Consider the following 56,445-nt stretch of genomic DNA (forward strand, 5'->3'; position numbering starts at 1 on the left):
GGTCGTGCCAGGGTTATCCGGCTCACCCGGCTGGTCGGGTGTCACGCTCATCACCTGAGCGTTGATCATGAACTGACCGTTTTCGTCAGGGCTCACCCAGGCATCATTGATCAGTTTGAAATTGTGCTCCGAGCCGTCGCTGCTTGAATCCACGCCCAGGTTGATGCGGTCCTTTCCGCCATCCAGCTGTGTGTAAGAGATGTAGTACGAACCGTGGACCGGAATCGGGTACGGGGTCGAGACTTCCACCCAGGTCCCGCCTTCACCGGCGTCGACTCTCGCCTTCATCGGGCCCACAAGCACGCGGCCTGGAAGGCCGTCGCGGTCATCGTTCTCCCACAGCGCCCACTCGAACTCCTGTGCCACGGTGGAACGGAAGATGAAGAAACGGGCAGCTGTGACATGAGCGTCGGCGTCCGCGTCGAAGCGCACGGCGGCGGTCTTGCCCTCATTGAGTGTAGTGAGTCCGGCGCCAGCCTTGCCAGTGTCGTAGGAGGTCCAGGAAGACTCTCCGCCGACCGCGTGGGCAAGCTCGATCTCAACATGAGCCGGCTGGACTTCCTCCACTGTCAAGGGAAGGTCAACTTCCACGTACCCAGGAGCGCCCGCGCGCAGAGTGTAATCGCCCGGCAAAAGCTCTGCCGTCACGGGCTCTGGCGCCGATTCCGCGAGCACGGGTGCCGTGCTCCCCTTCGCGTACACACTCAGGCGCGCATCCGCAACGCTCTCACCGGACTTGTTCTTGACGGTGAACGTGACGTTCTGGGCGTTTGCCTTCTCCAGGTAGAAGTCCTGGGTAATCGCCTTGCCGTCAACCAGCTGCAGCGTCTCGACCGCTGACTTGTAACCGGGTGCCTTCGCAATGAGCGAGGCCTCACCCGCATGGCTACGTAGCGAGTATTCACCGGTGCCAGCCTCAGTGGCCACCTTCGTACCGCGCTCGGCGAACTCAACAGTCGCCCCCACCGCGGGCACCCACGAGTCGGTGGCGGTAGCGGAAACGTCCGTCACTGCCTGCGTGAGCGCCAGCGACGGTAGCGTCAGCTCATCGCCGTCGTAAAGAGCAAGCGAGGTCGACGCCGTCAGCTTCGGTTGCGGAACCGTGGCGTCCACCGTATCTGCGAACATGACGTCATCAAGGAACCAGCCGCCGGCGAAGTCGGTCAATTCACTACCGGATACCAACTCAAACTTCACCTGGGTCTTTGCCCCAAGATACTCTGCCGGGATCTTCACGCCGTCGACATGCCAGGCGTTCGCGGTGCGGAGCTGAGTCTTCTTGTCCTCCGGATCCTTCTCGTCGACCTTCGCCTCGTCGAGCTTGAAGATCTCCTTCCACTCTCCCTCACTCTGGCGCACGTAGATGTGCGCGATGTCGTCATCATAGGTGCTCCACTCATCGTGACCGACGCGACCGCGGGTGTTGAACCACTGTTGCCAGTACATGGTGACGTCACTGTATGCGGACAGATCCAGGGCCGGCGAGATCAGGGTGTAGGTGGCCTTGGACTTGCGATAGTCATTGAGGACGGTCGCGAAGACGTTCGGGCTGTCCGGGTTCTTCCCACGCATCTGCGTGCTCGTCGGAGCCTTGCCATAGGCATCGATATCTTCGAGCGCCGGGACGCCGCGCTCGAACACCGTGCCCTTATCCGACTCGGACGTCCATCCCTGGGCATCCGATTCAAAGTCGAACTTCTTGATCTCCTTGCCCATCGTGAAGGTGCGCTGGAGAATCTCCGACGGCTCCGACTCAGCCTCGCCCGCCACGGCAGTCACGTAGTACGAGTACGTGCCCTGCTGTGGGGTTGGATAGTCAGCGAAAGTGACCGAGTACTTGCCGATATCCGAGCCGGTGAGCTCCTGAACACGGGTGAAAGTGCCGTCGTCGTGAGCGCGGTATAGGCGGTAGGCGCTGATCGTCTCGTCTTTAATCGGGGCAAAGTCAACCACCGTACGGCCCGAGGCGTACTTGTTGATCGCGAGTTCCTTGTCCACCTTCGGAACGGTGGTCGTCTTGATCGCCTCGAGCGCCATGTCATCGATGAACCAGCCGGCGGTGGCGTGCTCGGACTTCCACGCGCCGCGCATGCCGAACATGACCCGGACGGTCTTGCCCGCATACTTCGTCAGGTCAACATACCCGCGCTGCCAGTCGGACGTGTTCTTGAACAGCAACTGCGGCTTGGTCTCCCAGGTGACTTCGCCATCGGAGCCGACCTCGCCAACCCAGACCTCGGCGGTGTCGTACACCGCAAACGCATAGTTATCGAGGTCGTACCAGTGCTTGAAGGTCAACGCTGCCGGCTGGCCGTCCTTCAGGCCGATCGGCGGGGTCAGCAGCACAGCGTCCGACAGGCCCGGGTATCCCTTGCCGTCGAGGCCAACGCCCACGAGCTTTTCGCCCGAGGTCGGCTTCTTCAGCGACTCTGCGGGCCTTCCCCACGCCCACATCGGCGTCTCGCCGCTCATCTCGAAGCCGGCCACGCCAGACTCGAAGTCCTCAGCCCACCCGACAGTGACGGCGTCCTTCTGCTCGAAGCGGTGCACCAGCGTGCAAGCTTCCTTCTCCGTACGGTCGGTGGCACAGATCTGGTAAGAAACGTCATCGGACTTCAACGTGTTCGGCGAAATGACGAATCCATATGTTCCGTCAACCTTCGTGCCCTCGATAAGCGTCATTGCCTCAGTGCGTTCCCCGGTTGCGTTAGCCAGCTTGAGAGTAACGGAAGCAATGCCGGTGTCGTCAGCCACCTGTGCGGTCACGTTAGTTGTGGTGGCGTGGTAGAAAACCCCGATGGGGTTATGCGTGATCACCGGCGCACCGGCATCGACGCCGCGAACGTAGACCTTGCCCTGGACAGTGCCGATGGTGGAATCGACCTTCGCCATATCAATCGCGAGGGCAGCGTTGACCTTACCGGCGCCGTAGGCGTGGTTGGGGGCCTCGACGTGCTGAGCATCGGTTAGGGGCGTAGCGGACTGACGCAGGATCTCTTCAAGCTTGTCAACCGTGAGATTCGGGTTGGCGCTCAAGACGAGGGCGGCAACACCAGTCACATGCGGAGCAGCCATCGATGTACCCGTCAAGATCTTCATCGTCTGCTTATTCCAGCCCGAGCGGATGTTGACACCGGGTGCCGAAATATCGGGCTTGACCTGATCGGTGTACCGCGACGGGCCGCGAAGCGAGAACCTCGCCACGACGTCGTCGGAACGCAGCGCACCAACGGCGAACGCCTCCGGGAAGGAACCAGGCTGGCTGATCGAGCCGGAGCCACCAAAGTTATTCAAGTCCTGGTTACCGGCCGAGAACACCGGGAGAATACCAGCACTGCGCCATTCCTTGAGCGCATCGCGCATGAGGTGGTTGGCCGCCGAGCTCCCCCACGAGTTGTTGACGACGCGCGGAGCGAGCTCCGGGTGCTTGACCCCGTTGCTGTCAACCGGGGCGAGCATCCACTCCATTGCCTTAAGCAGCTGCGAATCACTCGTATCGCCGTTCTCGTCAAAGACTCGCGCAGCGATGAAGTTTGCCTTGGGAGCCACTCCAAGGGATCCGGTCCCGCTCGGGTCCGAGCCGAGGATCGTACCGGCAACGTGCGTGCCGTGGCCCGTGGAATCGACCGGCTCGGTCTCCGAACCGACCGTATCGAACCAGCTCACAGCTTTGTCACCAGTGTTTCCGCGCCACTTATCCTTGAGTGCCGGGTGGGTGATATCGACACCGGAGTCGATGATTCCCACCGTGATGCCCTCGCCGGCATACTCGCCGAGCAGGCCCTCGGTGACAGAAATCTGACGAAGGTTCCACGGGAGGTGCATGGGAGCAGACCCATCGACACTCGACATGCGAGCACCGGAATCGTCGACCACCGGATCGGCTTCGATCTTCTGATCAGCAAGGACCTCGCTGACGCCAGGCATCTTTGCCAGGTCAATAGCGACTTCCTTCGTCACTGTGGCAGTGACTGCGTTGACCACGAACAGCGACTCGATGTTCTGTGCTTTGTCAGCCTTCTCCGCCTCGGCCAACGCGACAAGGACGGCCTGCTGAGAGGTTGCCGCCATATCGACCAGATTCTCAACGTGGTCAGTCTTTTCCTGCGTGGTTCTCGCAGGTGCACCATCCGCCTCCTGCTGGTCGTCCATCACGACGATGACGGAATGCCACGATGCATCTGCCGATTGTGCAATGTCCTCGTCGAGGTGTGATACCGCCATCGCAGACGGAATCGCCGAAAACGCAGTAGCTGTGATCGCGCCAAATGATAGCGCGGCAACTATGCGTCCGAAACGTTCGCGCATGTAATCTCCAATCAATTCGGACCCAACGGGTCGGTGAAAACGGCCGGCGTGGTGTGCGCACATCAACCGCGAGCTAACCAAGGGCAGCCTACCCTAACCTCCGGAAAAGGGCCAGACTGTTGGTTTTCCCTATTTTTGCCGTTGGTGACGTCCGTGCGCGCCCATCCTCCACCCCACTGCCACGCCGTAGCGGGGGCAACAAAAGTGGCGCGGTCTCCCGCGCCACTTTCGCCCCCGTTTCACTTAGGAGAGGTTGAGCTTCGGCATCGCCTCGCCCTTGCCGAACTTCACGTCGCGCGCTGCGGCCAGCTGGGTGGTGAGGCCGGTTAGCGCGATGAAGCCGCGGGCGTGCGACTGGTTGAACGTGTCGCCCTGGTCGTAGGTGGCCAGGTTGAAGTCGTACAGCGAGGTATCCGAGCGGCGGCCCGTCACCACGGCGCGCCCGCCGTGTAGGACCATCCGGATGTCGCCCGACACATACTCCTGGGTGTCCTTGATGAACGCGTCAAGCGAGCGCTTGAGCGGGGAGAACCACTGGCCCTCGTAGACGAGCTCCGACCAGCGCAGGCCCACGCGCTCCTTGAAGCGCGCCTGCTCGCGGTCCATCGTCACGCGCTCGAGCTCGCGGTGAGCCGTGATGAGCGCCACCGCACCCGGCGCCTCGTAGATCTCGCGCGACTTGATGCCGACCATGCGGTCCTCAACGATGTCGATCCGGCCGATGCCCTGGGCGCCCGCGCGGGCGTTCATCTCCTCGATCGCCTGCAGCGGGGTGACGTCCCGGCCGTCGATCTGCACCGGGATGCCCTTCTCGAAGGTAATCACGACCTCGTCCGGAAGCGGCGGGTAGGCCGGGTCATCGGTGTAGTTATAAACGTCCTTCGTGGGCGCGTTCCACAGGTCCTCGAGGTAGCCGGTCTCGATCGCGCGGCCCCACACGTTCTGGTCGATGGAGAACGGGTTGGACTTCGTGGTCTCGATCGGTAGGTTGTGCTTCTCGGCGTAGTTGATCGCGAACTCGCGGGTGAGCGCCAGGTCGCGTACGGGCGAGAGACACTTCATGTCCGGGGCGAGCGAAGTGATGCCGTTCTCGAAGCGCACCTGGTCATTGCCCTTGCCGGTACAGCCGTGGGCCACGGTCTCCGCGCCGAACTGGCGGGCCGCCGTGACCAGGTGCTTAACAATCACCGGGCGGGACAGCGCCGACACGAGTGGGTAGGCCTCCATGTACAGGCCGTTGGCCTGCAGGTCGAGCATGCAGTAGTCCTCGGCAAACTCATCGCGGGCGTCAGCCACGTAGGCCTCCACGGCACCGCAGTCGAGGGCTCGCTGGCGGACCACCTCCAGATCCTCGCCGCCCTGCCCGACGTCGACCGCCACCGTGACGACCTCCGCCCCGGTCTGCTCGGCGATCCAGCCGATCGCCACCGAGGTGTCGAGCCCGCCTGAGTATGCGAGGACTACGCGTTCCTTTGCCATGATGAACCTTTCTAGTTATTTGAGGAAGAGTGGGCGATGTCGATGAGGTGGCTCAGCAGCTCGTCGGCACGTTTGGTGGATTCAGTAATGATGAGCACGGTGTCATCACCCGCGATACAGCCGAGCACGCCGTCGAGCACAGCGCGATCCAGCGCCGAGGCCAGTAGTTGGGCCGCCCCGGGCGGGGTGCGAAGGACGATCTGGTTACCGGCCGACTTGGCCGACACCATGACCTCGCGCGCCCAGCGCTCCAGGTGGAAGCCCGCGGGTGCGTCAGCCTCTCCGGCCACCCCGGGGCTGGGGATCTTGTAGTAGCGCCCGCCGGCGCCGTCGGGAACCTTGCGTGCCTGCAACTCGTCGAGGTCTCGCGAGAGCGTAGCCTGGGTGACGATGATGCCTTCGTCGGCCAGCAGCGCCCGCAACTCGGCCTGCGAGCCGATGGGCTGGGATTCGACCATCGTGATGATGCGGGCGAGCCGGGCCGCCTTGGTCACCATGGTTCCTGTCACGAGTGTGTCTCCATTTCTTCGATGAAAGGTGCCAATTCATCTTGCGTGATGATGAGCGGCGGCGCCAGCCGGATCGTGGTGGCGTTCGGCGCGTTGACGATGAAGCCCTTCTCCAGCAGTTCCGTCTGGAGAGCCGGGGCGTTTTCGACGACGACGCCGAGCAGCAGTCCCGCCCCGCGCACCTCGAAGCCCCGCGCCTCGAGATGGCCGCGCAGCCACTCCCCGGTAGCCCGTACGTGCTCGAAGAGCCCCGCCACTTCGCCCACCACGGCGTTCGCCGCCGCACACGCCAGCGGGTTGCCGCCAAACGTGGTGCCGTGGCTACCGGGGGTAAGCAGGCGCCCGGTCTTTTCAATTCCGACGACGGCACCGATCGGCACGCCCCCGCCCAGGCCCTTCGCCATCGTGATGACGTCGGCCTTGACGATGCCCGAATGAGCGAACCAGCGCCCGGTACGGCCCACGCCGGTCTGGACCTCGTCCACCACGAGCAGGGCCCCGAAGCGTTCGGCGAGCGCGCGGGCGCGGCGCAGGAAGTCACCCTCGAGGGGAACCACGCCGGCCTCGCCCTGGATGGTCTCGACGAAAATGGCGGCCACGTCGTCGTCGAAAGCGGCCTCGAGGGCCTCGATCGTGGGATCGATGAAGAGGACGTTCCCTCCGAGTGGCTCGAAGGGCTCACGGATCGCGGGCTTGTGCGTGATCGACAGGGCGCCGAGCGTGCGGCCATGGAAGCCGCCCTTGAGCGCGATGATCGTGCCGCGCGGCTTGTGCAGGCGGGCCATCTTGATTGCGGCCTCGTTCGCCTCGGCGCCCGAGTTGCAGAAGAAGACGCGGGCTGAGGCGCCCACGTAGCCGTCGTCGGACAGCATGCGCTGGATAGCGCCGGCCAGCTCGAGTTGCGGGGCCGTGGCGAAGAAGTTCGACACGTGAGTGGCCTTGCCCGCCTGCTCGGTGAGCGCGCGGGTGATGGCGGGGTGAGCGTAGCCGAGGGCGTTGACGGCGATACCAGCGAGCAGGTCGAGGTAGCGCTTGCCCTCCTCGTCAAAGACGTAGACGCCCTCGCCACGGTCGATGACCAGCTGCGGATCGCCGAAGGCGTTCATCATCCGCTGGGGATACAGGTCGCGATTCACTTGGCCTCCTTCTGGCCCACCACACCGCGCGGGGCAGCGGCCGTGACCTGGGTGCCGATGCCGGCGTTGGTAAAGATCTCGAGCAGGATGGAATGAGCCATCCGCCCGTCAATGATATGCGCCTTGGGCACGCCGCGCTCCACCGCCTTCAGCGCTGCCTCCATCTTCGGCTTCATCCCCGAATCGAGGGAGGGCAGGAGGGCGCGCAGGTCGTCGGGGTGGATCTCGGACACGAGTGAGGACTTGTCCGGCCAGTCGAGGTAGAGGCCCTCCACATCGGTGAGGATGATGAGCTTATCCGCGCCGGCGGCGTCGGCGATCGCTCCCGCGGCCGTGTCGGCGTTGACGTTGAGCACGTCCTCGGGGTTGTCGACGTCGGTGGCCACGGTCGAGATGACGGGGATGTGTCCGGAGGCAAGCATGTGGTCGAGGGAGGCGACGTTGATGGAGACGATGTTGCCCACGTGCCCGATGTCGATCTTCTTGCCCCCGACCTCAGCCTTACGCCGACGCGCGGACAGCAAGCCCGCGTCCTCGCCCGAGAAGCCGATCGCGCGCGGCCCGTCCACGTTGAGCAGGGAGACCAGCTCGCGCTGGACCTGGCCGGTCAAAACCATGCGCACCACATTCATCGTCTCGCGGTCGGTCACGCGCAGCCCGCCGCGGAACTCGGATTGGATGCCCACGCGTTCGAGCATCGAGTTGATCTGCGGCCCGCCGCCGTGCACCACAATCGGGTACAGGCCAACTGAGTGCATGAAGAGGATGTCCTTGGCGAACGCCCGCTTGAGCTCGTCGTTGATCATGGCGTTGCCGCCGTACTTGACTACCACGCGGTGCCCTGCGAACTCGTTGATCCAGGGCAGGGCCTCGATGAGGATTTCGGCCTTCTGTTGGGCGCCGGCCAGGCGATTCAAGATGCTCATGTCGAATATGCCGAATTCTCGTGGACGTAGTCGTGCGTGAGGTCGTTGGTCCACAGCTCAACGACCTCCTCTCCAGCATGCAGGTCGATCTCGATCGCGACCTCCCGGTTCGAGGCCAGGTCCACCAGGGTCCGGTCCTCGCCCACACCCCCGGCCAGGCACACCTGCACGCCATTGAAATACACGTCCAGCGCGTCGGCGTCGTAGGGCGCCACGTCCGCAGGGACGGTGCCCACCTGGGCAATGACGCGCCCCCAGTTCGGGTCGTTGCCGAAAATCGCGGCCTTGAGCAGGTTCGAGCGGGACACGGCGCGGGCCACCGCGAGCCCGGCCTCCTGCGAGCTGGCACCGACCACGCGGATGAGCACGTCGTGCGAAGCGCCCTCGGCGTCCGCGATGAGCTGGCGCGCCAGCGACTGGGCCACCGCCGTAAGCTGCCCCGTGAAGTCCTCGGGCACGACGCCGGAGGCGCCGCTGGCGAGCAGGAGCACCGTGTCGTTCGTGGACATTGCCCCGTCGGAGTCGATCCGGTTAAACGACGCCGCCACCGCGGCCTCCAGTGCCTCCTGGGCTTGCGCATTGGTCAGCACCGCGTCGGTAGTCATGACGCAGATCATCGTGGCCATGCCCGGGGCGAGCATGCCCGCGCCCTTGGCCATCCCGCCAATCGTGTACGGCCCGGCGATACCGGCCTGTTTGCTGACCGTGTCGGTGGTGCAGATCGCCTCGGCGGCATCGGCTCCGGCGTCAGCGCTGAGGTGAGCCCCGGCGTCGGCGATGCCCGCGAGCAGCTTGCTCATCGGCAAGCGCTCGCCTATGAGCCCGGTGGAGCACACTGCCACCTCCTCGGGCTCCCGCCCGAGCATGGCCGCGGTATGGCGGGCGGTGGTCACCGTGTCCTCGAAGCCGGGCTGGCCGGTGGCTGCATTCGCACCGCCCGAGTTGATGACGGCGGCGGTCTGGGTGCCGCCTGCGATCTGCTTCATCCAACGCACGGGCGCGGCGTAGACGCGGTTGGAGGTGAGGACCATAGCCGAGGTCGGCTGCGGGCCGTCGTTGACGACGAGCGCGACGTCGCGCCCGGCGCTCTTCAGCCCCGCGCGCACGCCCGCCGCCCGGAAGCCCTGCGGGGCCGTGACGCCGAGGGGCTGGACGTCCGCGGCGGTGTCGGTAAAGAGAATCATGGCGCTACTCCAATCTGGGACAGGCCGGTTGTTTCGGGAAGGCCGAGGGCCAGATTCATCGACTGGGTGGCCGCCCCGGCGGTGCCCTTGACCAGATTGTCGATCGCGCAGATCGCGGTGATGCGCCGCGCGTCGGCGTCGAGCTCGGCGTGGACGAGCGCGAGGTTGGAGCCCGCCACGATGCCCGTGGAAGACCAGTCGGGCGACCACGCGACGAAGGGCTCGTCGGCGTAGGCGCCCCGGTAGGCCTCGAGCACGCGCTCCGGGCTCACGCCCTCCACCGGGATCGAGACCGTGGCGAGGATGCCGCGCGACATCGGCACGAGGACGGGGGTGAAGGACAGGCTCACGGCCGGCGCGCCGGCCGTGATGAGGTTCTGCGCGATCTCTGGGATGTGGCGGTGGGTGCCGCCCACGGCGTAGGGCGTGGCCGACTCGATGGCCTCGGAGGCCAGCAGGTGGGTTTTGGGCGACTTACCCGCACCCGAGTAGCCCACTGAGAGGATCGCCACGATGTCCTCCCCGCTTGCCAGCCCGGCGGCGATCGCCGGCTGGACGGCGAAGGTAACGGCCGAGGCGTTGCAGCCGGGGGCGGCGATGCGGCGCGTCGCGGCGAGCAGCTCGCGCTGGGTGAGCCCCGTGGCGCGGATGAGCTCGGGCATGCCGTACGTCCACGGCTCGGCCGCCTCCGAGTGGTAGTAGCGCTCCCAAGCCGCCGGGTCGGTCAGCCGGTGGTCGGCGCCGAGGTCAATGATGAGGGCGTCCGGATTGATCTGCTCGATCTGTGCCGTGAGCGCAGCCGACGCGCCGTGGGGAAGGCCGAGGACGACGACGTCGTGATCAGCGAGCACCTCCGCCTCAAGCGACTGGATCTCAAGGTGTCGCAATGGCCACAGGTGCCTCTGGTGCTCACCGAGCGTGCCGCGCGAGCTGTGTGCGGCGACGGTGGCGACCTTCATGTCAGGGTGTGCGGCGAGTACGCGCGCGACCTCGCCACCTGCATATCCGGTGACGCCAGCGATAGCAACAGAGTACGTCATACGTATAACTATACGCTCCGGCGCATCTTTCCCCACTGGCGTCCACTGTGAGAACAGACACCGAACCCAGTGCACTTAAGAGCCCTTTATGTAAAACCCTACCCATATGAGTGGATTGTTGAGAAACTCAAGACATGAAGAAAGCAATGCCGCATTCGTCTCGCGATGACCTCATGTTCGAGGCCGCCTACCTCTACTACATGGAGGGCCTCACCCAACAGGCCATCGGCACACGCCTGGGATACACCCGCTGGACGATCGGCCGCCTCATCGACGAGGCACGCCAAACCGGGCTCGTCACCATCACGATCAACCACCCGCGCATCCAGACCCACCACCTCGAGATGCAAATCGCCGAGCAGCTGGGACTCAAGCGCGCGATCGTCGTGCCGTCGAAGAACGGCGACGGGCGCCAGGTGGTGGCCCGCGCCACCGCCCAGTTCCTCATGAGCCGCGCGCCCATCCGCTCCCTCGCCGTGGCCTGGGGGCGCACGATGACCGCGCTCGCCACCGCGCTGCCCGAGCACTGGTCACCCGGCATCCGCGTCTACCAAACGAACGGCGGGCCCACCCACCACGGCGACAACGAGGTCTCATCCTCCATCTCCGCCATGGCACGCAAGGCCCCCGGCACCGCGTTCACGCTCCCGGCCCCCACGATCATCGGCAACCCGGACCTCGGCCCGCAGCTCATGGCCGAACCCTCCATCACCCGGATCTTCGAGGGCGCCGCCGGAGCGGACCTCGTCGTCTACTCCCCCGGCACGGTCTCCAAGGAGTCCGTGCTGGTCGAATCGGGATTCATCCCGGAAGAGACCATCGACATGCTGCGGCGCAAGGGCTCGGTGGGAGACATCCTCTCCCACTACGTCGACGCCGACGGGAACCCCATCTCCGCCCAGCTCGAACGGCGCACGATCGCCTACCCGCTACGCAACCTCGCCCAGGCCCACCTCTCGGTGGCGGTGGCCGGCGAGGTGGAGAAGGCGCCCGCCATGGTGGCGGCCGCCCGCGCCAAGCTTGCCCAAATATTCATTATCGACACCTACACGGCCGAGGCAATCTTGGCCTACACCTCGAAGGAGAACTAAATGGCAACCATCGCAATTCTCGGCGCCGGCATCATGGCCACCGCCCTCACCTTCCCGCTCACGGAGAACGGCCACAAGGTCAACCTCGTTGGCACCCACCTCGATCGTGACATCATCGAGTCGATCCAGACCACGGGCGTCCACCCCGACCTCGACCTCAAGGTCAACGACAAGGTGGTGGCTTACCAGCTCGAGGACGCCGAGGCCGCCTTCGAGGGCGCCGACGTGGCGATGTCCGGCGTCAACTCCTTCGGCGTGCGCTGGGCGGGCGAGCGCCTGGCCAAGCTGGTGAGGCCCGGCATGAAGGTCCTCAACGTCACCAAGGGCATGGAGGCCGACGACGACGGCACGCTCCACCTACTCCCGGACGTGCTGCGCTCCTACTTCGACGAGGACCTGGCCAACTCCGTGACCTGGAACGCGATTGTGGGCCCGTCGATCGCGGGCGAGGTGGCCGTCCACCACGACACGTGCGTCATCTTCGCCGGCGAGGACCAGGACTCGCTCGACTACCTGGCCGACCTGTTCCGCACGGACTACTACCACGTGTGGACCTCCACCGACTTCCGCGGGTGCGAGATCGGCGCCGCCACGAAGAACATCTACGCCTTCGCCGCCGGCCTCGGCGCCGGGCTCCTGCGCAAGGAAGGCAAGCAGGATGACCGCTACGTGCGCTTCAACTACAACGCGGCCGTGTTCGGCCAGGGCCAGACCGAGCTTCGCCAGTTCATGACCCTGCTTGGCGGCAAGCCCGAGACGGCCGACGGCCTGGCGGGCGTGGGCGACATGTATGTCACCTCCGCCGGCGGACGCAACGTCAAGGCGGGCACGTTCGTGGGTGAGGGCGTCCCGTTCTCCGAGGTGCGCGACTCACTGATGAAGGGCGTGACTCTCGAGGGCGTCCAGGCGATCCGCGTGATCGGCGGCGCGCTTGAGCCGCTCACCGAGCGCGGCGTGATCAAGCCCGAGGACTTCCCGCTATGCCGCTACCTCTACCAGATCATCGAGAAGGATGCCCCGCTCGACATGCCGTGGGAGAAGTTCTTCGGCGGTATGAAGTAATCAGGTGCCAATCGGCGCAAATTGCGCCCGCGTGAGCCCGGCCAGATCGGCCGGGCTCATTGCTACCGACAGGGTGCGCTTGCCCGCCGAGACGACGAAGCGATCCAAAGTCTGCGCCGAGGAATCGATCCACGTGGGCAACTGGCGGTTCTGCCCGAGCGGCGAGATCCCGCCCGTGACGTACCCGGTGAGTTTTTCGGCGTCGTGCGGAGCAATCATCGCAGCGGACTTGCCGCCCGCGGCCTTCGCCAGCGCCTTGAGGCTCAACCGCCCCGACGCGGGCACGACGGCGACCACGGGGTGGCCATCCACACTCACCATGAGCGTCTTGAAGATCATGTGCGGGTCAATCCCGAGCACGCGCGAGGTGTCGAGCGCGTAACCGCCGTCCATCTGCTCCGAGTGCTCGTACTCGATGAGCTCGTAGTCCACGCCGGCCCAGTTCAGGGCCTGGAGCGCCCGGGTTGCACCTTTGTTCTTCGCCATAACACCATCCTATGGGCGCGGGCCCTGCCGAGTGGCAGGGCCCGCGTGTCGGTCAACCGCAATCACATCCGTAGCTGCGCATCGAATGCCTTCTTCGCGGCCTTGATCACCCGGTTGCGCACCTGGGCGATCTCCTCGGCAGGCAGGGTGTGATCCCCACGGAAGCGGAGGGCGAAGGCGAGGGACTTCTTACCCTCGTCGATCTGGTCGCCGGTGTAAACGTCGAAGAGGCGGATCTCCTCAAGGATCTCCCCCGCCGCCTCAGCCAGCACCTTTTCCACCTCCGCGGCCGTCACCTGCTCATCGACCACGAGGGCGAAGTCCTCCTTGGCCACCGGATGGGTGAAGACGGGCCCCACCGTGATCGGATCACCGCCACGCGCCTCGATGAGCGCATCCAGGTCGAATTCGAAGGCCACCGTGCGGGCGGGCAGCTCGAAGGCCTTGCACACGCGCGGGTCCAGCTCGCCCGCATACCCGATCACGGCCCCGCCCACGGCGAGCTCGGCACACCGGCCCGGGTGGAATGGCGCGTACTCGGCATTCGCGACCCCGAGCGTGAGATCGATCGTGCGGGCGGCGGTCTTGACCGCCTCCACCGCGTCGCGCCAGTTCCAGGTCTGGGCCGGCAGATCCGCCGCAGCCTGGGTGACCGCCGGGATTGCCACGCCCGCCACGTGATGCGGCTGGGCCGGGATCGAGGCGAGGAGCGCCTCCAGCGCCTCGGGATCGGGCCGCTTGCCCACGCCCGGATTCGCCGCCAGCGCAATGCCGGTGGGCCGCGTGACAACCCCGGCCTCGAACACCGCCACGGTCGGGTTGCCGCGCGCCACGTTCATGCGCGCAGTCTCCAACAGCGAATCAAGGAGCGAGGTGCGCATGTAAGGAGCCTCCTCCTGCAGCGGGTTGGCCAGCCGGATCGCGAGCCGGCGATCGTCGTCGTCAGCAATGCCCTGCTTCGCAAACGCCTCGGCGGAGACGAACGGGTAGGACAGCACCTCGGTCCAGCCGGCCTCGGCGAGCGCACGGCTAATGTCGCGGCGGTGGCGCTGGGCCGGGCGCAGGCCCGCACCTGCGGGTGCGGTCGGCAACCAGGACGGGATCTCGTCATAGCCCACCAGCCGGGCCACTTCCTCGACCAGGTGCGCCGGGCCCGTGAGATCCGGTCGCCACGTGGGCGGGGTGACCAACAGGGCGTCGTCGCCCGACACGGCGCAACCGATCTGCTCGAGGATCTCCACGATCCGCTCGCGGCCGAGGTCGAGGCCCGTGAGGCGGGCGACCTCGAAGATGTCGAAGGTGAGCGGCTCGGGCAGAGTAGTCTGATCGTAATCCGAGTTCGCCTCATCGATCCTCCCGCCGCCGAACTCCACGAGGAGCTCGGCCACGCGCTGGGCGGCAACGCCGGCCACACGCGGGTCCACGCCACGCTCGAAACGCTTGGAGGCCTCCGAGGGCAACTTATGCTTGCGGGCCATTCGCGCCACGGAGACGGGATCGAAGTGGGCCGCCTCGATGAGGACGTTCGTGGTCGCATCCGTGATCTCCGTGTCCAGGCCGCCCATCGTGCCGGCCAGGCCGATCACGCGCGCCCCGCGCCCGCCCTCGGAATCGGTAATGAGCAGATCGTCCCCGCCGAGCGCGCGCTCCACGCCGTCCAGCGTGACAAGGGTTTCGCCGTCGTTGGCCCGCCGCACCACGATCGGGGCCACGAGCGTGTCGAGGTCGTAGGCATGTAGCGGCTGGCCGAGGTCGAGCATGACGTAGTTAGTCACGTCCACCGCCAGCGAGATCGAGCGCATGCCCGCAGCCAACAGACGCTCCTGCATCCACGCCGGCGAGGCGGCCTGCGGTTTGATCCCCCGCACGATGCGCGTAACGAAGCGGTCACAGCCCGGAACGCCGTGGATCGGCGCCGCGTCGTCCACCTCCACCAGGAAGCCGTCCTCCGTGGGTGTCGGCAGCGGGGCGGAAAGGTTTTCCTCGAGCCCCAGGTCGGTGAAGCGGGCGCCCGTGGAGTGGGCGAACTCGCGGGCCACGCCGCGCATGGCGAAGCAGTAGCCGCGGTCCGGGGTCACGTTGATCTCCAGCACCTCGCCGGCGAGGCCAAGGTAGTCGAGCACGTCCTCACCCACCGCCGGGATGCCGCGCTCGGCGGCCTCCTCCGGGCTGGAGGCGAGCACGATAATGCCGTCGTGATCCTCGCCCAGGCCCAGCTCGGCCTTCGAGCAGATCATGCCGTCCGAGACGTGCCCGTACGTCTTACGCGCCGCGATGCGGAAATCACCCGGCAATACGGCGCCCGGAAGCGAGACCACCACGTAATCGCCCTCGACGAAGTTGTGAGCGCCGCAAATAATGCCGCGCGAGGCCAGTTCCGAGGGCTCCTTGCCCTCGCCCGGGGCGTCGTTATGCGCGCCCACGTCCACGCGGCAGTAGTTGATGAGCTTGCCGTTCTTCTGCTCGTTCTTCTCCAGCGTCAGCACGCGCCCGACGACGATCGGCCCGGTCACGTCCGGGCGGTGGATTTCCTCTTCCTCCAGGCCCACACGCACCAGGTCAGCTGCGAGCTGCTCGGCCGTGAGGCCGGCCGGGACCTCAACGTGGTCGGAGAGCCAATCAATATCGATCCTCGGCATTAGTTGCCCCTTCCGGTCGCGGCGAACTGGGCGGAGAAGCGCACGTCGCCCTCCACCATGTCGCGCATGTCGTCGATGGAGTTGCGCAGCATGAGCGTGCGCTCGATGCCCATGCCGAAGGCGAAGCCCGTGTAGAGGTCCGGGTCAATACCCGCGTTGCGCAGCACCTCCGGGTTGACCATGCCGCAGCCACCCCACTCGATCCAGCCCGGGCCGCCCTTCTTCTGCGGGAACCACAGGTCCATCTCCGCGCTCGGCTCGGTGAACGGGAAGAACGACGGGCGCAGGCGCGTGCGCGCCTCCGGGCCGAACATGCCCTTGGCGAAGTGATCGAGCGTGCCCTTGAGATGCTCCATCGTCAGACCCTTGTCCACCGCCAGGCCCTCGATCTGGTGGAAGACCGGGGTGTGGGTGGCATCGAGGGCATCGGTGCGGAAGACCTTGCCCGGGCACACCACGTAGATCGGCGGCTCACCGCGGTCCAGCATAACGTGGGACTGCACCGGCGAGGTGTGCGTGCGCAGCACCAGACCCGTAGCATCCGCCACCTTCTCCTCGCCGGCCGCTCCCACGCGCTCCACGCTGCGCACATAGAACGTGTCCTGCATCTGGCGTGCCGGATGATCCGGGCCGAAGTTCAGCGCGTCGAAGTTAAACCACTCGTTTTCCACCTCGGGGCCCTCGGCCACCTCCCAGCCCATGGCCACGAAGAGGTCGCAGATGTCCTCCATGAGCACGGGCAGCGGGTGGCGGGCACCCAGCGGCGCGCGCCTGGTCGGCACCGTGACGTCCACGCGCTCCTCGCGCAGCACGCGCTCCTGGTCGGCCGCCTCCAGACGCGCGGCCGCCACGGCCAACGCCGCCTGAATGTCTTTGCGGGCCGCGCCCATGAGCTTGCCGGCCACCGGCTTGTCGGCCTTATCCAGGTTGCGAATCTGCATATTCGCGTGCGTGATCGGCGCGTTGTCTCCGCTGTGGGCCAGGCGCGCCGCCTTCAATTCATCGAGGCTCGACGCACGTGCGAATGCGTCTCGCGCATCGGCCACCGCCTGCGCGATCCCGGCCTCGTCGAGTGGACTGAGAGTCATGTCTACCTTTCCTTGCCCCCGCAGGCGCGGGTTTACGCTCCAAGTCTAATCATTGAGCCAGCCCGGGGCGATTTCGGTCCACTGTGGCCCGCGCAACGACGCCGTCGCCCAACTCACGTCCGCGCGATCGGCCCGCTCCAGGTCCCGAGCTCCGCCACCTCGGTGCGCTCCCAACCCCGGTCGTGCGCCACGGCGTCGGCAAGCTCCTGCGCCCACACCGCATACCACGGGCTGTTGGGGTGGAAGAGGTCGATCGCATGGTAGGAAAACAGGTAGGTGGCCATCGGCAGGCTCTGAGAGATACTGCGGATGTCGACGACGCGGTGAGACTCGAGCCGATCGATGCTGGCCGAGAACTCCTCCGCCCGCGCGTCGGCCGTCATCACCCCGAACGAGGGGATATTCATGACGAACGAGCCGGCGGGCAACTCGCCCTCCAGACGCTCGACGTAAGCGGCAAACTCATCCTGGCTCAGCCACGGCTGGAGCACGTCGTTGCCGCCGATGTCGAGGCTGACGACGTCAGGGCGCAACGGCTCGCCCGCCACCTTGAGCCCGCGCAACTGCGGTAGCTGGGTACCGAGCACCGACTGGATCGTGCCGCCCGAGAGCGACAGGTTAAGCAGCACGACCTCGCGCCCGCTCATCTCCTCCAGCGCCCGCGCGAACCGGGGCACGTAGCCCTCCTGAACCACCCGGGCGCCCAGGCCCTGGGCCGCCGAATCCCCGAGCGCCACGTAGATGAGTGGCATCTCGCCGCCCACCTGCGCGATCTGGTCAAGGCGGGCCAGTTCAGCCTGGAGGTGGCGCTCCCAATACCGGCGGAAAGGCGAGTTCTGCTTCGCCACTCCCCGGCGGCGCACCATCCCGGCCATCACTCCCAGCGCGACCACTCCTGCAATCTTGCCCTTCAGCGCGTCGACCTTCCCCTCACTAGCTGGTCCGGCCATGGGATCTCCACATCCAGCACCTTCGCCCAGTGTCGCGGCACGTACGGGTCATGGAGCCCCACGCGTCCCACGTAGACCACGTCCGCCTCTTCTTCATAGACGACGACGTCGGCCTGCGTGGCGTTCGTGATCTGCCCGGCGGCGCCCACCACGGCGCCCGTCTCCTCCCGGATCCGGCGGGCGAAAGGGACCTGGTATCCCGGGCCGGCGGGGATCTTAACGGGGAAGCAACCGCCCGTGCTCACGGACCAGAAATCGACGTCGGGAAGCTCGCGCACCAGCCGGATCGAATCCTGCAGCGTCCACCCGTAGCTGCCGTCCACCTCCTCGAAGTTCTCCGCCAGCCAGTCGGTGGCCGAGATCCGCACGAAGAGCGGCACGTCGCCGATCACCGCACGCACCGCGCGCACAACCTCGCGCAGGAGGCGCGTGCGGCCCTCGAAGTCTCCGCCCCAGGCGTCCTCGCGATGATTCGATATCGGGGAGAGGAACTGGTGAATGAGGTAGCCGTGGGCGGCATGGATCTCGATCGCCTGGAAGCCGGACTCCACCGCCAGGTTCGCCGAGCAGGCGAACTGGGCAATAACGGCCTGGATCTCGGCCTCCGTCATCTCCCGCGGAGCGGGCAGGCCCTCGAACGCAATCGCGCTGGGCCCCACGGTCTCCCACGCCTCCTCGGGCGGCAACGCGCCACCACCGAGCCCACCCCGCGTGGAGGCCTTGCGGCCGGCGTGGTTGAGCTGGATCGCGGCCACCCCGCCGTGCTGGGTGATGACCCGGGCGATGTGCCGGAAGGCCGGCACATCCGCCTCATCATCCAGGCACAGGCACTTGTTCGAGATGCGCCCCACCGGGGTGACCGCCGTTGCCTCCACCGTGATGAGGCCAAAGCCGCCCACAGAGCGGGAGGCGTAGTGCTGGTAGTGCCAGTCGTTCGGCCGACCCAGCCACTCCCCCGACTCCCCCGCGCAGTATTGGCACATCGGCGGCAGCCAGATCCGGTTGCGGACCTGCAGCCCGCGTAACTCGATGGGATCGAAAAGACTCACTAAATCTCCTCCGGCACCATGGAGATCGCTCCACACGGGCATTCCTCGGCACACACGCCGCAGCCCTTGCAGTAATCGTACTTGAACTCATACACGCCGGAGGCAATCTTCGTGACCGCGTTATCCGGGCACACGCCGAAGCAGTTGTCACACCCGAAGCAGTTGCCGCAACTCATGCAACGCCGCGCCTCGTAGATCGCCGACTCCTCGTCCAGGCCGATCACCACCTCGTCGAAGGTGGAGGAGCGCCGGGCGCCCTCGAGGCGCTTGCGCATCTTGTGCGGGGCGTCAGAGTAGTACCAGGTCTCCATCCGATCGAGCGTGGCGTCCCCGTGCTTGTCCGCCGGGGCGTACGTGCCACCCCTCAGCCAGGAGTCGATGTAGCGGGCGGCCTTCTTGCCGTGCCCGATCGCCACGGTCACGTTCTTCTCCGCCTTGATCATGTCGCCACCGGCGAAGACGCCCGGGCGGCCCGTCATCATCTGGCCAGAAACCGTGACGACGCCGTCGTTGATCTCCACGCCCTCCACTCCCTCGAGGAGCGTGAGGTCGGACTGCTGGCCAAGCGCCATGATGAGCGAATCGGCGGCCAGCTCCTCGTACTCGCCGGTGGGCTGGGGGAAGCCGTTCTCGTCCAGGGCCATCTTCTCGATCTTGATCGAGCCGGCATCCACGTGGTCCACTGTGGACAGCCAGCGCATCGTGATGCCCTCCTCCTCGGCCTCCTGGACCTCCGAATCATGGGCCGGCATCCGATCGCGCGTGCGGCGGTAGAGAATGACCGACTCGGTGGCGCCCAGGCGCTTGGCCGTACGGGCGGCGTCCACAGCCGTATTGCCGCCACCGTAGACCACCACCACGCGGCCGAGGAGTGGCTGGCTAGCATTCGCCGCGAAGCCGTCCTCCTCCACGTCGCGCAGCACGTCCACCGCGTCCATCACGTGCGAGGCCGACCCGGCGGGCACGTTGATGTTCTTCCCGATCTGGGCGCCCACCGCAGTGAAGACCGCGTCGAAGTCGGCAAGTGCGGCCTCGACGTCGTCGACCCGCGTGTTCTGCTCGAAGGTGACGCCCATGTCGGCAATCCGCTGGATCTCCGCGTCGAGGATATTGCGCGGGAGGCGGTAGGACGGGATGCCATAGCGCATCATGCCGCCCGGCTTCTCACCCAAGTCCCGCACCGTGACCTCATGGCCGAGCAGGGCGAGGTGGTAGGCGGCCGACAGCCCCGCCGGGCCCGAGCCGACCACCAGGACCTTCTTTCCCGACGGCGCGGCGGCAACCTCAACCTTCCAGCCCTCCTCGATCGCCTTGTCACCAAGGAAGCGCTCAACCGAGTTGATGCCCACCGCCTCGTCCACCTGGGCGCGGTTACACGCCACCTGGCAAGAGTGGTAGCACACGCGGCCCATGCAGGCGGGAAGCGGATTGTTGACCATGATCTCGCGCCAGGCCGCCTCGTAGTTGCCCTCCTCGGTGTGGTAGAGCCACTTTTGGATGTTCTCCCCCGCCGGGCACTGCTTGTTACACGGAGGCAGGAGGTTGACGTAGACCGGCCGCTCCGAACGCCACGTGCCCGTGCGATTCGCCGCCGAGGAGCCCACCTCGAGGGTGATCGCAAACGGCAGGTTTTCCTTCTCGTCTCGCAGCGATGTCATGATTCGTCTCCCTCGTACTTGACAAACTCATCCAACGACTCGTCATCGATCAGGTCATAGCGCCTGATATTGCGGTCCGCCATTTCCTGGATCCGACGAATCACCTCCGGGTCCGCGCCCTTCTTGAATAGGTGGGCGAAGCGGCGCTGGAGGCGCAGGTAGTCCTCCACGGGCGCCGGGCGGCGGATCTTCGACACGGACGTGATCTCGCCATACTCGGCCTCGTAGACCGGAAACAGGCCAGTCTGGGTGGCCAGGCGCGCCACCTTGACCGTGACTCCGGAGGCGGTGCCCCAGCCGAGCGGGCACGGCACGAAGATGTGGATGTAGCGCGCGCCGTGCATACCCATCGCCTTCGTCACCTTGTACTCGAGATCGCGCAGGTCAGCCACCGTGGCGGTGGCGACGTAGGGGATCTCGTGCGCCATCGCAATGCGCGGCAAGTCCTTGCCCTGGCCCCAGGTATTGCCCGGCTCCGGGCCGACGGGCTGGGTGGTGGACGTGCGGGCCGTGGGCGGGGTGGCGCCCGATCGCTGCACGCCCGTGTTCATGTAGGCCTCGTTGTCGTAGCAAATGTAGAGCACGTCGTCGTTACGCTCGAACATGCCCGACAGGGGGCCGAAGCCGATGTCCACCGTGCCGCCGTCGCCGCCCTGGGCCACCACCCGCACGTCCGACTTGCCCATCGCCTTCAGGCCGGCGGCCGCACCGGTGGCAACGGCAGCCGTGTTGCCGAACAGCGAGTGCATCCACGGCAGGTTCCACGAGGTTTCGGGATACGGGGTGGAGAAGACCTCAAGACAGCCCGTGGCGTTGATGGCTACCACGTGGTTGTCGGTGGCCGCCATCGCCGCATCGAGGGCGTAGCGGGCGCCGAGCGCTTCGCCGCAGCCCTGGCAGGCGCGGTGGCCCGAGGTCAGGGAGTTGAAGCGGTTCGGTCCGGATTGGACCGACTGGTACTGCCCGTCCACCAACCGGTTGCCCACCGCGAAGGATCCGACCTGGTAGAACTTGACCTCTTCGCGGGAGGGGATCGCCGTCTGGCGGTACTCCGGGCTTGGCAAATCAACGGATGTCATCGTGACCTTCTTCCTGTGCCCGCTCCGCGTAGTGGCGGATCATGTTTTCCGGAATCGCGCCGGATCTGCGCATCTTCGCCTCGCGCTCCAGTTCGTGCTCCACGAGCTCCGTGTCGAGGTCGAGGAACGTCAGGTGCTCCACCTCGTCACGCACCGCCTTGTCCAGGTAGGCGTTGAGCGAAGCGATCGTGATGTCGCGCCCGCCCAGGCCCGCGATCAGTTCGTGGCAGGTGAAGTGCAGCCCGCGCATGGCCGCCCGGCAGTGGGAGGAGACGATGCCGCCGATGCCCACCGAGAACGCCTTCTCCAGCACCACGAAGCGCTTGGCGTTCTTCAACACCTCGCGCACCGCCGCCGACGGGAACGGACGGAAGGACACGAGCGAGAGCACGCCGATCTTCTCCCCCGCCTCGCGCCGCATGTCGACGACGTCGCGCAGCGTGCCCGTGACCGAACCGAGGCAGACGACGATCGTTTCCGCGTCCTCGCACTTGTACTCGTGCAGCAACCCGCCCGAATCGCGGCCGAAGATCTCCTTGAACTCGGCCTGGATGCGCGGCATGAGCTCGAGCGCGTCAAGCTGCTTGTGGTGGGCGAGGTAGCGCACCTCGGTGAAGGCCTCCGGGCCCACCATCGCGCCGATCGAGATCGGATCGGCCGGGTCGAGCACCTGGCGCGGCTCGTAGGGCGGCAGGAAGCGATCCACCTGTTCCAGCTCGGGGATGTCCACCTGCTCCACGGCGTGGGTCAGAATGAAGCCGTCCATACACACCATCACCGGCAGCGAGAGCTCCTCGGCGATCCGGAAGGCCTGTACGTGCAGGTCCGCCGCTTCCTGGTTGTCCTTCGCGTACAGCTGCAGCCAGCCAGAATCGCGCTGGGACATCGCGTCCGAGTGGTCGTTCCAGATGTTGATCGGCGAGCCGATTGCGCGGTTGGCCACTGTCATAACGATCGGCAGGCCCAGTCCGGAGGCATTGTAGACCGCCTCGACCATGTAGAGCAGGCCCTGGGAGGCGGTGGCGGTGTAGGCACGGGCGCCCACGGCCGAAGCTCCGATGGAGGCCGACATGGCCGAGAACTCCGACTCGACGTTGATGTACTCACAGTTCTCAAGCTCGCCCTTCTTCACCATCGCCGACAGGCCCTCCACGATGTGGGTCTGGGGTGAGATGGGGTAGGCGGCGACGACGTTGGGCCGGCACGCGGCCACGGTCTGGGCGATCGCCTGCGATCCCTCAATTTGCTTCAGCATTGAGCGCCTCCTTCTTAGCTAGCACCAGGTCATATGCCTCCTGGGCGGCGGCCACGTTCATCTCGCCTACCCGCCCGGGGAAGCGCTCAGAGATCGCCTTGGCCACCGACTCCATCTTGTACAGGCCGGTCAGCGCCGCGGCCGCGCCGAGGAGCACGGCGTTAGGGACGGTGCGCCCGGTGTGTTTGCGCGCGATGTCCGCGGCCGGGATCGTCATGAAGTGGCCCTGCGGCATCTCGGCCTGACGCTCGGTGAGCCCAAGCTCCGCGCTGCGCTTGGAGGAATTGATGAGCACGTAGCCACGCGGGTTCAGCCCCGAAAACACATCGACAATGCCAAGCAGCGTGGGATCTTGCACGATGAGCAGATCCGGATGAAGCACGGGTTCGCGGGTGCGGATCTCTTCCTCACGGACCCGGCAGTAGGCGACGACGGGCGCGCCGGTGCGCTCGGATCCAAACGAAGGGAATGCCTGGGCGTGACGACCCTCGGCGAACGCGGCCATTGCAACGAGGTCAGAGGCGGTCACCACGCCTTGGCCGCCTCGCCCATGGATGCGAATTTCTACCATGACACCGATCATAGTTCTGGCGCGGTAAGGACGAGCCCGGCATTAGGTAAGACTTGAATTAGCTAATTTTTACAGACACTGAAATAGGGACGGCGCACCCGGCCGCAGGGACCTTCGTCCCTTAAAGCGTTCTTTCTCAGCGGGCCTCGGCCGCACGCTGCGCCAGTGCGCTGGCGTACAGGCACAGCGAGCTCGCCACGCCCGCGTTCAGCGATTCCGCCGCGCCCCACATGGGAATTCGCACCCTATGGTCAGCCAGCTCCAGTTGGGCGGGCGTGAACCCGTGGGCCTCGTTACCCACCAGCCACATCGTGGGGGACGCAAGATCTAGGACCTGCGACCCGGCGCCGTCCACCCGTGAAAAATCGCCCGGGCACACCATGGCCTGTGCCAAATCGCGCTCCCCACTCCCGTCCGCGCACAGCACCTGGATGCCGGCCGCGCGCGCCGCTCCGACCGCCTCCTGCACGGCCACCGAGAGGATCGGCAGGTGGAAAACCGACCCTGCTGAGGAGCGGATCACCTTGGGGTTGAACAGCTCCACTGAGCCCGGGCCGAGCAGCACGGCGTCAGCGCCCGCGGCGTCGGCGGTGCGGATGACCGTGCCGAGGTTGCCCGGGTCGGCCGACTCCGCCAGGCACACCAGCAACCGCGGCGCACGCCCAAGCACGTCGGCCAACGACGGCTGGCCGGGCACGTCCGCCACCGCGAGCCAGCCCTGGGCCGACGTCGACAGGCGCGCGAAGTCCGCCTCGGACAGCACGTGCGTGTACGGATCGACCCGTTGGGCGAGCGAGTCGAGGTCAGGGTGACGAGCGAGGCCCTCCTCCGTGACGTACAGGTCGCGAAGCTCCGGGCGCGCAAGCACCTCGCGCACCGCCTGCGGGCCCTCCACGAGGATCTGGCCGTAGCGCTCCCGGTTCCTGCGCGACTGCAGGCCGGCAACCTTCTTCGCCTGGCCCGTTAGGCCCTCGAAGCGGCGCGGCACCTACGCTCCCCTCACCGCGGAATACCGCGGGGCGTTCAAGTCCTTTTCCGAGATCATCGCCCGGTTATCGACGTCGACCGGGATCGGCCACTCGATGCCCAGCTCCGGATCAAGCGGGGCCAGCGCCGAGCCCGGCATCCCCGCCGTCCACTCCCGGTCGAAGAAGTAGAGGTACTCCGACTCCTCCAGCGCCTGGAAGCCGTTGCATACGCCCTGCGGGACCAGCACCATCGTGCCCGGGGTGATCTCCACGGTCACCACCTGGCCCCGCGTGGCCGAGCCCTCGCGGATGTCCACGTAGGCGCCGAAGACCCGCCCGAAGACCACCGTGACCAGCTTCGTCATCGCCTCCGCGTGAAGGCCGCGCACGGCCCCCTTGTGCGTGAGCGTGTTGTTCGCCTGGGCAAACGAGCTCACCAGCCCGCGCTCCTCCAGCCAGGACCTGCGCACTAGCTCACGGATCGTGCCGCGTTCGTCCGTGACCTGCTTCGGCGTGATGACGTAAAGGCCCTCAATGGCCGTGGCCTGCATGGCCGGTTCAATAATTTCCACGGTTCCTCCGTTTTTCCTTCATGGTACCAGCGCAAAATCAGTGAAGCGGGCCCCGAAAACCTCGGGGCCCGCCACAATGAGTGCGTTACTTGTTCGCCGGAGCGTTCACGTCCGCCGGAAGGGCGGCCTTGGCGGCGTCGACAAGCGCCTTGAAGGCGGCCGGGTCATTCACCGCGAGCTCGGCGAGCATGCGGCGATCAACCTCAATGCCGGCCAGCGACAGGCCCTGCATGAAGCGCGAGTAGACCATGCCCTCGGCGCGGCACGCAGCGTTGATGCGCTGGATCCACAGCTTGCGGAACTCATTCTTGCGCACCTTGCGGTCGCGGTAGTTGTAGACGAATGAGTGGGTAACCTGCTCCTTGGCCTTGCGGTACAGGCGCGAGCGCTGGCCGCGGTAGCCCTTGGCGCGCTCAAGCGTGGTACGGCGGGACTTCTTGGAGTTCAGTGCATTCTTTACGCGAGCCATCTCTACTCCTTACATGCCAAGAAGGCGCTTGGTGGGCTTGACGTCGGCCTGGGCCACCGGCTGGTCCGAGGACAGGCGGCGGGTACGACGCGAGGACTTGTGCTCGAGAAGGTGGCGCTTGCCCGCCTGCTCGCGCATGAGCTTGCCGCTACCGGTGACGCGGAAGCGCTTCTTAGCACCCGAGTGGGTCTTCATCTTAGGCATTATTCGTATTCTTTCTTGACTAGTTCGCTGCCGTCTCAGCCTGCTCATCGGAGGCGGCATCCTGCCGGGCGCGGCGCGAATCGGCGCGGTGAGCTGCGCGCTCTGCCTCACGCCTGCGGCGCTGGTCGGACTTGGCCTGCGACTTGCGACGAATAGGAGCAAGCACCATCACCATGTTGCGACCATCGACGCGAGGGGCAGACTCCACGGTGGAGTTTTCCTCAGTGTCGTTCGCAATACGCTCCATGAGGCGCACACCCATCTCCGGACGCAGCTGCTCGCGGCCCTTGAAGCGAAGCTGGATCTTGACCTTGTCTCCCCCATCAAGGAATTTCTTGATGGCCGAGACCTTCGTGTCGTAATCGTGCTTGTCAATCTTCAGGCTCAGGCGAATCTCCTTGAGTTGGGTATTGGCCTGATTGCGGCGAGCTTCGCGCTTCTTCTGCGCGGCTTCGTACTTGAACTTGCCGTAGTCCATCAGCTTGGCCACTGGCGGATTGGCGTTGGGTGCCACCTCAACAAGATCGAGATTAGCTTCCTGGGCGAGGCGCAGGGCATCCTTAACGCGAACGACGCCGACCTGTTCACCGCCCGGCCCGACTAGACGTACCTCGGAAACGGTAATTCGATCGTTGATTCTTGGCTCGTTGATAACGGTTCCTCTTCTTACTTCGACGTGCAATGCGCACGGAGTATCCCGAGGAAAAGGGGCATACGCCCACCTTCACCAAAAACCCGGCCCCCTGTGGGAACTCGAGGTGGGATTTCTCCGCTTGCATCCCGGCATTCGCCGGTGGTGGTCGCCTAGTAGTGTATCAGGGGCCGCCACGCTCCGCTATATCCGCTCACGCTACGCGCCCCGTGAGCTTGCCCACCTAAGCTCCCGCAAAGAACGGCCGGATCTCCACCACGTCCAGGCGCGACTTGACGTACGGGTCGCTTCCCATCGCCGCGGCCACGGTGTGGGCGATGTTGACGACCTTATCCCGGTCCACGGGCGGGATAAGGTAGAGCACGACGACGGCCGAGCCGTTCTGCCCCGGCTGGACCCCGATCTTCTCCAGGCCCGGCAGATAGCCGTCAATCCCAAGCGTGATCCTGCGGGGGATCTCCGGGTCGTCCCAGGGCGCCACCCACGGGGTATTGCTGGCGAGCGCGGCGGTGGCGCTGCGCCCCAGCCAGGTCTGGTCCTTGCCCGGGTCGAGCACAAGCACGCCGTCGGCTCGTTCCAGAGCCGCCGAGGCGACCTTCGCCACTTCAACCGGCACGGGACGGGCCTCATCGTTCCACGCACGCAAGGCTGAGGCCGAGGAGAAGATCGGCAGGGCCTGCCGCCCACCCGGAAACTCCACGCGCACCAGGTCGTCGTCCGGGCACTCGAGCGGATCGGTGGGGGCCGGCGCGTGGGCGGCGATCCCGGCGCCGTCGCGGCCCGGGTGCGCGTGCGGGAGGACGGGCACGATCACCCGGCCGAGCGCGGCCACAATCGCCGCTACGCGGGCGTGCTCGGGTTCGGCGTAGGCCGCGGCGAGCTCGGGGGTGATGGAGCCGTCGTCGTCGGCAAAGGGGTTGGGCGAAAGGATGCGGCGTAGGTCGGCCATCTACCGCTCGCCCGCAATCTCCAGCGCCTGCGGCAGGGTGAACGCCCCGGCGTAGAGCGCCTTGCCCACGATCGCGCCCTCCACGCCGAGCTCCACCAGCTCGCGCAACGCCGCGATGTCATCCAGGTTCGACACGCCGCCGGAGGCGACCACCGGGCGATCCGTGGCCTCACACACCTTGCGCAGCAGCTCGAGGTTCGGGCCCTCGAGCATCCCGTCGCGCGTGACGTCGGTGACGACGTAGCGGGCGCACCCGTCGTCGTTGAGGCGGGCGAGCACCTCCCACAGGTTGCCCCCGTCGCGCGTCCAGCCGCGGGCCGAGAGCACGTCCCCGCGTACGTCCAACCCCACAGCCACGCGCTCACCGTACTCGGCGATCGCGCGCTTGGTCCACTCCGGGTCCTCCAGCGCGGCCGTGCCCAGGTTGACGCGGGTGGCGCCGGCCTCGATGGCACGGGCGAGCGAGGCGTCGTCGCGAATGCCGCCCGACAGCTCAATCTTCACGTCCTTCTGCTCACCCACGATCCGGGACAGCAGCTCGTGGTTGGAGCCGCGCCCGAAGGCCGCGTCGAGGTCCACCAGGTGGATCCACTCCGCGCCCTGATCGACGAAGAGGGCCACGGCGTCGGCCGGATCGCCGTACTCCTGCTCGGTGCCAGCCTTGCCCTGGTTGAGGCGCACGGCCTTGCCGTTGACGACGTCGACGGCGGGGAGAAGTTCGAGTTTAGACATGGCTACCTTTCATATCGAGCCAGTTGCGCAGGAGGCGCAACCCGGCGTCGGCGGACTTTTCGGGATGGAACTGGGTGGCGGTCAGCGGGCCGTTCTCGACCGCGGCGACGAAGCGCGCGCCGTGCTCGGCGAAGGTGACCAGCGGCGGGGCGAAGTGCCCGCCGGCCAGCTCGGCCGCCGGGTCGGACATGACGGCGTAGGAGTGGACGAAGTAAAAGCGCTCGTTCTCAATCCCGTCAAACAGTGCCGAACCCTCGGGCACCTCCACCTTGGACCAGCCCATGTGCGGCACGATCGGAGCCGGTAGCAAGTCCACGCTCCCCGGCCACTGGGCGAGACCGCGCGCTCCCCCGTGCTCGGCGGAGTGATCGAACATGATCTGAAGGCCCACGCAGATGCCGAGCACGGGCCGCCCACCGGCGAGCCTGCGCTCGATGATCCGGTCAGCTCCCGCCGCGCGAACCTTATCCATGACGGCGGCCATCGCGCCCACGCCCGGCACCACCAGGCCGTCGGCGTCCTCAAGGATGGCCGGCTCGGTGGTGAGCTCCACGCGCGCGCCCACCTTCTCCAGGGCGCGCACCACCGAGCGCACGTTGCCGCCCGTGTCGAGGACCGCGATCATCGCACGCCCTCGCCGTCGGAGTCGTCGGCGGCATCGATCTTAGGCGCCCCACCGAGGATGCGCTCGACGTCGGCCAGGCTCAGGTCCATCGAGGAGATGCCCTCACCCGCCGCGCCGTTGATGACCAGGCTCTCCACCTTCGGGTCGAGCGTGTTGAGCAAGATTCCGGCCTGGACCTCCTCACCGCGTAGGCCGCCCAGGTAGCGCACGCCGGTTACCATGCCGGACAGACCGGCCTCGGAGCCGACGTCGTCGCCCAGCTCGGCCGTCAGCAGCACCACGCCGAACTCGGATAGCGCCGAGAGCGGGCCGGCGAGGTTATCCGGGTCGTCAGCGACGTTGGCGGGCTCGCCCTGCGCGGGCTCGGGCTCCCCGCCGAGGAGCTCGGCGATGTCCCAGTCGGTGAAGGCGGGCACGGCCACGTCATGTACCACGCACACGCCTGAGTTCGTGGCGATCACCCGGGCATCCAGCCCGCGCAGGCGCAGGATGCCGGCCACGATGTCGGGCTGGCCGAAGGGGGTGAGGACGACGAATCGGCGCGAGCTCACAGGGCCCCCTTGGTGGAGGGCACGCCGCTCACGCGCGGATCGGGCTCCACGGCGGCGCGCAGCGCCCGGGCCAGCGCCTTGAACTGGGCCTCGACGATGTGGTGCGGGTCGCGCCCGTAGAGCAGCTCCACGTGCAGGCAGATGCCGGCGTTCATCGCGAAGGACTCGAACACGTGGCGCGTCATCGCGCCCGTGAAGTGCCCTCCAATGAGGTGGTACTCCTGGCCCGCGGGCTCGCCACGGTGCACGACGTACGGCCGGCCCGACACGTCCACCACGGCCCGAGCGAGCGACTCGTCAAGCGGCACCACGGCGTCGCCGAAACGGCCGATCCCGCTCTTATCCCCCAGCGCCTGGCGCAGCGCCTGGCCGAGACAGATCGCGGTGTCCTCCACGGTGTGGTGCACGTCGACCTCCACGTCCCCGCGCGCCTCGACGTCGATGTCGATGAGCGAGTGCTTGGACAGGGCGGTGAGCATGTGGTCGTAGAACGGGACGCCCGTGTCGATGTGGGACGTGCCCGTCCCGTCCAGGTCAATTTTCACCCGGATCGAGGATTCGGACGTGGTACGCTCCACCATTCCTTGGCGAGTCATCGTGCCTCCTTCAGTGCCTCAACAAAAGCAGCGTTCTCCTTCGGCTGCCCCACCGTCACGCGAAGCCAGCCGGCCGGTCCGACCTCGCGGATCAAGACGCCCCGGTCCACAAGGCGCTGCCACACGGCGTGCCGGTCTTCAAAGGTACCAAACATGACGAAGTTTGCATCCGAGTCCGCCACCTGCAAACCCATCTGGCGAAGCTCGGCGGCCAGCGCGTCGCGGTCGGCGCGGATCTGGCCCACCTGCTCCATGAGCAAGGCGCGGTGGGCGAGCGCGGCGCGGGCGGCAGCCTGGCTCACAGCTGACAGGTGGTAGGGCAGGCGCACGATCCGCACCATGTCCACGATCTCGCGGCTGGCGGCCATGTATCCGAGGCGCAGGCCGGCCGCCCCGAAAGCCTTCGACATCGTGCGCGTCACCACCAGGTTCGGGTAGCGCCCCAGCAGCTCGAGGGCGCTCGGCACGCCGTCGCGCCGAAATTCCCCGTAGGCTTCATCCACGACGACGACGCTCGCCGCGCCCTCCGGCCCCGATTGCGCGCTCGCCTCGAGGATGGCACGGAGGTCGGCAGGGTCGAGCGCGGTGCCCGTAGGGTTGTTGGGCGAGGCCAGCAACACGACGGCCGGGCGGTAGACCTGCAGTTGCGCGGGCACGGCGGCCACGTCGATCGCGAAGTCCGCTCCCCGCTCCACAGCAACGAAGCGGCCGTAGACGTTACGGGTGTACTCGGGGTACATGGAATACGACGGGGTGAAGGTCAGCACCGTGCGGCTCGGGCCGGCAAACGCGGTGAGCAACTGAGCCATAACCTCGTTCGAGCCGTTCGCCGCCCACACCTGTTCCGGCGCGAGCCTCACGCCCGATTCGGCAGCCAAGTAGCCGGCGAGATCGGCTCGCAGGGCGAAGGCCTCGCGGTCCGGGTAGCGGTTGAGAGACGCGGTGGCCTCGGCCACGCGCACGGCGATCTCCGCCACCACCTCGGGCGCCGGCGGGTAAGGGTTTTCGTTCGTGTTGAGCACCACCGGCAACTCCATCTGGGGAGCGCCGTAGGGCACCTCGCCCACGAACTCGGGGCGCAGCGGCAGCTTCATGAGAGCCTCACCTTCAGAGCGTCGGCGTGGGCGGGCAGGTCCTCGTCCAGCGCGAGCGCCGTGAGCGGCCCGGCCATGGAGGCCATCGCATCCCGCTCGTACTCGATCTCCTGGACGGGCTTGATGTAGGCGAACACGTTGAGCCCCGCCGCGAAGCGGGCGGTGCCGCCCGTGGGCAGCACGTGGTTGGAGCCGGCCATGTAGTCCCCAAGCGGCACCGGCGAGTACGGGCCCACGAAGATCGCCCCGGCGTTGCGGATGCGGCCGGCCACCTCCCGGGCGTTCGCCGTCTGGATCTCGAGGTGCTCGGCCCCGTAGGCGTCGGCCACCCGCACGGCGGCCGCCATGTCATCCACCAACACGATCCCGGACTGGGGGCCGCGCAGCGCGGTGTCCACCCGCTCGGCGTGCTTCGTCGCAGCCGCCTGGGCCGCGAGCTCGGCCTCGCAGGCGTCGGCGAAGTCCTCGGAGTCCGTGATGAGCACGGAGGCGGCGGCCGGGTCGTGCTCGGCCTGGGACAGGAGGTCTGCGGCCACGTAGCGCGGGTTGGCACCGGCGTCAGCAATGATCGCGATCTCGGTGGTGCCGGCCTCGGCGTCGATGCCCACCACCCCATGGACGGCACGCTTGGCGGCGGCCACGAAGATGTTGCCAGGCCCCGTCACAACGTCGACCGCCTCGCACAGCACCGGCCCGTCGGCCTCCTCGGATCCGGCGGCGCCGTAGGCGAACATGGCGATCGCCTGGGCCCCGCCCACGGCGTAGACCTCGGTGATGCCGAGCAGCTTGCACGCAGCGAGGATCGTAGGGTGGGGCAGGCCACCGTACTCCTTCTGCGGCGGCGAGGCCAGCGCGATCTGCGACACGCCCGCCACTTGCGCGGCCACCGCGTTGTGGATGACGGAGGAGGGGTAGACAGCCAGCCCGCCGGGCACGTACAGGCCCACGCGCTCCACCGGGATCCAGCGCTGGCGGACCACGCCACCCGGCACAATCACCGTCTGCGCCGGGGTGGGTAGCTGAGCGCGGTGGCCGGCCCGGTTATGCTCGATCGACAGCTCGAGAGCGTGGCGCAGTTCGGGCATGAGCCGGGCTTCGGCGTCGTCGATCGTCTCCTGCGGCACGCGCAGGCTCTCGGGGCGCACGCCGTCGAAACGCTCGGCCAGGTCGCGTAACGCGGCCGCGCCCTCGCGCCTCACCCGTTCGATGATCGGGCGCACGGCCTCAAGCGCGGCGTCGATGTCCACGCTCGCCCGCGGAAGGCTCGCGGCCAGCTCCGCCCGCGTGAGGTTGCGCCCACGAAAATCAAGTCGTTGTAGCATGCGGCCAGTGTACGCCGTGAGCACCGCAAACGCCTGGCCCGCCCACCTATCGGGAGCCCGGCCCCGGGGGCGTCACTCCCCCGCCACCGCGTCGACCGCGCCGCCGAAACGCCGCTCGCGCCCGGCGAATCGATCGAGGCAGGCGCGCAACGAATGCTGGTCAAAGTCCGGCCACGGCTCGTCCACGAACATCATCTCCGCGTACGGGGACTCCCAGAGGAGGAAGTTCGACGTGCGTTGCTCACCGCCGGTGCGAATGAAGAGGTCAACGTCGGGAAGGTCGGGCTGGTACATGTAGCGCCCGAGCAGCTCCGGGGTGACCTGGTGGGGCTCGACCACCCCGCGCCGCACGTCGTAGGCCAGCTCCATCGCGGCGTCCGCGATCTCGTTGCGCCCGCCGTAGTTACAGCAGAAGTTGAGGATCATCGTGTCGCAGTCGGCCGTGTAGCGCTCGGCCGCCTGAAGTTCGTTGATGACCGAGCGCCACAGCCGTGGCTGGCGCCCCGACCACACCACCTTCACGCCCCACGAGCGCAACTCCTCGCGGCGGCGGCGAATGACGTCGCGCGAATAGTTCATGAGGAAGGCGATCTCGCGAGGGGAGCGCCGCCAATTCTCCGTGGAAAAGGCGTAGACGGACAGCACCTCGACCCCGGCCTCAATCGCGCCGGAGATCACGTCCATGAGCGCGTCCTCGCCCGCCCGGTGGCCCTCCGTGCGCGGCAGACCCCGGGCGTTCGCCCATCGCCCGTTGCCGTCCATGACAATCGCCACGTGCCTCGCCTCAGCCATGGCCTCCCCCTTCCGCGCCCACCAGCGCAAGCGACTTCATCTTCGATTCCAGCTGCCACTGCACGAACGCGCCGATGAGGGCTGCCGCTTGACGACGCGCGGCGCTCCCCGAGGCGTCCGCGATCGACCAGTCCCCCACGCTCAGCGCACCGATGAGCTGCCAGGCCTCCACCGACGGGATCGTGGCGCCCGGCGGCCGGCAGTCGTCGCACACCGCCCCGCCGCTGTGGACGTGGAAGGCCTCGTGCGGGCCGGGCGCGCCGCACTTGGCGCACTCGAAGACCGCCAGCTCCCAGCCCGACAGCGACATCGCGCGCAGCATGTAGGAGTGCAGCACGAGCGTCGGCGCGTGGGCGCCGGTCGCTAGCGCGTGGAGCGCCCCGTGGAGGAGGGAGAACTGTGCGGGTTCGGGGTGGTCGTCGGTCAGGCGGTCGGCAAGTTCAAGCATGGCGGAGGCACACGTGTACGCGTCGTATTCTGCGACGAGGGTGCGCCCGTACTGGTTGCGGGATTCGACCTGGGTGATCGTATCGAGGGTGCGGCCGCGGTAGAGCTGGACGTCGATCATGGAGAAGGGCTCCACGCGCGCCCCGAAGCGGGACTTGGTACGCCGCACGCCCTTGGCCACCGCCCGGATCTTGCCGTTGTGGCGGGAGAGCATCGTGATGATGCGATCGGCTTCGCCCAGGTCATGGCAGCGAAGCACGATCGCATCGTCACGGTAGGTCTTCATGCGCCCCATTATAGGGGCCCGGGCCGCCGCTCTAGCGCAGGGCGCGGTTGACGGCAGACACGATGGCCTTGAAGGCGGCGGTGACGGTGGACGGGTCGAGGCCCACGCCCCACATCACCTGGCCGCCGATCTCGCACTCGACGTACGAGGCGGCCGTGGCGTCCCCGCCCGACGACAGGGCGTGCTCGGCGTAGTCAAGCACCCCGACGTCGATGCCGAGCTTGGCGAGCGCGGCCGTGAAGGCGTCGATCGGGCCGTTACCGGTGGCAGCCACCGTGGACTCGCTCACCTCATCGCCGTCGCGTTCGGACAGCGTGACGGTGAGGACGGTCTGGTGGCCCTCGTCCGCCGTCGTGACCGTAGTGCCGCGCAGGGAGTAGCGGCCCCAGGGGCGCAGGCCCTCGGCCGCGGTGTAGGGCAGGTACTCGTCCACGAAGATCTTCCACAGCTCGTCGGCCGTGACCTCCCCGCCGATCACGTCCGTGCGGTGCTGGACAAGGTTGGACACCTCCACCTGGAGGCGGCGCGGCAGGTCCAGGTCTCGCGTAGAGGACAGGAGGTAAGCCACCCCGCCCTTGCCGGACTGGGAGTTGACGCGGACCACGGCCTCGTAGGACCGGCCCACGTCCTTCGGATCTATCGGCAGGTAGGGCATCTCCCACAGCACCGCGTTCTCGTCCCCGCCGGCGGCGATAACCTTGCGGGCGCGGGAGGCGAAGCCCTTCTTGATGGCATCCTGGTGGGAGCCGGAGAAGCTGGTGTAAACGAGGTCGCCGCCGTAAGGGGTGCGGGGCGGGACCTCCATCTGGGTGCAGTGTTCAACAGTGCGGCGGATCTCGTCCAGGTTCGACAGGTCGAGCTGGGGGTCGATCCCGTTGGAGAAGAGGTTGAGGGCCACGGTCACCAGGTCCACGTTGCCGGTGCGCTCGCCCTGGCCGAACAGGCATCCCTCCACCCTGTCGACGCCGGCGAGCAGGGCCAACTCGGTGGTGGCCACCCCCGTGCCGCGGTCGTTGTGATTGTGGGCCGACAGGGCGATGTGCTCGCGCCGGGAGAGGTTGCGACTCATCCACTCGATCTGATCGGCGTACACGTTCGGGGTGGAGCGCTCCACGGTGGTAGGCAGGTTGAGGATGATCTCCCGGTCCGGGCCGGGCTGCCACACGTCCATGACCGCCTCGCACACCTCGAGCGCGAAGTCGAGCTCGGTGTCCACGAAGATCTCTGGCGAATACTCCAAGCCCACAATCGTGTGGTCGTCGAAGCTCTTTTCCATGTAGGACACGAGGTCCTGAGAGCCGGCGACGGCGAGCTGCTTGATCTGCTCGCGGTTCATGTTGAACACGACATCGCGGAACACCGGGGCGGTGGCGTTGTAGAGGTGCACGGTAGCGCGCGGCAGGCCCTGCAGGGCGTCCACCGTGCGGTGGATAATCTCCGGCCGGCTCTGGGTTAGCACTGAGATCGTCACGTCCTCGGGCACCGCGTCATCCTCCACGAGCGAGCGCACGAAATCGAAGTCCGCCTTCGACGCCGCCGGGAAGCCCACCTCGATCTCTTTCAGCCCGATCGCCACCAGCAGGTCAAACATCTTGCGCTTCTTCGCCGGGTCCATCGGGTCGATAAGCGCCTGGTTGCCGTCGCGAAGGTCGGTGGACAGCCAACGCGGGGCCTTCGTGATTCGGTTGTTCGGCCACGTGCGATCCGGAAGGCTCACCGGGTTGGAGTCAAGGAAATGACGGTACTTCGCGATCGGCATCGGGGTGGGTTGCTGCTGCGTTCCAAAGCCTGCTGTTTTCATGGTCTCTCCCAAAGTTGTGTAAACGGTTAGCCAACACGAAAACCCGCGGAGAGGTGTCAGCCAGTGACCTCGCCGCGGCACCTAAGCAGGAGCGTGAACATGGCACTACCCTACCGGCGCCCTACCCGCGCGCAAGCGATATTCCACGTTGTGGGCGGCTAGGCCTCTCCGCGCACCTGCGCGAGCACGATGGTGACGTTGTCGTGCCCGCCCGCGGCCAGCGCCTCATCACGCAACAGGTGGACGGCCTCATCCATGTTGACCGCCTTGGCCAAGATCATCGCGATCTCATAGTCGGTTAGCTCATCGTGTAACCCGTCGGTGCAGCACAGCACGAAGTCGCCGTCGTGCAACGCCACGCGGCGAAACTCCACGTCCGGCGGCCCGTAGGTGCCCACAGCCCGGGTGATGATGTTCTTCTGGGGGTGCACGTGCGCCTCGTCGTCGGTGATCTGACCGGCGTCTACCATTTCCTGGACCATCGAATGGTCGTGCGTGAGACGTTCCAGGTCGCCGGCGCGGTATCGGTACACCCGCGAGTCGCCCACGTGGAACACGAGCGGCACCTCGCCCAGGTACACGCCCGCCACCGTGGTGCCGGCGGTGGGGCCAAGGTTAAGCAGCGAGGTCTGGGTGTCGAAAAACTCGCCCTCCACGTGCACCGTGATCGCCTCCGCAGCCCGGGCCAGCGCCTCCGAGATGACAGCCGCCGCCTCACTTTCGAGGTCTCCCTCCACCTCGGCCAGCATGTCCACGGCGTACTGCGCCGCGACGTCGCCCAGTGCGTGCCCGCCCATGCCGTCGGCCACCGCGAACAGCCGGGGGCGAGCCAGATAACGGTCCTCGTTGCGCGCACGGACGGCGCCGGTGTCGCTCACGCACACCATTCTTGCGGTCAATCTCCTGCTCACGCCTGCCCTCCTGCCCTCATCCTACGCCGAGCGCGGGCACTCTAGAAGAACGGCGAGGGGTAGATGCCCCAGTAGGCCAGGGCAAACAGGAGGAGGATCTGCCCGGTGAAGATCACGCGCAAGTCCGCCCCCGCCCGCCGGGTCTGCATCGGGTGGGCGTGCCACGTGGCAAGCGCGCGCACGAGGAAGTACACCGCGGCAAGGCCCAAGAGTTCCACCGTGAGGATCCCGCCCTGGACCACCCACCGGTTCGTCTCGTAGCTCAGCGCCAAGGTCGCGATCGCCACGAGGTAGGCGAGAAAGGCCACCCACGTGAGCGTCACCAGCACGGCGCTGATGAGGATCGGGCGTCCCACGCGCTGATAGTTCTGCCGCGCCCCGATCCCAAAGTGGCCCGACAGCAGGAGTAGCGATCCGATCACGGTGAGCATGAGGCCCGAGGCGAGGATCGCGAACATCGCGGTCCCCGAACCGAACCAGCGCGGGGTGTCAAGCGTCTGCGCCGTGAAGGCCTGGTGCGGCTGGGCACCCGCCACCTTCGGGCTGAGCCGGGCCGAAGACGGCAGGCCGTTGATGAAGTCCGCGATGTCCTGGAAGGGGCGGGCCTGCAGCTCGCCATCGATCCGCAGCCCGTGGTCGGCACCCTCGTAGTAACGCACCAACAGATCGTTGTTGCCCGCCTCCTGCAGGCTCTCCCCCACCTCGATCGGGCCCTGCACGATCGGCATCGACAGGTCGTGGGTGCCGTAGGCCATCATCACCGGCACCGTGATTTGCTTGTGGTAGGGGCGCGGGTCAAACGTGGCGTACTGGAAGTCGCCCGCTGCGATCGCGCCCGTAATGAGGCGCGGGATGCCCTGGTAGATGACCGGTGGTACGCCCACGTTGCGCAGGTAGGCGTCCGCGGCGAGCGCCCCCTGGTCGCGGATCGGCATGGCCGGGTCGGAGATGAGGATGAGGAAGGCCGCCTCGGCGTCGTCGGCAACCGCCACGGGCGCAACGAGCGCGCCCTCGGACTCTCCGTAGTAGCCCACGTCGCGAGCGTAGACCGAGTCCTGATCGCGCAGCCACTCGGCCACCGTCTCATACCCGCGGGCGAGTCCCAGGTAGTCGCGTTCGAAGGTGGTGTAGTGCTCGAGCAGCTTGTCCGGGACTGCCGTCACGATCCCGGCGGAGGCCAGCCACTGGGCGTGCTCCTCGAAGGCCTCGTGCGAGGATGTGCCCGTGCCGTGCAGGAACACGACGCCAGGGCTCTGTCCCTTCACCCCCACCGGCTCGCGCAGTGTCAACTCGATCGTGGTGCCGTCCTCCATGGCGACGTCGTGCACCGACGTCGCCACCTCGTACGTGTCAAGCGGCGCGGTACGCGAGGAGGAGACGATGGCCGTGTCCGCGGTTTCGGGCGCGATGAGGTTCGTCATCGGCTGCGGGTTCCAGTTCGGCCCCGCCCACGCACCCCACGTGCCAAGAACCAGAACGGCGAGCACCCACAGCAGGACGAGTGGGGGCTTGCGCGCACGTAAACTGATCAAAAGCCGAGCCGCCCCAAAAGCTTCGGGTCGCGCTGCCAATCCTTGGCCACCTTGACGAAAAGGTTCAGGTAGACCTGGCGGCCGAGCATCGCCTCAATCGACTCGCGCGAGGAGCGCCCCACCCGCTTCAGGCGCGCCCCGCCCCGGCCGATGATGATGCCCTTCTGAGACTCACGCTCTACGTACAGGCTCGCGTGGATCGCCAGCACGGGCTCCCCCTCGCGCCGCGGCCGCTCCTCCATCTCGTCGACGACGACCGCGATCGAGTGCGGCAGCTCCTCACGCACGCCCACCAGCGCGGCCTCGCGGATGAGCTCGGCGATGCGATCCTCCTCTGTTTCATCCGTCACAGAATCGCGCGGGTACAGGGGTGGGCTGAGCGGCATGCGCTCGAGCAGAAGGCTGGCCAGCAGGCCCACCTGCTCGCCGGCCACGGCAGACACGGGCACGATCTCAGCGAACTCGTGCATCTGGGAGATCTCGATGATGCGCTCGGCCAGCGCGTCCTTCGTCACTTTGTCCATCTTCGTGATGACGGCCAGGATCGGCGCGCCAGTCTTTTTCACCAGGTCAAGCAGGAAGCGGTCGCCCGGGCCGGTCGGCTCGTCGGCCGGCATGCACAGGGCCACGGCGTCCACATCGGATAGCGCCTCCCCCACCATGTCGTTGAGCCTCTCGCCCAGGAGCGTGCGGGGGCGGTGCAGCCCGGGGGTGTCCACCACGATGAGCTGGCCCGCCTCCAGCTGGACGATGCCCCGGATCACCCGGCGTGTGGTCTCGGGCTGATCGGCGGTGATGGCGATCTTCGTGCCCACCATCGCGTTCAGCAACGTCGACTTACCCGCGTTCGGGCGGCCGACCACCGAGACGAATCCGGCCCGGAAATCCTCAAACTCACTCATCTTCATCCTGCGCTCTTTTCACAATGACACTCACCAGCCGCTTGCGGCGACCCTCGAACCGGTCCGCCGCTAGCACCAAGCCGGCGATCGTCGCCTCCGATCCTGAGATGGGTATCTTACCCAAACCCTTCGCAAGAAGACCGCCGATCGACTCCACGTCGTCGTCGTCAACATCGATGCCAAAGAGCTCGGCCACCTCGTCGATCGGCATGCGGGCCGGGACGCGGAAGACGCCGTCGTCGATCTGCTCCACCTCGGGCAGAGCCCGGTCGTGTTCGTCGACCATCTCGCCCACCAGCTCCTCGAGCAGGTCCTCGATCGTGACGAGGCCGGCGATGCCGCCCCACTCGTCCACCGCGAAGGCGATGTGGTTCTGGGTGGCCTGCATGTGGGCCAGCAGGTCGTCGGCCAGCACGAACTCGGGCACGAACTGGGCCTCGCGCATGACGTCGCTCACCAGGAGGCCCTCGGTGTCGGTGCGGCGGTGGATGCGGCGCACCACGTCCTTAAGGTAGGCAACCCCCAGCAGGTCGTCGGAGGACTCGCCAATTACGGGCACGCGGGAAAAGCCCGAGCGGGTGAAGAGCGAGATGGCGTGGTCCAGATCCTCCGTCGCGTCGATCGAGATCATGTCGGTGCGCGGCACCATCACCTCGCGCACGATCGTATGCGACAGCTCGAAAACCGAGTGCAGCATCGAGCGCTCGTCGTCCTCCAGCACCTCGGACTCCGAAACGCGCTCCACCATCACCTGCAGCTCGTCCTCGTACCTCGTCTCCCGGTCCTCCTCCGCCGTCTCGCGCCGGGTGACGAACACCGAGCCGAGCCGGGCGAGCGGCCACAGCACGGCGTCGCCCACCCGCAGCGCCTGGACGGGGTATTTGGCGCCGAGGTGCGCGGGCAGGAGTAGGCCCGTGCCCATGAGCGCGAGCACGGCGACAACGAGCGTCACGATCCACACGAGCCAAGCGGCATGTACGAAATCCGTGATGAGGGTGAACACGCCCAGCCCGAGCAGCATGAGGAATACGTTGTGGACGGCCGTGACCGCCGCCAATGTGGCCGGGCGCCGCTCGTAGATCCGGGCCAGGTGCTCCCCCGCGTTGCCCTCCTCGATCGCCTGGCGCACGCGCGGGTGCGTGATTGTGTGCAGAGCCTGGAGCGTGATGTTGGTGAGGACCGTGCCGAGCAGGGCAACAATCGCCACCACACTGGCCAGGGTGAGCGAGACTTCGGGCTCAATCATCGTCGACCGTCGGAGCGATGTCGTCGATGTTCCCCGAGCCGTAATCGTGCGGCTTGCGCGCCAGGAAGGTGAGCAGCAGGCGGCGCTGGAGGTCGAACATCTCCTCCTTCTCCTCCGGCTCGGCGTGATCGTAGCCGAGCAGGTGCAAGATACCGTGGGTGACGAGGAGCAAGATCTCCTCCATCGTGGCATGCCCCGATTTCAGGGCCTGCCGCTTCGCCACCGCCGGGCACACCACAATGTCGCCCAGCATCCCGGGCTTGGGCTCGGTGCCGAGCGGGGCAGGGCGGATCTCGTCCATCGGGAAGGACAGCACGTCGGTGGGGCCGGGCAGGTCCATCCACTCCAGATGTAGCTGCTCCATCGCTGCCTCGTCTACGAAGATCACCGACAGGTCAGCGCGCGGGTGCACCCGCATCTGCTCGAGCACGTAGGAGGCCAGCTCGCTGACCTCCGTCACGCCCACCGCCGGTTCGAAACCCGATTCGTCGTTTACCTCAATCATTTTCCTCACTCGGCGTCATATCGTGCGTAGGCGTCGATGATGTCGGCCACCAGCCGGTGGCGCACCACGTCGGCCGATCCCAACTCAATGAACTTGATCTTGTCCACGTCGCGCAGGATCCGGCGCACGAGCGCCAAGCCCGAGGTCTTCTTCGACGGCAGGTCCACCTGGGTCAGGTCGCCCGTTACCACCATCTTCGAGTGGAAGCCGAGGCGCGTGAGGAACATCTTCATCTGCTCCGGCGTGGTGTTTTGCGCCTCGTCGAGGATGACGAACGCGTTCGACAGGGTGCGCCCGCGCATGTAGGCCAGCGGCGCCACCTCGATCGTGCCGGCCGCCAGCAGCTTGAGGATCGCGTCCGGGTCAATCATGTCGTACAGCGCATCATAGAGCGGGCGCATGTACGGATCGACCTTGTCGTTCAGCGAGCCGGGCAGGAAGCCCAGCGACTCGCCGGCCTCCACCACCGGGCGGGTGAGGATGATGCGCGAGACCTCCTTGCGTTGGAGGGCCACCACGGCCTTCGCCATCGCCAGGTAGGTCTTGCCCGTTCCGGCCGGGCCAATACCGAACGTGATCGTGGCCTCGTCGATCGCGTCCACGTAGGCCTTCTGCCCGAGGGTCTTGGGCCGGATCGTCTTGCCCCGGTTGGTGAGGATGTCGGTGCTCAGCAGGTCAGTGGGCTTGGCCAGCCCCGATCGCATGATAGCGAGCGCGCGTTCCACCGCGTCCACGGTCATGTGTTCGCCGGTGGCGGCCACGGAGATGAGTTCGCTCATGAGCTCGGCCGCGAGCTCGACGTCGGCCTGCTCGCCGTTGATCGTGATGCCCTGCCCGAGGACGTGGAGGGTGGCCGGTGCCAGCCCCTTTTCGAGTGCGCGCAACACCTCGTCCCTGTGGCCGAGGATGTTGATCATCGGCACGCGGTCGGGGACGGTGACAGTTTTGGTAACTTCCATCGTTTTCATTCTAGCGGTATGCCGTGACGACGGCGGCCGCCCACGCCCCCGCCGTCGCCGAGCGCATGACGTGGTTGCCGAGCAGGACGGGGGTGGCACCGGCGCCGGCGAACATCTCGAGTTCGGCGGGCGTGATGCCGCCTTCGGGCCCGACGACGATCATGACGTCGCGCTCGATCGGCAGCAGGTCGGCCAGCGGCGCGGTTGCTTCCTCATGGCAGACAACCGTGAGCCCGTCGAATTCGCGGATCGCGGCGGCGAGCTGGCCGGAGGTGTGGAGGGGGTGAATCTGCGGGAGGAAGGCACGCCGGGATTGCTTCGTGGCCGCCCAGACGGCATCGGCAAGCCGCGCCCGGCCCTTCTCGGCCCTGTCCCCGCTCCAGCGCACGATCGAACGCTCGGCCATCCACGGGATGAAGGCGTCCACGCCGTACTCGGTGCAGGTTTCGAGCGCTTGCTCGTCGTGTCCGCGCTTAGCGAGCGCCTGGACGAGAGTGATGCGCGGGCGCGCCAGCTCCTCTTGAACGGAGGCGAGCCGGCGGCCGCAGACCTCAGCCTTGCCGACGACGTCGACTTCGATCGTCACCCGCAGCCCGTCCCCGTTCACGACGTCGATCCGATCGCCCACGCTCGTGCGCCGTACGACGGCGGCGTGGTGGGCCTCGGGCCCGGTGAGGATGACCTGCTCGGTATCGGCGAGGTCAGGATCGATGTAGACCGGTAAAGTCATCGGCCCGAGAGCCGATCCCAGATGCGCCCGAACACCGACTGGCTGGAGTCGACCAGCTCGCCGGTCTCCTCCCCGCGCTCGTGGGCGAACTGTTCGAGGAGCTCGCGCTGGCGGACGTCGAGCTTGGTGGGGGTGACCACCTGGACCTGGACCTTGAGGTCGCCGCGCCCGCCACGGTGGAGGCGGCCCACGCCCAGGCCGCGCAGGGTTTCGACGTGGCCGGCCTGCGTGCCCGGGTCGAGGGAGATGGTCTGCTCCCCATCGAAGGTGTCGATCTCGAGCGTGGTGCCGAGCGCGGCCGCCGTCATCGGCACCTGCAACGTACATAGCAGGTCATCCCCGGAACGGGTGAAGACCGGGTCGGGCTCGATCTGGACCTGGGCGAACAAGTCACCCGCCGGGCCGCCCGCCAGGCCGGCGTCGCCGCGGCCCTGGAGGCGGATGCGCATCCCATCGTCTACGCCCGCGGGAACCTTGATGGTGACGGGCTGGCTGGCGCGGATGCGGCCCTCGCCCGAGCACTCCCCGCACGGGGTGACGATGATCGTGCCATATCCCTGGCAGCGCCCGCACACCGTCTGTGACATGACCTGGCCGAACAGCGACTGGGTGACCTGCTGGACGGAGCCGGTGCCGTCGCAGTTCGTGCACGGTACGGGCTCAGTGCCCGGCTCGGCCATCTGCCCGTGACAGTGCGGGCACTCGACCACGGCCTCATGGTTGATGGTCTTCTCCGCGCCGAACACCACCTCGTCGAGGCTGAGGTGGACGGCCACGAGCGTGTCCTGGCCGCGCCGGGCGCGCGAGGCCGGGCCGCGGCGTGTGTTGCCCCCGCCGAAGAAGGTATTGAAGATGTCCTGGAAGCCCTCGAAGCCCGGGCTGTAGGTGGCCCCGCCGCGCAGCGCGTCCTCCCCGCCCATGTCGTACATCTTGCGTTTGTCCGGGTTGGAGAGCACCTCGTAGGCGTTGTTGACCTCCTGATACTTCTCCGTGGACCCGCCGTTGGGGTTGTCGGGGTGCAGTTCGCGGGACTTCTTCCGGTAGGCCTTCTTGATCTCGGCCTGGGTCGCGTTCCGGCCCACCCCGAGGACGTCGTAATAATCTGCCACAGTTTCCCTTTGTTAATTCGCTGCCAAGATGTCGGATAGATACTTCGCCACCGCATAGACCGAGGACATATTCGCCGTGTAGTCCATGCGCGTCGGTCCAATGATGCCAAGCCGGGCCAGTGTTTGCTGGTCCGCGCCCACATAGTTGGTGGACACCACAGAGGTTTCGCTCAGGGCATCACTCGAGTTCTCCCGGCCGATCCCCACGTGCAGCCCGTCCTCCTGGTGGGCGAGGATGCGCAGCAGTACCACCTGCTCCTCGATCGCGTCGAGGATGGGGAAGACCGAGTTGTCGAAGTCAATCGTGTAGCGGGTGAGGTTGGCGGTGCCGGCGACGACGACCCGTTCCTCGGCTTCGTTGCGTAGCGTTTCTTCCACCACCTGCACGACGAGGCGGGCGGCCGGCTTGAGTTCCTCTGGCAGGCCGTCTTCCACCCGGCCGAGCGCGTCGGGCAGGCCGGCCAGCTGGAGCTCCTCGAGTTCGGTGTTGAGCACCCGCCGCAGCGCCACCAGGTCCTCCTCCGTGAGCGCCGAGGGGAAGGAGACCATGCGCTGCTCCACGCGGCCAGCGTTGGTGATGATGACGACCAGCGCGCGGGTGTCGGTGAGCGGCACCAGCTCGATGTGGCGCAGGGCCGTGCGGCGAAGCGAGGGGTATTGCACCATCGCCACCTGGTTCGTGAGGGAGGACAGGAGGGCCGCGGCGCGTGTGATGACCTCGTCTAGGTCCACCGCCTCGAACAGCATGCGCTTGATCGCGGTGCGCTCGGCGCGCGAGAGCGGCTTGAGCGAGGCGATCTGGTCCACGAACTGGCGGTAGCCGGCGTCAGTGGGCACGCGCCCTGCGGAGGTGTGGGGTTGGTGGATGAGGCCAGCCTCCTCAAGCGACACCATGTCGCTACGGACGGTTGCCGGCGAGACGCCGAGGTGGTGGCGCTCGACCACGGCGCGCGAGCCCACTGGCTCGCCCGTACGCACGTAATCTTGCACGATGGCGTTGAGCACCTTGGCCTGCCGATCCGTTGCCATCACGCCTCCCCACATAGCACTCGCATAACTCGAGTGCCAATTCTACGCCCTGGCCTCCAAATATCCCAGTTGCCTCCCACGCGCTACCCTAGCCCCATGAGCTATATCGACCGCTACGGCCCTGACGCCCTCAACGCCCCCGCCTCCACCATCCGCGACGTCACTGTGGAGGTGGGCATGGTCCTCGAGGACGTCACCTCCGGGTACGTGGGCGAAGTGATGAAGGTGGGCAAGGTGGCCGGCCAGTGGCAGATGGAACTGGAGGATGCCCAGATGCGCCGGCGCGGCTTCCCGATCGGGCGCGGGTTCTGGCTCGAGGGCGAGGCGGTGAACCTCATCCCGCCCCTGCCGAAGAAACTGGTAGCCAGCCGAGGCCCGAAGATCACTGCCTCGGGCTCCTTCCACGTGGAGCACGAGGCGCGCGTGGCCAAGGCCTCCCGCATCTGGGTGGAGGGCAAGCACGACGCCGAGCTCATCTCCAAGATCTGGGGCTCCGACTTGGCCTATGAGGGCATCATGATCGAAGAGCTCTTCGGCGCCGACCACCTGGCCGATGTCCTCGCCGTCTTCGGCCCGTCCGATTCCCGGCGCGCCGGCATCATGCTCGACCACCTCGTGGCCGGCTCCAAGGAGGCCTGTATCGCCGCCGAGGTGGCGACCATGGAGGGCGTGCTCGTGCTCGGCCATCCCTACGTCGACATCTGGCAGGCGATCAAGCCCGGCGTCGTTGGTCTGAAAGAATGGCCGCACGTGCCGCGCGGGGAGGACATCAAGAAGGGCACGCTCGCCCGCATGGGCTGGCCGCATGCCACGGCCGAGGATATCGGCCTGGGCTGGGCCAGGATTCTGAGGGCCGTGCGCGACTACCGGGACCTCGAGCCGGCGTTCCTTGGCCGAATGGAGGAGCTCATCGACTTCGTCACGGCCGCTAGCCCCACACCTCACCGGGCAGGGTAGGGATGATCCCCTCCGCATAGGAGGCGATCTCCTTCAGCCGCTCGATCTTCTCCCCGCCCTCGTTGACCATGAAGGTCACTTTGTTGGCCGTCAAGTGCGCCGCTCGCAGGCCGGGCCAGGAGGTGAGGAAGGCGGCGACATCGTCGTTCACCCAACCCGACTCGCCCTCCCAGGACAACCCGCCGTCCAGGCACGCGAGGGTCTCGGGGATCTCGGGCTCGGTGCCGTCGCTGCGCAGTGGGACCTCAAGCGTGAACAGCAGGTAGCCGCCAACCGACGGCGCCACGAAGCTGCCCGCCCGCCAGGTGGTCCCGCGCCGGCCGGAGCTGACGGCCTCCACGCCCGGCGCCCCCACCGCGAGCGGCCAATGGCTCGGCAGCACCGTGGTATCGAGCAAGAAGAGGGCGAGGTTGTCCACGGTGTCCTTCACCCGCCACCCCTGGGCGCGCATGGCGCCCTTGAGACGCGAGGCCTCGTCCCACGTGCCACCCGACTTCTTGGAGAACAGGGTGATCCCCGTGTAGATCAGCGGGATGCCGATCACGAGGGCAAGGATGGTGTAGACGACATAGTCGCGGTTCATGATGCCTCCTCGGCGTCCCACAGGGTTCGGGTCACGACGTCGGCCAACAGGCGCCCCTTGCGGGTCAGCCGCAAGCGGCCGGCGAACGCGGCGGCTGGGTCGATCAGTTCGTCGGCGATAAGCGAGGCGACGACGCCAGGCGGGGTAGCACCCACGTCGATGCCCTCGCTCAGACGGATGCCCAGCATGATATCCTCCTCGCGCCGCTCGGCGGGGGTGAGGACCTCGCCACCCGCGATCGGCAGCTCCCCGGCCTCAAGTTTGCCAGCGTACGCGATCGGGTGCTTGATGTTCCAAAAGCGACGCCCGTCCAGGTGGGAGTGGGCGCCGGGGCCGAATCCCCACCAGTTCGCGTTCGTCCAGTAGGCCCGGTTGTGTTCCGAGCGCTTGCCGGGCTTGGCCCAGTTCGACACCTCGTACCACTCGTAGCCGGCGGCAGACAGCGCCTCGTCTGCCATCTCGTACTTGGCGGCCAGCACGTCCGGGTCCGGCTCGGGGATCTCCCCGCGCCGCAACTGGGCCCCCATCTTCGTGCCCTCCTCGATCGTCAGGCCGTAAGCGGAGATGTGGCCGGGCTCGAGCGCGATCGCGGCGTCGAGGGAGGCACGCCAGTCATCGAGGGACTCCCCCGGCGCGCCGTAAATCAGGTCAAGGGAAAACTCCAGGCCGAGCTCCCGCGCCCAGCGGGCCACCTGGGCCACTTGGCCGGGCGTGTGCTGGCGGTCGAGGGTGGCCAGCACGTGCTCGACCGCCGACTGCATGCCGAAAGAGAAGCGGGTAAAGCCCGCATCTGCCAGGGTCTCGAGTGCCTCCAAGGTCACCGTCTCCGGGTTCGCCTCGGTGGTCACCTCGCCCTCAGGGGAGCCGAAGGCCTCCGTCAGCGCGGCCAGCACCGCCGCCAGGTCGGACGCCGGCAGCATCGTGGGAGTGCCGCCCCCAAAGAAAACCGTGCGCAGGGGCCCTGCCGGGGCGACGGCGTCGTGAGCAAGGGCGATCTCAGAGATGAGGGTGTCCGCGAAACGCGAGGCGCTCGCGCCCTTGCCGAAATCGAGGTTCGTGTAGGTGTTGAAGTCGCAATACCCGCAGCGCACCGAGCAAAACGGCACGTGGACGTAGGCGGACAGACCCTCCACCCGCGCGGTGTCGATGCCGAGTTCAGTCACGCTCGCGGATCGCCTCGACGTCGAAAATCTTGCGCCCGGCCTCAATCCCGCGCGACTCGAAACGGGTCATTACGCGGCCCGGCCAGCGCTTGGCGAAGCCGCCCCGGTACTGGCCCTGGTCGGCCGCATCGGGGTTCTTCTCCGAGTAAGGATTGGAAAAGTGCGGGCTGTTGGCCACCACATCGCGCATATGCCAGGCGTAGTCGGCCCAGTCGGTGGCCATACGCCACACGCCGCCCTGCTCGAGCACGAGCGCCACGCTCTTCGCGAAGTTGTCGCTCACCAGGCGGCGCTTGTGGTGACGCTTCTTGCGCCACGGGTCCGGGAAGAACGTCCACACCTCCCGCGCCCGCGGGTTTTCCACCTCGCCACGCCGGAAAAGGATGGGCAGGGCCTGGGCGGCGTCAACCTCCATGATCCGCACGTTCTGCACGCCCTCGCGCACGGCCGCATTCACGCAGCGCGCCACGCCGGGCGACCACGCCTCGATCGCCAAGAAGTTCCACTCGGGGCGGGCGAGGGCCGCGGACATCGTCTGCTCCCCGCTGCCCGGGCCGATCTCGACCACGAGCGGGGCCGAACGCCCAAATGCCGCGCGCAGGTCCACGAACGCATCCTTAGCCAGGGTGGTCTGGGCCGGCCCCTGCGGGTAGTCGATGACGTATGCCGGGCCGTATTCCTCCATCACCTTTTCGTACTTGTCCCCCAGGCGCGAACCGCGCCGGGTGAAGGACATAATCCGGCCGTAGTTGGGGTTCTGCTCGGGCAGGGTGCCGTGCTCGGACATTACTTCTTCTTTGACTCGGGCATCTCGGAGGACAGGGCTGCGACGAAGGCCTCCTGCGGCACGTCCACGCGCCCAATCGACTTCATGCGCTTCTTACCTTCCTTCTGCTTCTCCAGCAGCTTGCGCTTACGGGAGATATCGCCTCCGTAACACTTGGCCAGCATATCCTTGCGCAGGGCCCGGATCGTTTCGCGGGCAATAATGCGCGAACCGATCGCGGCCTGGACGGGGATCTCGAACTGCTGGCGCGGAATGAGGCCCTTGAGCTTGCCGGTCATCTCCAGACCGTAGTGGTAGGCGTTGTCGCGGTGGACGATCGCGGAGAAGGCATCCACCTTCTCGCCGTTGAGCAGGATGTCAACCTTGACCAGGTCCGCCTGCTGCTCGCCCTCCTCCTTGTAATCGAGGGAGGCGTAGCCCTTCGTGCGGGACTTGAGCTGGTCGAAGAAGTCGGTGACGATCTCGGCCAGCGGCAACTTGTAGCGCAACTCCACCCGGTCCTCGGACAGGTAGTCCATCCCCTCCAGGTTCCCGCGGCGCTGCTGGCACAGCTCCATCGTGGTGCCCACGAAGTCGGAAGGGGTGAGGATCGTGGCGTTGACCAGCGGCTCGTAAATCGCCTGAATCTTCCCGTCCGGGAACTCGGACGGGTTTTGCACCACATGCTCGGCCCCGCCTTCGGCAACCACCCGGTAGATAACCGAGGGGGCGGTGGCGATGAGGTCCAAGTCAAACTCGCGCTCGAGGCGCTCTGTGACGATCTCAAGGTGGAGCAGGCCGAGGAACCCGCACCTAAAGCCGAAGCCGAGTGCCACAGAGTTTTCGGGCTCGTAGACAAGGGCGGCGTCGTTGAGCTTGAGCTTGTCCAGCGCATCACGCAGGGCCGGGTAATCCGAGCCGTCGATCGGGTAGATGCCCGAATAGACCATGGGCTTGGGGTCGCGGTAGCCCGAGAGAGGCGCGGCGGCCGGCTTGCGGGCGTCCGTGACCGTGTCGCCCACGCGCGACTGGCGCACCTCCTTCACACCCGTGATGAGGTAGCCCACCTCCCCCACGCCCAGTCCGGCGGCCGGCTTCGGTTCGGGCGAGATGACGCCGATCTCGAGTAGCTCATGGTTGGTGTGGGTGGACATCATCTGTACACGCTGGCGCGGGGTGAGGTTGCCATCCACCACACGCACGTACGTCACCACGCCGCGGTAGGAATCGTAGACCGAGTCAAAGATCATGGCGCGGGCCTCGGCGTCGGCGTCGCCCGTGGGGGCCGGGATCTCGGCCACGATCCGGTCAAGCAACTCGTCCACGCCCTGGCCCGTCTTGCCCGACACCCGCACCACGTCGTCGGGATCGCACCCGATGAGGGAGGCGAGCTCGGCGGCGTACTTGTCCGGGTTCGCGGCCGGCAGGTCGATCTTGTTGAGGACGGGGATGATCGTCAGGTCATTCTCGATCGCCATGTACAGGTTCGCCAGCGTCTGCGCCTCGATGCCCTGCGCCGAATCGACCAGGAGGATCGCGCCCTCGCACGCGGCGAGCGAACGGGAGACCTCGTAAGCGAAGTCCACGTGGCCGGGGGTGTCGATCATGTTGAGCGCGTAGGCCTGCCCGTCCACCGACCACGGCATGCGCACCGCCTGGGACTTAATCGTGATCCCGCGCTCGCGCTCGATATCCATGCGGTCAAGGTACTGGGCGCGCATCTCACGCTCCGTGACGATGTCCGTCAATTGCAGCATCCGATCGGCAAGCGTGGACTTGCCGTGATCGATGTGGGCGATGATGCAGAAATTCCGAATCTGCGCGGCCGGAGTGGACGCGGGCTGGATCTTGGCCAGCTCGGCAGAGGTAGAAACGGGCACGAGTCTCCTTCGAATAACAGTCTTTGACAACGATACCAGCGCGCCCGCACGGAACCGGGAATGTGCCGTGTGAAATTAGGCGGCCTGTGCCAGACTTGAGGCGTGTACACCTCCATTTTGTGGGACATGGGCGGCACGCTCATCGACACCTACCCGGCCGTCGACCACCTGCTCGCGCGGATTGGATATCGCACGGACGCGCCCAGCAACGCCCAGCTGTCCGAGGTGGCCCGCCTGCGCTCGATCTCCATCGACCACGCAATGAACAAGCTCCACCAGCTCTACGACGCCGACCTCGAGGCCCTGCATGCCGGCTACTCCGAACTCAAGGAATCGTGGAAGACCCGCCCGGCCCCGCTCATGAGTGGCGCGCGCCGCGTGCTCGAGGCTGTTCGCGACGCCGGTGGGCTCAACCTCATCGCCACCCACCGTGACCGCTGCTCGGCCGAGGACCTGCTGGCCGCCCACGGCATCGAGGTGGACGACATGGTGTGTGCTCCCGACGGCTACGAGCGCAAGCCCTCCCCTGACATGTACCTGGTGCTGATCGAACGCCACCGCCTCCACCCGGCCCGCGTGCTCGCCGTGGGCGACCGCCCGATCGACGTGGAGGCCGCCACCGCCGCCGGGGTGGACGGCTACCTGCTCGACCACCAGGGCAAGCAACCGGGCACCCTTGCCTCCCTCAGCGAACTTATTGGGATGATCGGGCCGCAGCAGTGAGACAATACCTACCATGAGCCTTGGTCCTGGATCCCTCAACGTCTTTCTGCCCCTCATCGAGCGCCTGACCCGCCTGCCGGGGCGCGCGCTCGTAACCTTCGCCGCCGCAAGCAACGCGCTTCTCGCCTTCGTCGGCTGGCAAGCCGGCACGCACGGAGGTGGCGCAGGCGCGTGGATCCCGTTTGGCGCATGCGTAGTCTTCAGCATCGTGCTGGTGTTCTTCGCGATCCGGCGCTCCCGGCTCGAGCGCCTGCTGAACGAGTACACCGAGAAGGCGCGGGCGCGCTACGCCAAGCAGACTCAACGATCCGAGAGCGCGGGCCAAATCTCGCAAAGCTCCGGGGACGGGATCATCATCGACGAATATGGCAACGTCCTCACCCGCGAGGCGGGCATGGAGGCCGAGGTCGAGCGCCTGCGGGCCCGGGAACGCCAGGCCGACGCCGAACGGGAGGCCGCCCAGCGGCGTAAGACCTTCCTCTCCCGGCTCGAGGCCGCCCAGCGCGCCGCCATCGCCCAGGCGGGCGGGGTGGGCAACGTCCCCCACCTCCAAGACGACCTGCGCTGGACCGTGCTCGCGGCCGGCATCACCCTCGCCTCCCTGCCGTTCATCGCCCTCCTTGCCATCATCAGCCTCTTCATCTGGCTCTAATGCCGGGTGGCCGGCACCCGGAGTGCCGGGGCGGCCGCTCAGGCGAGCCGCTCCAGCGGGCGCGAGGTGGGCGACGGCGTCGTGAACGGCCAGCCTTGTGGCAAAATGGGGGCATGGGTTTTAACAAGAAGCTCCTAGCCGCCGACGAGCACGTTATTCGCCACATGCGCGAGCACGTGAAGGCGATTTTTGGCAATATCCTCGCGCTGGTGGTCGTGGTGGTGGCATTGGTCCTCGCACTCTACTTCCTGCCCGACTCAGTGCGCCCGTGGGCGCACTGGGCCGCCGGCGCCACGGCTGGGCTACTGGCGATCTTCCTGTTCGTCATCCCGTGGCTGCAGTGGATGACCAGCACGTACACGGTCACCGACCGGCGGATCATCACCCGCACGGGCATCTTCAACAAGACCGGGCACGACATCCCGCTCTCCCGGATTTCGAGCGCCTCCTACGAGCGCGACATCATTGACCGCATGTTCGGCTGCGGCACCCTCATCCTTGAAACCTCGGCCGGCAACCCGGTCACGCTCCACGACGTGCCCGAGGTCGAGCGCTTGCACGTGACCCTGATCGAGCTGCTTGACGAGAGCGAGGACGAGTAGCCGTGTCTTTCATGGAGTCCCTCCGGCGCGCGGCCAAGTCGGCCGGCCGGAGTCTTGGCCGGGACCTGGCCCGCAAGGCGGGTGACGAGATCTCCCGCGCGATCACCGGCAGCCGTGGCACGTCGGGACGCGGCGGGCGTTCAGCATCGCGCGGAACGGCGCAAGGCGGGGTAGTGCGCGAGGTGCGAGGACGGCGTCGTCGAAGAAGAACGCGACTCAACCGGCGCCAGGACCCAAGTTGCGGCCCAGGGGCGCCACCTTGCCCGGGCCTGACGAGCCCGCCATCGAGTGGCCGGTTGCGCGCATCGGCCTTCCCACCTTCGACTACTCCCCGCTCCCCGACGCCTCCCCCGACCCGGGCGAGGTGGTGTGGGCGTGGGTACCGTTCGACGAGAACGACGGGCGCGGCAAGGACCGGCCCGTGCTCGTGCTCGCCGGATACGAGGAGCACGTGGTGTTCGTGCAGATGTCGAGCAAGGATCACGACGACTACACCCGCTACGAGGCCAGCCAAGGCCGCACGTGGCTGGACATCGGGACGGGCGCGTGGGACTCGCGCGGGCGCTCGTCGGAGGTGCGGCTCGACAGGCTGCTGGTCGCGCACGTGGCCCAAGTCCGCCGCGAAGGCGCCACGCTCGATCGGGCCAGGTACGACGCCGTAGTCAAGGCGCTCATGGAACTCCACGGCTAATGCCAGACTTTTCCAAGGTTCGCCCGCTAATATGGAAAGAGTAAGGGAGCTAGACGCTTCGGACCCACGTTAAAGGAGCAATCATGAGCTTTGATGACATCAAGAACAAGGCCAAGGACCTGGGCGGCAAGGCCAAGGAAACCGCCGGCAAGGCCACTGACAACGAGGACCTCGAGTTCGAGGGCAAGAAGGACCAGCTGGTTGCCGACGTGAAGAAGGCCGCCACCGAAGCCGGCGAGAAGGCCAAGGGCTTCGTCAACGACACGATCGACAAGATCAAGGGCGACAAGGACGAGCAGTAGTCAACGCCCCGGGGCTCACGCCCCTGTAGCCACCACGGCGCCGCAAACGTGAGCAGATGCACCACAAACCGCATCTGGCCTCGCTTTTGCGGCGCCGGTCGCTTTGCTAAAGTAGTCAATTGGACTTTGAACCTGGTCGGGTGAAAGGTCCGGCCAATCTTCTTTCCACGGGCACCCCACGCCTCAGTCCGAAGATGGCATGCCCTCACCGACCCGCGGCCCTCGGGGCCATCATTCACAACGAAAGAGTTCATCAGTGGCAAACATCAAGTCCCAGATCAAGCGAAACAAGACCAACGAGAAGCGCCGCCTTCGCAACAAGGCCGTCAAGACCGAGGTTCGTACCCTCGTACGTAAGACGCGCGAGGCCGCTGCAGCCGGCAACGCCGAGGAGGCGCAGGAAGCGCTCCGCGTTGCTTCCCGCAAGCTCGATAAGGCTGTTTCCAAGGGTGTTATCCATCGCAACCAGGCGGCCAACCGCAAGTCGAAGCTCGCCAAGCTCGTTGCGAAGATCAACGGCTAAGTAGCTCGAAGAAAGGGCGGCGGACTGGGGTCCGCCGCCCTTTTGCGTGCCCGCCGGGCCTGAACTACGGGCGCGGCCCCGCCGGGCCACGCCCGCCAGCTGGAATTAAAGAGCTTTGGACGATTTCGGGGCGATCTTCGTATATGAGGAGATCGCCCCGGAATCGTCCAGGAATTTCAAACGGGTCCCGGGTAACAGCTTGCCCAGTGACCGGAGGCAGTCACGCCGGCGGAGAGGGATGAAGCCTCACCGCCCGAAACGACGGCGTGACTGCCGGAGGCTTAACAACCGCTTTCGCTAGGCGTTCACCTTGAGCGCGGCGTTGATCTGGTCCACCGAGTCCTTCGCGTCGCCCAGCAGCATCTGGGTATTCTCGTTGAAGAACAGCGGGTTTTGCACGCCGGCATACCCTGCGTTCCCCATGGAGCGTTTAAAGACAATGACGTTCTTCGCCTCCCAGACCTTGATGACGGGCATACCCGCGATCGGCGAGCCGGGCTCTTCGGCTGACGGGTTGACCGTGTCGTTTGCGCCGATGACGAGCACCACGTCAGCCTCGGAGAGCGTGTCGTTGACTTCGTCCATTTCGTAGACGATGTCGTAGGGCACGTTAGCCTCGGCAAGCAGGACGTTCATGTGCCCAGGCAGTCGGCCCGCCACGGGGTGGATCGCGAACGACACGTCCACGCCCGCCTCGCGCAGGCGCCGGGTGAGGTCCGCCACCGGGTATTGAGCCTGGGCCACTGCCATACCGTAGCCGGGGGTGATGACCACCTTGGAGGCCGAAGCCAGCATGTCGGCCACCTCGGGGGCGGTGATTTCGTGGTGCGTGCCGTAGTCGCGTTCTTCGGCCACCGCGCCGTCGGAGCCGAAGCCGCCGAGGATCACGGAGATGAAGGAGCGGTTCATCGCCTGGCACATGATGTAGGACAGGTAGGCGCCCGAGGAGCCTACGAGTGCGCCCACGATGATGAGCAGGTCATTGCCGAGGGTGAAGCCGGCCATCGCGGCGGCCCAGCCCGAGTAGGAATTGAGCATCGACACGACCACCGGCATATCGCCGCCGCCGATTGCGGCCACGAGGTGCAGGCCGAGCAGGAGCGCGATCACCGTGAGCAATGCCAGCGGGATCATGCCCATCCCCACGGTGCGCGTGTGGGCGAACCAGATGATGAGCACCAGCGAGGCGACGATCGCCCCCAGATTGAGCCAGTTACGCCCCGGCAGGGTGAGCGGCTTGCCAGACATTCGGCCCGAGAGCTTGAGGAAGGCGATGATCGAGCCGGTGAACGTGACCGCGCCAATGAACACCGCCAGGCCCACCTCGCCCATGTGGAAGGCGTTGTCGGGCGAGTCCGAACCGGGGGTCAGGATGAAGGAGTTGTAGCCGACGAGCACGGCTGCCAGGCCCACGAAGGAATGGAGCATGGCGATCAGCTCGGGCATGCCGGTCATTTCCACCTTGCGCGCGAGCGGGATACCCACGGCCGCGCCGATGCCGAGCGCGACCACGATGAGGGCGGCCACCACGGCCTGCTTCTGCGCGAACGAGATGAGGAGGATGACGGTGGCAAGAAGCACGAGGCCCATGCCTACCATCCCGAGCCGGTTACCGCGCTGGGCCGTGGCCTGCTTCGACAGCCCCGCGAGCGCGAGGATAAACAGCAGAGCGGCGGCGATGTACGCCAGTGACTCGAAGCTGAGCTGCCATGACGTGTAGTAAGCAACGATGTCGTTCATGATCAACTCCTATGGAACATCTTGAGCATGCGCTCGGTGACGAGGAATCCACCAAAGATGTTGATGGATGCCACGGCGATGGCGATGAAGGACAGGATCTGGACGGCGACGTTGTCGGATCCGACCTGGAGGAGCGCTCCGACCACGATGATGCCCGAGATCGCGTTCGTGACGGACATGAGTGGTGTGTGGAGGGCGTGGGTGACCGCGGTGATGACGTAGAAGCCGATCACGACGGCGAGAGCGAACACCATGAAGTGGGTGGTTGAGCCCGGCGGCGCGGAAAGGATGAGCCAGATGAACAGGGCGCCGGCGGCAAGTTTCCACCAGTGCTTGGCGATCCAGGATTTCTCCTTCGGCGCCTCGGGGGCGACCTCCGCCTGCGCGGGCGCGGGTGCCGGCGCCGGGGCGGCCGAGACCTTCACGGGCGGCGGCGGGAACATGACCTGGTCATCGAGCGTGACGAGCATCTGGCGCACGATCTCATCATCGAGGTCCAGGTGGAGCAGGCCGTCCTTGTCCGGGGTGGTGAGCTTGAAGAAGTTGAAGATGTTCTGCCCGTACAGCTGTGAGGACTGGCCCGGCAGGCGGGCGGCGAGCTCTGCGTAGCCGATGATGATCACGCCGTTGGCGGTCACGACCACCTCGTCCGGCCGCGATCCGACCACGTTGCCGCCATTGGCGGCGCCCATGTCGACGACGACGGAGCCCGGCTTCATCCCCGCCACGGTTTCCTCCGTGAGCAGCACGGGTGAGCGGCGTCCAGGGATGGCGGCGGTGGTGATGACGATGTCGGCGACTGCGGCCTGTTCGGCGTACAGCTTTTCGGCAGCGGCCGCCTGCTCCTGGCCCATCTCCTTCGCATACCCGTCGGTGGATTCCTGGGAGGCGACCGGGATGGCCACGAAGTCGGCGCCCATGGATTCGACCTGCTCGGCCGTCTCGGGCCGCACGTCGGTGGCCCTGACGATCGCGCCCATCGAGTTCGCCGTGCCGATCGCGGCCAGGCCCGCAACGCCCGCACCGATCACGTAGACGTTGGCGGGGGCGACCTTGCCGGCCGCCGTCACCTGGCCGGAGAACAGCCGGCCGAAGTGGTGGGCGGCCTCGATCACGGCCCGGTATCCGGCCACGTTGGCCAGGGAGGACAGCACGTCCATGGACTGGGCGCGCGAGATGCGCGGGACCATGTCCATCGCCAACCCGGTGATCCCACGGCTGGAGAGGGCCTCCAGGATGTCGGGGTTGCGGCCGGGGGCCATGCGCGCGATCAAGGTCGCGCCGTGCTTCATGAGGTCGAGTCGGTCAAGGCCGGGGGCGTCGAGCGCCGTGACGATGTCCGCTGCCCACGCCTCCTCCGTGCTGACAAT

Annotated in this window: 55 protein-coding genes (1 of these 55 cut by a window edge); 9 read left to right on the forward strand and 46 right to left on the reverse strand. The window is 66.8% G+C overall.

The features are described 5' to 3' along the window. From HMPREF3174_RS08345 to argC, 7 genes are all read right to left on the reverse strand, one after another. A partial coding sequence (locus HMPREF3174_RS08345) for a S8 family serine peptidase (RefSeq protein ID WP_168160575.1) occupies positions 1-4,224 on the reverse strand: 4,224 nt, incomplete at its 3' end. Positions 4,225-4,551: 327 nt separating this feature from the next. Further along, complete coding sequence (locus HMPREF3174_RS08350; RefSeq protein WP_068539000.1) at positions 4,552-5,787, reverse strand: argininosuccinate synthase; 1,236 nt, start codon at positions 5,785-5,787, stop codon at positions 4,552-4,554. Positions 5,788-5,798: 11 nt separating this feature from the next. Further along, entirely contained in the window at positions 5,799-6,296 is a 498-nt protein-coding gene (locus HMPREF3174_RS09480; protein ID WP_308802793.1) for an arginine repressor, read from the reverse strand. Further along, positions 6,293-7,432: an acetylornithine transaminase gene (locus HMPREF3174_RS08360; protein ID WP_068538998.1), complete on the reverse strand. Its 1,140-nt coding sequence runs from the start codon at positions 7,430-7,432 to the stop codon at positions 6,293-6,295. The genes HMPREF3174_RS09480 and HMPREF3174_RS08360 overlap by 4 nt, the downstream gene beginning before the upstream one ends. Continuing rightward, positions 7,429-8,358: an acetylglutamate kinase gene (argB, locus tag HMPREF3174_RS08365; RefSeq protein WP_201783166.1), complete on the reverse strand. Its 930-nt coding sequence runs from the start codon at positions 8,356-8,358 to the stop codon at positions 7,429-7,431. The genes HMPREF3174_RS08360 and argB overlap by 4 nt, the downstream gene beginning before the upstream one ends. Further along, the gene (gene argJ, locus HMPREF3174_RS08370) at positions 8,355-9,542 is read right to left on the reverse strand and encodes a bifunctional glutamate N-acetyltransferase/amino-acid acetyltransferase ArgJ (protein ID WP_070448372.1); all 1,188 of its coding nucleotides are present in this window, start codon (positions 9,540-9,542) and stop codon (positions 8,355-8,357) included. Before argJ ends, argB begins: the two co-directional genes overlap by 4 nt. Next, a complete protein-coding gene (argC, locus tag HMPREF3174_RS08375; RefSeq protein WP_070448373.1) occupies positions 9,539-10,582 on the reverse strand; it encodes an N-acetyl-gamma-glutamyl-phosphate reductase in 1,044 nt (347 codons plus the stop codon). Before argC ends, argJ begins: the two co-directional genes overlap by 4 nt. Positions 10,583-10,716: 134 nt before the next feature. Here argC and HMPREF3174_RS08380 point away from each other — a divergent pair, with 134 nt between their 5' ends. After that, positions 10,717-11,673, forward strand: a complete 957-nt coding sequence (locus tag HMPREF3174_RS08380) for a sugar-binding transcriptional regulator (RefSeq protein ID WP_083200609.1) — start codon at positions 10,717-10,719, stop codon at positions 11,671-11,673. Then, the gene (locus HMPREF3174_RS08385) at positions 11,674-12,735 is read left to right on the forward strand and encodes an NAD(P)H-dependent glycerol-3-phosphate dehydrogenase (RefSeq protein WP_062613833.1); all 1,062 of its coding nucleotides are present in this window, start codon (positions 11,674-11,676) and stop codon (positions 12,733-12,735) included. On the opposite strand, the gene ybaK is transcribed toward HMPREF3174_RS08385, so the two are convergent. The 33 genes from ybaK to hrcA all read right to left on the reverse strand — a co-directional run bounded on the left by ybaK (position 12,736) and on the right by hrcA (position 44,493). Further along, complete coding sequence (gene ybaK / locus HMPREF3174_RS08390) at positions 12,736-13,221, reverse strand: Cys-tRNA(Pro) deacylase (RefSeq protein ID WP_070445578.1); 486 nt, start codon at positions 13,219-13,221, stop codon at positions 12,736-12,738. It lies immediately after the preceding gene. Between the two features lie 62 nt (positions 13,222-13,283). Then, entirely contained in the window at positions 13,284-15,860 is a 2,577-nt protein-coding gene (pheT, locus tag HMPREF3174_RS08395; protein WP_070445580.1) for a phenylalanine--tRNA ligase subunit beta, read from the reverse strand. Next, complete coding sequence (gene pheS / locus HMPREF3174_RS08400; RefSeq protein WP_062613830.1) at positions 15,860-16,948, reverse strand: phenylalanine--tRNA ligase subunit alpha; 1,089 nt, start codon at positions 16,946-16,948, stop codon at positions 15,860-15,862. The genes pheT and pheS overlap by 1 nt, the downstream gene beginning before the upstream one ends. 113 nt (positions 16,949-17,061) lie before the next feature. After that, positions 17,062-17,898 (reverse strand): SGNH/GDSL hydrolase family protein, encoded by an 837-nt coding sequence (locus tag HMPREF3174_RS08405; RefSeq protein ID WP_070448374.1) that lies wholly within the window; start codon positions 17,896-17,898, stop codon positions 17,062-17,064. Then, entirely contained in the window at positions 17,859-18,947 is a 1,089-nt protein-coding gene (locus HMPREF3174_RS08410) for an NADH:flavin oxidoreductase/NADH oxidase (RefSeq protein ID WP_218837031.1), read from the reverse strand. Before HMPREF3174_RS08410 ends, HMPREF3174_RS08405 begins: the two co-directional genes overlap by 40 nt. Next, the gene (locus HMPREF3174_RS08415) at positions 18,947-20,605 is read right to left on the reverse strand and encodes an NAD(P)-binding protein (protein ID WP_068538990.1); all 1,659 of its coding nucleotides are present in this window, start codon (positions 20,603-20,605) and stop codon (positions 18,947-18,949) included. The genes HMPREF3174_RS08410 and HMPREF3174_RS08415 overlap by 1 nt, the downstream gene beginning before the upstream one ends. Beyond that, a complete protein-coding gene (locus HMPREF3174_RS08420; RefSeq protein WP_068538989.1) occupies positions 20,602-21,684 on the reverse strand; it encodes a thiamine pyrophosphate-dependent enzyme in 1,083 nt (360 codons plus the stop codon). Before HMPREF3174_RS08420 ends, HMPREF3174_RS08415 begins: the two co-directional genes overlap by 4 nt. Continuing rightward, the gene (locus tag HMPREF3174_RS08425; protein ID WP_070445583.1) at positions 21,671-22,939 is read right to left on the reverse strand and encodes a transketolase C-terminal domain-containing protein; all 1,269 of its coding nucleotides are present in this window, start codon (positions 22,937-22,939) and stop codon (positions 21,671-21,673) included. The genes HMPREF3174_RS08420 and HMPREF3174_RS08425 overlap by 14 nt, the downstream gene beginning before the upstream one ends. Continuing rightward, positions 22,923-23,510 (reverse strand): 2-oxoacid:acceptor oxidoreductase family protein, encoded by a 588-nt coding sequence (locus tag HMPREF3174_RS08430; RefSeq protein ID WP_062613824.1) that lies wholly within the window; start codon positions 23,508-23,510, stop codon positions 22,923-22,925. Before HMPREF3174_RS08430 ends, HMPREF3174_RS08425 begins: the two co-directional genes overlap by 17 nt. Before the next feature lie 136 nt (positions 23,511-23,646). After that, entirely contained in the window at positions 23,647-24,498 is an 852-nt protein-coding gene (locus tag HMPREF3174_RS08435; protein ID WP_068538987.1) for a TrmH family RNA methyltransferase, read from the reverse strand. After that, positions 24,499-25,050: a dTDP-4-dehydrorhamnose 3,5-epimerase family protein gene (locus HMPREF3174_RS08440; protein ID WP_201783165.1), complete on the reverse strand. Its 552-nt coding sequence runs from the start codon at positions 25,048-25,050 to the stop codon at positions 24,499-24,501. A gap of 85 nt (positions 25,051-25,135) precedes the next feature. Beyond that, positions 25,136-25,519, reverse strand: a complete 384-nt coding sequence (gene rplT / locus HMPREF3174_RS08445; RefSeq protein WP_062613822.1) for a 50S ribosomal protein L20 — start codon at positions 25,517-25,519, stop codon at positions 25,136-25,138. A gap of 9 nt (positions 25,520-25,528) precedes the next feature. Further along, positions 25,529-25,723, reverse strand: a complete 195-nt coding sequence (gene rpmI, locus HMPREF3174_RS08450) for a 50S ribosomal protein L35 (RefSeq protein ID WP_062613821.1) — start codon at positions 25,721-25,723, stop codon at positions 25,529-25,531. Positions 25,724-25,742: 19 nt separating this feature from the next. Then, positions 25,743-26,405: a translation initiation factor IF-3 gene (gene infC, locus HMPREF3174_RS08455; protein WP_201783164.1), complete on the reverse strand. Its 663-nt coding sequence runs from the start codon at positions 26,403-26,405 to the stop codon at positions 25,743-25,745. Between the two features lie 193 nt (positions 26,406-26,598). Continuing rightward, complete coding sequence (locus HMPREF3174_RS08460; RefSeq protein ID WP_062613820.1) at positions 26,599-27,324, reverse strand: SseB family protein; 726 nt, start codon at positions 27,322-27,324, stop codon at positions 26,599-26,601. Beyond that, a complete protein-coding gene (gene priA / locus HMPREF3174_RS08465) occupies positions 27,325-28,056 on the reverse strand; it encodes a bifunctional 1-(5-phosphoribosyl)-5-((5-phosphoribosylamino)methylideneamino)imidazole-4-carboxamide isomerase/phosphoribosylanthranilate isomerase PriA (RefSeq protein WP_062613819.1) in 732 nt (243 codons plus the stop codon). Then, positions 28,049-28,681 (reverse strand): imidazole glycerol phosphate synthase subunit HisH, encoded by a 633-nt coding sequence (gene hisH, locus HMPREF3174_RS08470; protein WP_062613818.1) that lies wholly within the window; start codon positions 28,679-28,681, stop codon positions 28,049-28,051. Before hisH ends, priA begins: the two co-directional genes overlap by 8 nt. After that, positions 28,678-29,232 carry a hypothetical protein gene (locus HMPREF3174_RS08475; RefSeq protein WP_062613817.1) on the reverse strand — a complete coding sequence of 185 codons (555 nt, stop codon included), beginning with the start codon at positions 29,230-29,232 and terminating at the stop codon, positions 28,678-28,680. The genes hisH and HMPREF3174_RS08475 overlap by 4 nt, the downstream gene beginning before the upstream one ends. Next, a complete protein-coding gene (gene hisB, locus HMPREF3174_RS08480) occupies positions 29,229-29,828 on the reverse strand; it encodes an imidazoleglycerol-phosphate dehydratase HisB (protein WP_062613816.1) in 600 nt (199 codons plus the stop codon). The genes HMPREF3174_RS08475 and hisB overlap by 4 nt, the downstream gene beginning before the upstream one ends. Further along, positions 29,825-30,922, reverse strand: a complete 1,098-nt coding sequence (locus HMPREF3174_RS08485; RefSeq protein WP_062613815.1) for a histidinol-phosphate transaminase — start codon at positions 30,920-30,922, stop codon at positions 29,825-29,827. Before HMPREF3174_RS08485 ends, hisB begins: the two co-directional genes overlap by 4 nt. Then, entirely contained in the window at positions 30,919-32,244 is a 1,326-nt protein-coding gene (gene hisD / locus HMPREF3174_RS08490; RefSeq protein ID WP_062613858.1) for a histidinol dehydrogenase, read from the reverse strand. The genes HMPREF3174_RS08485 and hisD overlap by 4 nt, the downstream gene beginning before the upstream one ends. A 72-nt stretch (positions 32,245-32,316) precedes the next feature. Further along, the gene (gene uppS, locus HMPREF3174_RS08495) at positions 32,317-33,036 is read right to left on the reverse strand and encodes a polyprenyl diphosphate synthase (RefSeq protein ID WP_082661195.1); all 720 of its coding nucleotides are present in this window, start codon (positions 33,034-33,036) and stop codon (positions 32,317-32,319) included. Beyond that, the gene (recO, locus tag HMPREF3174_RS08500; protein WP_062613813.1) at positions 33,029-33,769 is read right to left on the reverse strand and encodes a DNA repair protein RecO; all 741 of its coding nucleotides are present in this window, start codon (positions 33,767-33,769) and stop codon (positions 33,029-33,031) included. The genes uppS and recO overlap by 8 nt, the downstream gene beginning before the upstream one ends. A gap of 31 nt (positions 33,770-33,800) precedes the next feature. Next, positions 33,801-35,570 (reverse strand): 2-isopropylmalate synthase, encoded by a 1,770-nt coding sequence (gene leuA, locus HMPREF3174_RS08505; RefSeq protein ID WP_062613812.1) that lies wholly within the window; start codon positions 35,568-35,570, stop codon positions 33,801-33,803. Positions 35,571-35,728: 158 nt separating this feature from the next. Next, positions 35,729-36,448 carry a PP2C family protein-serine/threonine phosphatase gene (locus HMPREF3174_RS08510; RefSeq protein WP_062613811.1) on the reverse strand — a complete coding sequence of 240 codons (720 nt, stop codon included), beginning with the start codon at positions 36,446-36,448 and terminating at the stop codon, positions 35,729-35,731. Between the two features lie 74 nt (positions 36,449-36,522). Further along, a complete protein-coding gene (locus HMPREF3174_RS08515) occupies positions 36,523-38,013 on the reverse strand; it encodes an alpha/beta hydrolase family protein (RefSeq protein ID WP_143602094.1) in 1,491 nt (496 codons plus the stop codon). Further along, entirely contained in the window at positions 38,010-38,921 is a 912-nt protein-coding gene (gene era, locus HMPREF3174_RS08520) for a GTPase Era (protein ID WP_236698681.1), read from the reverse strand. The genes HMPREF3174_RS08515 and era overlap by 4 nt, the downstream gene beginning before the upstream one ends. Next, entirely contained in the window at positions 38,908-40,161 is a 1,254-nt protein-coding gene (locus HMPREF3174_RS08525; RefSeq protein ID WP_070448375.1) for a hemolysin family protein, read from the reverse strand. Before HMPREF3174_RS08525 ends, era begins: the two co-directional genes overlap by 14 nt. Then, positions 40,154-40,666 (reverse strand): rRNA maturation RNase YbeY, encoded by a 513-nt coding sequence (gene ybeY / locus HMPREF3174_RS08530; RefSeq protein ID WP_062613808.1) that lies wholly within the window; start codon positions 40,664-40,666, stop codon positions 40,154-40,156. The genes HMPREF3174_RS08525 and ybeY overlap by 8 nt, the downstream gene beginning before the upstream one ends. A gap of 5 nt (positions 40,667-40,671) precedes the next feature. Continuing rightward, positions 40,672-41,625: a PhoH family protein gene (locus HMPREF3174_RS08535; protein ID WP_082661194.1), complete on the reverse strand. Its 954-nt coding sequence runs from the start codon at positions 41,623-41,625 to the stop codon at positions 40,672-40,674. Between the two features lie 10 nt (positions 41,626-41,635). Continuing rightward, positions 41,636-42,355, reverse strand: coding sequence for a 16S rRNA (uracil(1498)-N(3))-methyltransferase (locus HMPREF3174_RS08540; RefSeq protein ID WP_062613806.1), 720 nt, complete (start codon positions 42,353-42,355; stop codon positions 41,636-41,638). Beyond that, positions 42,352-43,464, reverse strand: a complete 1,113-nt coding sequence (dnaJ, locus tag HMPREF3174_RS08545) for a molecular chaperone DnaJ (protein WP_070448376.1) — start codon at positions 43,462-43,464, stop codon at positions 42,352-42,354. The genes HMPREF3174_RS08540 and dnaJ overlap by 4 nt, the downstream gene beginning before the upstream one ends. 12 nt (positions 43,465-43,476) lie before the next feature. Next, entirely contained in the window at positions 43,477-44,493 is a 1,017-nt protein-coding gene (gene hrcA / locus HMPREF3174_RS08550; RefSeq protein ID WP_201783163.1) for a heat-inducible transcriptional repressor HrcA, read from the reverse strand. A gap of 96 nt (positions 44,494-44,589) precedes the next feature. On the opposite strand from hrcA, the gene HMPREF3174_RS08555 reads away from it, so the two are divergent. Further along, complete coding sequence (locus HMPREF3174_RS08555) at positions 44,590-45,450, forward strand: DUF3097 family protein (protein ID WP_068538981.1); 861 nt, start codon at positions 44,590-44,592, stop codon at positions 45,448-45,450. Here HMPREF3174_RS08555 and HMPREF3174_RS08560 read toward each other — a convergent pair. The 4 genes from HMPREF3174_RS08560 to lepA are packed head-to-tail and all read right to left on the reverse strand — an operon-like array spanning position 45,422 to position 49,842. Next, a complete protein-coding gene (locus HMPREF3174_RS08560; protein ID WP_070448377.1) occupies positions 45,422-46,033 on the reverse strand; it encodes a hypothetical protein in 612 nt (203 codons plus the stop codon). The genes HMPREF3174_RS08555 and HMPREF3174_RS08560 overlap by 29 nt on opposite strands. Next, positions 46,030-47,196, reverse strand: coding sequence for a radical SAM family heme chaperone HemW (hemW, locus tag HMPREF3174_RS08565; protein ID WP_070448378.1), 1,167 nt, complete (start codon positions 47,194-47,196; stop codon positions 46,030-46,032). Before hemW ends, HMPREF3174_RS08560 begins: the two co-directional genes overlap by 4 nt. After that, the gene (trmB, locus tag HMPREF3174_RS08570; RefSeq protein WP_068538979.1) at positions 47,189-47,983 is read right to left on the reverse strand and encodes a tRNA (guanosine(46)-N7)-methyltransferase TrmB; all 795 of its coding nucleotides are present in this window, start codon (positions 47,981-47,983) and stop codon (positions 47,189-47,191) included. The genes hemW and trmB overlap by 8 nt, the downstream gene beginning before the upstream one ends. Then, positions 47,983-49,842, reverse strand: a complete 1,860-nt coding sequence (lepA, locus tag HMPREF3174_RS08575; RefSeq protein WP_070448379.1) for a translation elongation factor 4 — start codon at positions 49,840-49,842, stop codon at positions 47,983-47,985. The genes trmB and lepA overlap by 1 nt, the downstream gene beginning before the upstream one ends. Positions 49,843-49,944: 102 nt before the next feature. On the opposite strand from lepA, the gene HMPREF3174_RS08580 reads away from it, so the two are divergent. The 6 genes from HMPREF3174_RS08580 (at position 49,945) to rpsT (ending at position 53,335) form a co-directional block, all read left to right on the forward strand. After that, positions 49,945-50,565: an HAD-IA family hydrolase gene (locus HMPREF3174_RS08580; protein WP_246783084.1), complete on the forward strand. Its 621-nt coding sequence runs from the start codon at positions 49,945-49,947 to the stop codon at positions 50,563-50,565. 13 nt (positions 50,566-50,578) lie between these two features. After that, on the forward strand, positions 50,579-51,217 hold the full coding sequence (locus tag HMPREF3174_RS08585; protein ID WP_068538977.1) for a hypothetical protein: 639 nt from the start codon (positions 50,579-50,581) through the stop codon (positions 51,215-51,217). A gap of 113 nt (positions 51,218-51,330) precedes the next feature. Next, positions 51,331-51,819, forward strand: coding sequence for a PH domain-containing protein (locus HMPREF3174_RS08590; protein WP_068538976.1), 489 nt, complete (start codon positions 51,331-51,333; stop codon positions 51,817-51,819). Positions 51,820-52,078: 259 nt separating this feature from the next. Further along, positions 52,079-52,510 (forward strand): type II toxin-antitoxin system PemK/MazF family toxin, encoded by a 432-nt coding sequence (locus tag HMPREF3174_RS08595; RefSeq protein WP_244899257.1) that lies wholly within the window; start codon positions 52,079-52,081, stop codon positions 52,508-52,510. Between the two features lie 83 nt (positions 52,511-52,593). Then, positions 52,594-52,812, forward strand: coding sequence for a CsbD family protein (locus HMPREF3174_RS08600; protein WP_062613795.1), 219 nt, complete (start codon positions 52,594-52,596; stop codon positions 52,810-52,812). A gap of 256 nt (positions 52,813-53,068) precedes the next feature. Further along, positions 53,069-53,335 carry a 30S ribosomal protein S20 gene (rpsT, locus tag HMPREF3174_RS08605; RefSeq protein WP_062613794.1) on the forward strand — a complete coding sequence of 89 codons (267 nt, stop codon included), beginning with the start codon at positions 53,069-53,071 and terminating at the stop codon, positions 53,333-53,335. 297 nt (positions 53,336-53,632) lie between these two features. Here rpsT and pntB read toward each other — a convergent pair whose 3' ends face one another. After that, positions 53,633-55,075, reverse strand: coding sequence for a Re/Si-specific NAD(P)(+) transhydrogenase subunit beta (gene pntB / locus HMPREF3174_RS08610; RefSeq protein ID WP_068538974.1), 1,443 nt, complete (start codon positions 55,073-55,075; stop codon positions 53,633-53,635). A 2-nt stretch (positions 55,076-55,077) separates the two neighbouring features. Continuing rightward, a protein-coding gene (locus tag HMPREF3174_RS08615) for a Re/Si-specific NAD(P)(+) transhydrogenase subunit alpha (protein WP_062613792.1) crosses the window boundary here: on the reverse strand, positions 55,078-56,445 show its 3' portion. The gene runs 165 nt beyond the window's last position; 1,368 of the gene's 1,533 nt are visible here — the last part of the coding sequence; its start codon lies beyond the right edge, outside the window — the gene reads right to left on this strand; it ends in the stop codon at positions 55,078-55,080.

Origin of the sequence: Trueperella sp. HMSC08H06, from assembly GCF_001808465.1 — a bacterium.
Lineage (GTDB): Bacteria > Actinomycetota > Actinomycetes > Actinomycetales > Actinomycetaceae > Trueperella > Trueperella bernardiae.

What these genes read in the sequence shown, in the direction of transcription:
- HMPREF3174_RS08425 (WP_070445583.1), bottom strand. Translation starts at nt 22,939, where the DNA reads ATGCTGAAGCAAATTGAGGGATCGCAGGCGATCGCCCAGACCGTGGCC.
- HMPREF3174_RS08430 (WP_062613824.1), bottom strand. Translation starts at nt 23,510, where the DNA reads ATGGTAGAAATTCGCATCCATGGGCGAGGCGGCCAAGGCGTGGTGACC.
- HMPREF3174_RS08405 (WP_070448374.1), bottom strand. Translation starts at nt 17,898, where the DNA reads ATGGCCGGACCAGCTAGTGAGGGGAAGGTCGACGCGCTGAAGGGCAAG.
- argC (WP_070448373.1), bottom strand. Translation starts at nt 10,582, where the DNA reads ATGACGTACTCTGTTGCTATCGCTGGCGTCACCGGATATGCAGGTGGC.
- HMPREF3174_RS08415 (WP_068538990.1), bottom strand. Translation starts at nt 20,605, where the DNA reads ATGACATCGCTGCGAGACGAGAAGGAAAACCTGCCGTTTGCGATCACC.
- hisD (WP_062613858.1), bottom strand. Translation starts at nt 32,244, where the DNA reads ATGCTACAACGACTTGATTTTCGTGGGCGCAACCTCACGCGGGCGGAG.
- HMPREF3174_RS08535 (WP_082661194.1), bottom strand. Translation starts at nt 41,625, where the DNA reads ATGGAAGTTACCAAAACTGTCACCGTCCCCGACCGCGTGCCGATGATC.
- trmB (WP_068538979.1), bottom strand. Translation starts at nt 47,983, where the DNA reads ATGTCCGAGCACGGCACCCTGCCCGAGCAGAACCCCAACTACGGCCGG.
- HMPREF3174_RS08380 (WP_083200609.1), top strand. Translation starts at nt 10,717, where the DNA reads ATGAAGAAAGCAATGCCGCATTCGTCTCGCGATGACCTCATGTTCGAG.
- HMPREF3174_RS08590 (WP_068538976.1), top strand. Translation starts at nt 51,331, where the DNA reads ATGGGTTTTAACAAGAAGCTCCTAGCCGCCGACGAGCACGTTATTCGC.
- HMPREF3174_RS08385 (WP_062613833.1), top strand. Translation starts at nt 11,674, where the DNA reads ATGGCAACCATCGCAATTCTCGGCGCCGGCATCATGGCCACCGCCCTC.
- argJ (WP_070448372.1), bottom strand. Translation starts at nt 9,542, where the DNA reads ATGATTCTCTTTACCGACACCGCCGCGGACGTCCAGCCCCTCGGCGTC.
- uppS (WP_082661195.1), bottom strand. Translation starts at nt 33,036, where the DNA reads ATGGCTGAGGCGAGGCACGTGGCGATTGTCATGGACGGCAACGGGCGA.
- pheT (WP_070445580.1), bottom strand. Translation starts at nt 15,860, where the DNA reads ATGCCGAGGATCGATATTGATTGGCTCTCCGACCACGTTGAGGTCCCG.
- HMPREF3174_RS08420 (WP_068538989.1), bottom strand. Translation starts at nt 21,684, where the DNA reads ATGACATCCGTTGATTTGCCAAGCCCGGAGTACCGCCAGACGGCGATC.
- HMPREF3174_RS08585 (WP_068538977.1), top strand. Translation starts at nt 50,579, where the DNA reads ATGAGCCTTGGTCCTGGATCCCTCAACGTCTTTCTGCCCCTCATCGAG.
- HMPREF3174_RS08350 (WP_068539000.1), bottom strand. Translation starts at nt 5,787, where the DNA reads ATGGCAAAGGAACGCGTAGTCCTCGCATACTCAGGCGGGCTCGACACC.
- HMPREF3174_RS08525 (WP_070448375.1), bottom strand. Translation starts at nt 40,161, where the DNA reads ATGATTGAGCCCGAAGTCTCGCTCACCCTGGCCAGTGTGGTGGCGATT.
- priA (WP_062613819.1), bottom strand. Translation starts at nt 28,056, where the DNA reads ATGTCTAAACTCGAACTTCTCCCCGCCGTCGACGTCGTCAACGGCAAG.
- HMPREF3174_RS08460 (WP_062613820.1), bottom strand. Translation starts at nt 27,324, where the DNA reads ATGGCCGACCTACGCCGCATCCTTTCGCCCAACCCCTTTGCCGACGAC.
- HMPREF3174_RS08540 (WP_062613806.1), bottom strand. Translation starts at nt 42,355, where the DNA reads ATGACTTTACCGGTCTACATCGATCCTGACCTCGCCGATACCGAGCAG.
- recO (WP_062613813.1), bottom strand. Translation starts at nt 33,769, where the DNA reads ATGAAGACCTACCGTGACGATGCGATCGTGCTTCGCTGCCATGACCTG.
- hrcA (WP_201783163.1), bottom strand. Translation starts at nt 44,493, where the DNA reads ATGGCAACGGATCGGCAGGCCAAGGTGCTCAACGCCATCGTGCAAGAT.
- rpmI (WP_062613821.1), bottom strand. Translation starts at nt 25,723, where the DNA reads ATGCCTAAGATGAAGACCCACTCGGGTGCTAAGAAGCGCTTCCGCGTC.
- ybeY (WP_062613808.1), bottom strand. Translation starts at nt 40,666, where the DNA reads ATGATTGAGGTAAACGACGAATCGGGTTTCGAACCGGCGGTGGGCGTG.
- HMPREF3174_RS08600 (WP_062613795.1), top strand. Translation starts at nt 52,594, where the DNA reads ATGAGCTTTGATGACATCAAGAACAAGGCCAAGGACCTGGGCGGCAAG.
- hisH (WP_062613818.1), bottom strand. Translation starts at nt 28,681, where the DNA reads ATGATCGCGGTCCTCGACACGGGCGGCAACGTGCGCTCGGTGGTGCGC.
- rplT (WP_062613822.1), bottom strand. Translation starts at nt 25,519, where the DNA reads ATGGCTCGCGTAAAGAATGCACTGAACTCCAAGAAGTCCCGCCGTACC.
- era (WP_236698681.1), bottom strand. Translation starts at nt 38,921, where the DNA reads ATGAAGATGAGTGAGTTTGAGGATTTCCGGGCCGGATTCGTCTCGGTG.
- ybaK (WP_070445578.1), bottom strand. Translation starts at nt 13,221, where the DNA reads ATGGCGAAGAACAAAGGTGCAACCCGGGCGCTCCAGGCCCTGAACTGG.
- HMPREF3174_RS08560 (WP_070448377.1), bottom strand. Translation starts at nt 46,033, where the DNA reads ATGAACCGCGACTATGTCGTCTACACCATCCTTGCCCTCGTGATCGGC.
- argB (WP_201783166.1), bottom strand. Translation starts at nt 8,358, where the DNA reads ATGAGCATCTTGAATCGCCTGGCCGGCGCCCAACAGAAGGCCGAAATC.
- pheS (WP_062613830.1), bottom strand. Translation starts at nt 16,948, where the DNA reads ATGACTCTCAGTCCACTCGACGAGGCCGGGATCGCGCAGGCGGTGGCC.
- leuA (WP_062613812.1), bottom strand. Translation starts at nt 35,570, where the DNA reads ATGAAAACAGCAGGCTTTGGAACGCAGCAGCAACCCACCCCGATGCCG.
- HMPREF3174_RS08555 (WP_068538981.1), top strand. Translation starts at nt 44,590, where the DNA reads ATGAGCTATATCGACCGCTACGGCCCTGACGCCCTCAACGCCCCCGCC.
- pntB (WP_068538974.1), bottom strand. Translation starts at nt 55,075, where the DNA reads ATGAACGACATCGTTGCTTACTACACGTCATGGCAGCTCAGCTTCGAG.
- hisB (WP_062613816.1), bottom strand. Translation starts at nt 29,828, where the DNA reads ATGACTCGCCAAGGAATGGTGGAGCGTACCACGTCCGAATCCTCGATC.
- HMPREF3174_RS08485 (WP_062613815.1), bottom strand. Translation starts at nt 30,922, where the DNA reads ATGAAGCTGCCGCTGCGCCCCGAGTTCGTGGGCGAGGTGCCCTACGGC.